General features: G+C 71.0%; 56 protein-coding genes, 1 tRNA gene and 6 pseudogenes (2 of these 63 cut by a window edge). 30 read left to right on the forward strand and 33 right to left on the reverse strand.

Annotated features, from left to right (window positions below; genetic code table 11):
* Positions 1 to 201, reverse strand: the 5' portion of a protein-coding gene (locus ACFQ87_RS09600; protein ID WP_380610153.1) for a hypothetical protein. The gene continues 159 nt to the left of window position 1, outside the view; the window shows 201 of its 360 coding nt (coding positions 1-201); it begins with the start codon at positions 199 to 201; its stop codon lies off the left edge, out of view.
* On the opposite strand from ACFQ87_RS09600, the gene ACFQ87_RS09605 reads away from it, so the two are divergent.
* Positions 115 to 294, forward strand: coding sequence for a hypothetical protein (locus ACFQ87_RS09605; RefSeq protein WP_380610163.1), 180 nt, complete (start codon positions 115 to 117; stop codon positions 292 to 294). The two genes, ACFQ87_RS09600 and ACFQ87_RS09605, sit on opposite strands and share 87 nt — an antisense overlap.
* A gap of 196 nt (positions 295 to 490) precedes the next feature.
* Complete coding sequence (locus ACFQ87_RS09610; RefSeq protein ID WP_380610059.1) at positions 491 to 1,753, forward strand: hypothetical protein; 1,263 nt, start codon at positions 491 to 493, stop codon at positions 1,751 to 1,753.
* 76 nt (positions 1,754 to 1,829) lie between these two features.
* Here the strand turns inward: ACFQ87_RS09610 and ACFQ87_RS09615 are convergent, their stop codons facing one another.
* Positions 1,830 to 2,738, reverse strand: a complete 909-nt coding sequence (locus ACFQ87_RS09615; RefSeq protein WP_380610060.1) for a LysR family transcriptional regulator — start codon at positions 2,736 to 2,738, stop codon at positions 1,830 to 1,832.
* Positions 2,739 to 3,004: 266 nt separating this feature from the next.
* On the opposite strand from ACFQ87_RS09615, the gene ACFQ87_RS09620 reads away from it, so the two are divergent.
* From ACFQ87_RS09620 to ACFQ87_RS09635, 4 genes are all read left to right on the forward strand, one after another.
* The gene (locus ACFQ87_RS09620) at positions 3,005 to 3,793 is read left to right on the forward strand and encodes a gamma-glutamyl-gamma-aminobutyrate hydrolase family protein (RefSeq protein ID WP_380610061.1); all 789 of its coding nucleotides are present in this window, start codon (positions 3,005 to 3,007) and stop codon (positions 3,791 to 3,793) included.
* Between the two features lie 86 nt (positions 3,794 to 3,879).
* Positions 3,880 to 4,557, forward strand: coding sequence for a FadR/GntR family transcriptional regulator (locus ACFQ87_RS09625; RefSeq protein WP_380610154.1), 678 nt, complete (start codon positions 3,880 to 3,882; stop codon positions 4,555 to 4,557).
* Complete coding sequence (locus ACFQ87_RS09630) at positions 4,554 to 5,999, forward strand: amino acid permease (RefSeq protein ID WP_380610062.1); 1,446 nt, start codon at positions 4,554 to 4,556, stop codon at positions 5,997 to 5,999. The genes ACFQ87_RS09625 and ACFQ87_RS09630 overlap by 4 nt, the downstream gene beginning before the upstream one ends.
* An 82-nt stretch (positions 6,000 to 6,081) precedes the next feature.
* Positions 6,082 to 7,098: an asparaginase gene (locus ACFQ87_RS09635; RefSeq protein WP_380610063.1), complete on the forward strand. Its 1,017-nt coding sequence runs from the start codon at positions 6,082 to 6,084 to the stop codon at positions 7,096 to 7,098.
* A gap of 29 nt (positions 7,099 to 7,127) precedes the next feature.
* On the opposite strand, the pseudogene ACFQ87_RS09640 reads toward ACFQ87_RS09635, so the two are convergent.
* From ACFQ87_RS09640 to dnaK, 3 genes and pseudogenes are all read right to left on the reverse strand, one after another.
* Positions 7,128 to 7,538 (reverse strand): annotated as a pseudogene (locus ACFQ87_RS09640) (Hsp20/alpha crystallin family protein); the annotation flags it as partial.
* 19 nt (positions 7,539 to 7,557) lie between these two features.
* On the reverse strand, positions 7,558 to 8,208 hold the full coding sequence (grpE, locus tag ACFQ87_RS09645) for a nucleotide exchange factor GrpE (protein ID WP_380610064.1): 651 nt from the start codon (positions 8,206 to 8,208) through the stop codon (positions 7,558 to 7,560).
* Positions 8,209 to 8,255: 47 nt separating this feature from the next.
* Positions 8,256 to 10,112 carry a molecular chaperone DnaK gene (dnaK, locus tag ACFQ87_RS09650; RefSeq protein WP_380610065.1) on the reverse strand — a complete coding sequence of 619 codons (1,857 nt, stop codon included), beginning with the start codon at positions 10,110 to 10,112 and terminating at the stop codon, positions 8,256 to 8,258.
* Between the two features lie 157 nt (positions 10,113 to 10,269).
* Here dnaK and ACFQ87_RS09655 point away from each other — a divergent pair, with 157 nt between their 5' ends.
* Positions 10,270 to 10,563: a helix-turn-helix domain-containing protein gene (locus ACFQ87_RS09655; protein WP_380610066.1), complete on the forward strand. Its 294-nt coding sequence runs from the start codon at positions 10,270 to 10,272 to the stop codon at positions 10,561 to 10,563.
* A 43-nt stretch (positions 10,564 to 10,606) separates the two neighbouring features.
* On the opposite strand, the gene ACFQ87_RS09660 is transcribed toward ACFQ87_RS09655, so the two are convergent.
* The 4 genes from ACFQ87_RS09660 to ACFQ87_RS09675 all read right to left on the reverse strand — a co-directional run bounded on the left by ACFQ87_RS09660 (position 10,607) and on the right by ACFQ87_RS09675 (position 12,375).
* Complete coding sequence (locus ACFQ87_RS09660; RefSeq protein ID WP_380610067.1) at positions 10,607 to 11,005, reverse strand: DUF2267 domain-containing protein; 399 nt, start codon at positions 11,003 to 11,005, stop codon at positions 10,607 to 10,609.
* Positions 11,006 to 11,066: 61 nt separating this feature from the next.
* Positions 11,067 to 11,465, reverse strand: coding sequence for a DUF2267 domain-containing protein (locus ACFQ87_RS09665; RefSeq protein WP_380610068.1), 399 nt, complete (start codon positions 11,463 to 11,465; stop codon positions 11,067 to 11,069).
* Positions 11,466 to 11,530: 65 nt separating this feature from the next.
* On the reverse strand, positions 11,531 to 11,824 hold the full coding sequence (locus tag ACFQ87_RS09670) for an STAS domain-containing protein (RefSeq protein WP_380610069.1): 294 nt from the start codon (positions 11,822 to 11,824) through the stop codon (positions 11,531 to 11,533).
* A gap of 116 nt (positions 11,825 to 11,940) precedes the next feature.
* Complete coding sequence (locus ACFQ87_RS09675; RefSeq protein WP_380610070.1) at positions 11,941 to 12,375, reverse strand: Hsp20/alpha crystallin family protein; 435 nt, start codon at positions 12,373 to 12,375, stop codon at positions 11,941 to 11,943.
* A gap of 109 nt (positions 12,376 to 12,484) precedes the next feature.
* On the opposite strand from ACFQ87_RS09675, the gene ACFQ87_RS09680 reads away from it, so the two are divergent.
* The 5 genes from ACFQ87_RS09680 (at position 12,485) to ACFQ87_RS09700 (ending at position 17,618) form a co-directional block, all read left to right on the forward strand.
* Positions 12,485 to 13,162 (forward strand): type III effector protein, encoded by a 678-nt coding sequence (locus ACFQ87_RS09680; protein ID WP_380610071.1) that lies wholly within the window; start codon positions 12,485 to 12,487, stop codon positions 13,160 to 13,162.
* 431 nt (positions 13,163 to 13,593) lie between these two features.
* Positions 13,594 to 15,504 (forward strand): molecular chaperone HtpG, encoded by a 1,911-nt coding sequence (gene htpG, locus ACFQ87_RS09685; RefSeq protein WP_380610072.1) that lies wholly within the window; start codon positions 13,594 to 13,596, stop codon positions 15,502 to 15,504.
* Positions 15,505 to 15,809: 305 nt separating this feature from the next.
* Complete coding sequence (locus ACFQ87_RS09690) at positions 15,810 to 16,451, forward strand: hypothetical protein (RefSeq protein WP_380610073.1); 642 nt, start codon at positions 15,810 to 15,812, stop codon at positions 16,449 to 16,451.
* Between the two features lie 340 nt (positions 16,452 to 16,791).
* On the forward strand, positions 16,792 to 17,292 hold the full coding sequence (locus ACFQ87_RS09695; RefSeq protein ID WP_380610074.1) for a J domain-containing protein: 501 nt from the start codon (positions 16,792 to 16,794) through the stop codon (positions 17,290 to 17,292).
* Positions 17,283 to 17,618 carry an STAS domain-containing protein gene (locus tag ACFQ87_RS09700; RefSeq protein ID WP_380610075.1) on the forward strand — a complete coding sequence of 112 codons (336 nt, stop codon included), beginning with the start codon at positions 17,283 to 17,285 and terminating at the stop codon, positions 17,616 to 17,618. Before ACFQ87_RS09695 ends, ACFQ87_RS09700 begins: the two co-directional genes overlap by 10 nt.
* An 86-nt stretch (positions 17,619 to 17,704) precedes the next feature.
* Here ACFQ87_RS09700 and ACFQ87_RS09705 read toward each other — a convergent pair whose 3' ends face one another.
* Positions 17,705 to 17,839, reverse strand: a complete 135-nt coding sequence (locus ACFQ87_RS09705) for a hypothetical protein (RefSeq protein WP_380610076.1) — start codon at positions 17,837 to 17,839, stop codon at positions 17,705 to 17,707.
* Between the two features lie 285 nt (positions 17,840 to 18,124).
* Here ACFQ87_RS09705 and ACFQ87_RS09710 point away from each other — a divergent pair, with 285 nt between their 5' ends.
* The 3 genes from ACFQ87_RS09710 (at position 18,125) to ACFQ87_RS09720 (ending at position 21,181) form a co-directional block, all read left to right on the forward strand.
* Positions 18,125 to 20,278, forward strand: a complete 2,154-nt coding sequence (locus ACFQ87_RS09710) for a SpoIIE family protein phosphatase (protein WP_380610077.1) — start codon at positions 18,125 to 18,127, stop codon at positions 20,276 to 20,278.
* 232 nt (positions 20,279 to 20,510) lie between these two features.
* Complete coding sequence (locus ACFQ87_RS09715; protein WP_380610078.1) at positions 20,511 to 20,882, forward strand: type II toxin-antitoxin system RelE/ParE family toxin; 372 nt, start codon at positions 20,511 to 20,513, stop codon at positions 20,880 to 20,882.
* Positions 20,879 to 21,181: an XRE family transcriptional regulator gene (locus ACFQ87_RS09720; protein ID WP_380610079.1), complete on the forward strand. Its 303-nt coding sequence runs from the start codon at positions 20,879 to 20,881 to the stop codon at positions 21,179 to 21,181. Before ACFQ87_RS09715 ends, ACFQ87_RS09720 begins: the two co-directional genes overlap by 4 nt.
* A 513-nt stretch (positions 21,182 to 21,694) precedes the next feature.
* Here the strand turns inward: ACFQ87_RS09720 and ACFQ87_RS09725 are convergent.
* The 6 genes and pseudogenes from ACFQ87_RS09725 to ACFQ87_RS09750 form a co-directional block, all read right to left on the reverse strand.
* Entirely contained in the window at positions 21,695 to 22,894 is a 1,200-nt protein-coding gene (locus ACFQ87_RS09725) for a cytochrome P450 (protein WP_380610080.1), read from the reverse strand.
* A 35-nt stretch (positions 22,895 to 22,929) separates the two neighbouring features.
* On the reverse strand, positions 22,930 to 24,300 hold the full coding sequence (locus ACFQ87_RS09730; RefSeq protein ID WP_380610081.1) for an NAD(P)/FAD-dependent oxidoreductase: 1,371 nt from the start codon (positions 24,298 to 24,300) through the stop codon (positions 22,930 to 22,932).
* Positions 24,290 to 24,499, reverse strand: coding sequence for a ferredoxin (locus ACFQ87_RS09735; RefSeq protein WP_380610082.1), 210 nt, complete (start codon positions 24,497 to 24,499; stop codon positions 24,290 to 24,292). The genes ACFQ87_RS09730 and ACFQ87_RS09735 overlap by 11 nt, the downstream gene beginning before the upstream one ends.
* Positions 24,500 to 24,566: 67 nt before the next feature.
* Complete coding sequence (locus ACFQ87_RS09740) at positions 24,567 to 24,839, reverse strand: hypothetical protein (protein ID WP_380610083.1); 273 nt, start codon at positions 24,837 to 24,839, stop codon at positions 24,567 to 24,569.
* Between the two features lie 115 nt (positions 24,840 to 24,954).
* Positions 24,955 to 25,251, reverse strand: a pseudogene (locus ACFQ87_RS09745) (phosphate acyltransferase); the annotation flags it as partial.
* A 355-nt stretch (positions 25,252 to 25,606) separates the two neighbouring features.
* Positions 25,607 to 27,295 (reverse strand): RICIN domain-containing protein, encoded by a 1,689-nt coding sequence (locus ACFQ87_RS09750; protein ID WP_380610084.1) that lies wholly within the window; start codon positions 27,293 to 27,295, stop codon positions 25,607 to 25,609.
* A 197-nt stretch (positions 27,296 to 27,492) separates the two neighbouring features.
* Here ACFQ87_RS09750 and ACFQ87_RS09755 point away from each other — a divergent pair, with 197 nt between their 5' ends.
* Complete coding sequence (locus ACFQ87_RS09755) at positions 27,493 to 27,837, forward strand: ArsR/SmtB family transcription factor (RefSeq protein WP_380610085.1); 345 nt, start codon at positions 27,493 to 27,495, stop codon at positions 27,835 to 27,837.
* 129 nt (positions 27,838 to 27,966) lie between these two features.
* Here the strand turns inward: ACFQ87_RS09755 and ACFQ87_RS09760 are convergent.
* Positions 27,967 to 28,247: pseudogene (locus tag ACFQ87_RS09760) on the reverse strand (metalloregulator ArsR/SmtB family transcription factor).
* A gap of 343 nt (positions 28,248 to 28,590) precedes the next feature.
* Between ACFQ87_RS09760 and ACFQ87_RS09765 the strand changes: the two are divergent.
* Together ACFQ87_RS09765 and ACFQ87_RS09770 are read left to right on the forward strand one after the other, a co-directional pair.
* A complete protein-coding gene (locus tag ACFQ87_RS09765; RefSeq protein WP_380610086.1) occupies positions 28,591 to 29,562 on the forward strand; it encodes an ATP-binding protein in 972 nt (323 codons plus the stop codon).
* Positions 29,563 to 29,846: 284 nt separating this feature from the next.
* Positions 29,847 to 30,014, forward strand: a pseudogene (locus tag ACFQ87_RS09770) (tRNA (adenosine(37)-N6)-threonylcarbamoyltransferase complex transferase subunit TsaD); the annotation flags it as partial.
* A 406-nt stretch (positions 30,015 to 30,420) separates the two neighbouring features.
* Here the strand turns inward: ACFQ87_RS09770 and ACFQ87_RS09775 are convergent.
* The 6 genes from ACFQ87_RS09775 to ACFQ87_RS09800 form a co-directional block, all read right to left on the reverse strand.
* Positions 30,421 to 30,978 (reverse strand): hypothetical protein, encoded by a 558-nt coding sequence (locus ACFQ87_RS09775; RefSeq protein ID WP_380610087.1) that lies wholly within the window; start codon positions 30,976 to 30,978, stop codon positions 30,421 to 30,423.
* A gap of 208 nt (positions 30,979 to 31,186) precedes the next feature.
* The gene (locus ACFQ87_RS09780; protein ID WP_380610088.1) at positions 31,187 to 31,702 is read right to left on the reverse strand and encodes a Fur family transcriptional regulator; all 516 of its coding nucleotides are present in this window, start codon (positions 31,700 to 31,702) and stop codon (positions 31,187 to 31,189) included.
* Positions 31,703 to 31,707: 5 nt separating this feature from the next.
* Complete coding sequence (locus ACFQ87_RS09785) at positions 31,708 to 32,544, reverse strand: metal ABC transporter permease (RefSeq protein ID WP_380610089.1); 837 nt, start codon at positions 32,542 to 32,544, stop codon at positions 31,708 to 31,710.
* Complete coding sequence (locus ACFQ87_RS09790) at positions 32,541 to 33,455, reverse strand: metal ABC transporter permease (protein ID WP_380610090.1); 915 nt, start codon at positions 33,453 to 33,455, stop codon at positions 32,541 to 32,543. The genes ACFQ87_RS09785 and ACFQ87_RS09790 overlap by 4 nt, the downstream gene beginning before the upstream one ends.
* Complete coding sequence (locus ACFQ87_RS09795; RefSeq protein ID WP_380610091.1) at positions 33,439 to 34,341, reverse strand: metal ABC transporter ATP-binding protein; 903 nt, start codon at positions 34,339 to 34,341, stop codon at positions 33,439 to 33,441. Before ACFQ87_RS09795 ends, ACFQ87_RS09790 begins: the two co-directional genes overlap by 17 nt.
* A complete protein-coding gene (locus tag ACFQ87_RS09800; protein WP_380610092.1) occupies positions 34,338 to 35,309 on the reverse strand; it encodes a metal ABC transporter solute-binding protein, Zn/Mn family in 972 nt (323 codons plus the stop codon). The genes ACFQ87_RS09795 and ACFQ87_RS09800 overlap by 4 nt, the downstream gene beginning before the upstream one ends.
* Before the next feature lie 411 nt (positions 35,310 to 35,720).
* Here ACFQ87_RS09800 and ACFQ87_RS09805 point away from each other — a divergent pair.
* The 8 genes and pseudogenes from ACFQ87_RS09805 (at position 35,721) to ACFQ87_RS09840 (ending at position 45,105) form a co-directional block, all read left to right on the forward strand.
* Positions 35,721 to 36,454 (forward strand): annotated as a pseudogene (locus ACFQ87_RS09805) (permease).
* A complete protein-coding gene (locus ACFQ87_RS09810) occupies positions 36,442 to 37,146 on the forward strand; it encodes a TIGR03943 family putative permease subunit (RefSeq protein ID WP_380610094.1) in 705 nt (234 codons plus the stop codon). Before ACFQ87_RS09805 ends, ACFQ87_RS09810 begins: the two are co-directional and overlap by 13 nt.
* A gap of 493 nt (positions 37,147 to 37,639) precedes the next feature.
* The gene (locus ACFQ87_RS09815; RefSeq protein WP_380610096.1) at positions 37,640 to 38,653 is read left to right on the forward strand and encodes a permease; all 1,014 of its coding nucleotides are present in this window, start codon (positions 37,640 to 37,642) and stop codon (positions 38,651 to 38,653) included.
* A complete protein-coding gene (locus tag ACFQ87_RS09820; protein WP_380610098.1) occupies positions 38,650 to 39,375 on the forward strand; it encodes a TIGR03943 family putative permease subunit in 726 nt (241 codons plus the stop codon). The genes ACFQ87_RS09815 and ACFQ87_RS09820 overlap by 4 nt, the downstream gene beginning before the upstream one ends.
* Positions 39,368 to 40,540: a hypothetical protein gene (locus ACFQ87_RS09825; protein WP_380610099.1), complete on the forward strand. Its 1,173-nt coding sequence runs from the start codon at positions 39,368 to 39,370 to the stop codon at positions 40,538 to 40,540. Before ACFQ87_RS09820 ends, ACFQ87_RS09825 begins: the two co-directional genes overlap by 8 nt.
* Before the next feature lie 287 nt (positions 40,541 to 40,827).
* Positions 40,828 to 41,832: a permease gene (locus ACFQ87_RS09830; protein WP_380610100.1), complete on the forward strand. Its 1,005-nt coding sequence runs from the start codon at positions 40,828 to 40,830 to the stop codon at positions 41,830 to 41,832.
* Complete coding sequence (locus ACFQ87_RS09835; RefSeq protein ID WP_380610101.1) at positions 41,829 to 42,671, forward strand: TIGR03943 family putative permease subunit; 843 nt, start codon at positions 41,829 to 41,831, stop codon at positions 42,669 to 42,671. The genes ACFQ87_RS09830 and ACFQ87_RS09835 overlap by 4 nt, the downstream gene beginning before the upstream one ends.
* A 427-nt stretch (positions 42,672 to 43,098) precedes the next feature.
* Complete coding sequence (locus ACFQ87_RS09840) at positions 43,099 to 45,105, forward strand: putative Ig domain-containing protein (protein WP_380610102.1); 2,007 nt, start codon at positions 43,099 to 43,101, stop codon at positions 45,103 to 45,105.
* A gap of 243 nt (positions 45,106 to 45,348) precedes the next feature.
* On the opposite strand, the gene rpmF is transcribed toward ACFQ87_RS09840, so the two are convergent.
* The 6 genes and pseudogenes from rpmF to rpmB form a co-directional block, all read right to left on the reverse strand.
* Entirely contained in the window at positions 45,349 to 45,519 is a 171-nt protein-coding gene (gene rpmF, locus ACFQ87_RS09845; RefSeq protein ID WP_380610103.1) for a 50S ribosomal protein L32, read from the reverse strand.
* A 31-nt stretch (positions 45,520 to 45,550) separates the two neighbouring features.
* A pseudogene (locus tag ACFQ87_RS09850) lies at positions 45,551 to 46,786 on the reverse strand (GTP-binding protein); the annotation flags it as partial.
* On the reverse strand, positions 46,783 to 47,043 hold the full coding sequence (rpsR, locus tag ACFQ87_RS09855) for a 30S ribosomal protein S18 (protein ID WP_380610155.1): 261 nt from the start codon (positions 47,041 to 47,043) through the stop codon (positions 46,783 to 46,785). The gene rpsR and the pseudogene ACFQ87_RS09850, both read right to left, overlap by 4 nt.
* 37 nt (positions 47,044 to 47,080) lie before the next feature.
* A complete protein-coding gene (locus ACFQ87_RS09860) occupies positions 47,081 to 48,271 on the reverse strand; it encodes a CobW family GTP-binding protein (protein ID WP_380610104.1) in 1,191 nt (396 codons plus the stop codon).
* Positions 48,272 to 48,394: 123 nt separating this feature from the next.
* Positions 48,395 to 48,700, reverse strand: coding sequence for a 30S ribosomal protein S14 (rpsN, locus tag ACFQ87_RS09865; protein ID WP_380610105.1), 306 nt, complete (start codon positions 48,698 to 48,700; stop codon positions 48,395 to 48,397).
* Complete coding sequence (gene rpmB / locus ACFQ87_RS09870) at positions 48,700 to 48,936, reverse strand: 50S ribosomal protein L28 (protein WP_380610106.1); 237 nt, start codon at positions 48,934 to 48,936, stop codon at positions 48,700 to 48,702. The genes rpsN and rpmB overlap by 1 nt, the downstream gene beginning before the upstream one ends.
* 160 nt (positions 48,937 to 49,096) lie before the next feature.
* Here rpmB and rpmG point away from each other — a divergent pair, with 160 nt between their 5' ends.
* The 4 genes from rpmG (at position 49,097) to xerC (ending at position 51,644) form a co-directional block, all read left to right on the forward strand.
* On the forward strand, positions 49,097 to 49,261 hold the full coding sequence (rpmG, locus tag ACFQ87_RS09875) for a 50S ribosomal protein L33 (protein WP_380610107.1): 165 nt from the start codon (positions 49,097 to 49,099) through the stop codon (positions 49,259 to 49,261).
* 32 nt (positions 49,262 to 49,293) lie between these two features.
* A complete protein-coding gene (locus ACFQ87_RS09880) occupies positions 49,294 to 49,563 on the forward strand; it encodes a type B 50S ribosomal protein L31 (RefSeq protein ID WP_380610108.1) in 270 nt (89 codons plus the stop codon).
* A 38-nt stretch (positions 49,564 to 49,601) separates the two neighbouring features.
* The gene (locus tag ACFQ87_RS09885; RefSeq protein WP_380610109.1) at positions 49,602 to 50,012 is read left to right on the forward strand and encodes a hypothetical protein; all 411 of its coding nucleotides are present in this window, start codon (positions 49,602 to 49,604) and stop codon (positions 50,010 to 50,012) included.
* Between the two features lie 417 nt (positions 50,013 to 50,429).
* Positions 50,430 to 51,644, forward strand: a complete 1,215-nt coding sequence (xerC, locus tag ACFQ87_RS09890) for a tyrosine recombinase XerC (protein ID WP_380610110.1) — start codon at positions 50,430 to 50,432, stop codon at positions 51,642 to 51,644.
* Positions 51,645 to 51,808: 164 nt separating this feature from the next.
* Here xerC and ACFQ87_RS09895 read toward each other — a convergent pair.
* The 4 genes from ACFQ87_RS09895 to ACFQ87_RS09910 form a co-directional block, all read right to left on the reverse strand.
* Positions 51,809 to 51,882 (reverse strand) — tRNA-Pro (locus ACFQ87_RS09895).
* A gap of 135 nt (positions 51,883 to 52,017) precedes the next feature.
* A complete protein-coding gene (locus ACFQ87_RS09900; RefSeq protein ID WP_380610111.1) occupies positions 52,018 to 53,268 on the reverse strand; it encodes an MFS transporter in 1,251 nt (416 codons plus the stop codon).
* 289 nt (positions 53,269 to 53,557) lie between these two features.
* Entirely contained in the window at positions 53,558 to 54,346 is a 789-nt protein-coding gene (locus tag ACFQ87_RS09905) for a DUF1684 domain-containing protein (protein ID WP_380610112.1), read from the reverse strand.
* Positions 54,347 to 54,541: 195 nt separating this feature from the next.
* A protein-coding gene (locus ACFQ87_RS09910; RefSeq protein ID WP_380610113.1) for an acyl-CoA thioesterase crosses the window boundary here: on the reverse strand, positions 54,542 to 54,896 show its final stretch. It continues 506 nt past the right edge of the window; only the last 355 of its 861 coding nucleotides appear in the window; its start codon lies off the right edge, out of view; its stop codon occupies positions 54,542 to 54,544.

A 54,896-nucleotide genomic window follows, 5' to 3' on the forward strand; every position in this document is an offset into this window, starting at 1 on the left:
AGGCCGGCCAGGACGGCGGCGGCCAGCAGGCCGTCGATCAGCGTGACCCGGCCCTCGGTCTTCAGGACCGGGTTGTCCAGGGCCGTGCCGGTGCGGGCCTTGCCTGCGGCGAGCGTGAACATCACCGCGACCGCCGGCCGGCTCGCGGGCCAGCGTGACGTGGGACGCGTCACCGCCGAGGGCGCCGATCTCGGCGCGCACCCAGCGCATCGCCGCCTGTTGGTCGGCCAGTCCGAAGGTTCCGGAACCCGGCAGGCCGCTGTGGGCGAGGACCGGTGGGGCGGTTGCCGCTGACAGATCCGCGACCTGTTCACCGGTCAGGCAGCGCTCCACGATCGCCTGTCGTCAGCCCCGTCGCGTCCGCACGTGTGCGGACTTTCATTGGGCGACAAGTCCACAAGTGATCGGATTTGATCGCAACAGCTCCCACAGGGCAGGCTCGGTGTCGCACAGTGGCGGATCCGCCACGGTCCGGCACGGAGGGAGCCGCATGTCCGGGACCGAGAACAGCAAACCGACTGCACATGTCGTTGTCGGGTACACCCCGCAGGACGGTTTCGTCGCCGTCCAACTCAATCCGCCCCCAGCGGAATACGTGTGGCACGACCGGCGGGCCGAGCACCACCGGGAACGGTTCGGGCCGGGTAATGGCTACCAGCAGTGGCTCGCCGTCGACGCCGCCACCGGTGCCGTTTGGTTCGGGGACACCGACTGGCGAACCCAGGACGAGGGCGCCGCCCCCTGGCTTCCGGGGCACCGCCGGGCCGCGGCCGGCGATGGCGCTCTGCCTTCCCCGGCCGTGTTCGCGCTCCTGCTCACCCACCGCACTGTCGACGAGCAGGGCGCCGATACCTGGCGCTTCTTCAGCGCCGAGGAGCTCTACACACTGGTCCGACGGATCCTGCCCATGGTCCAGCGGGTGATCGGCTCGCTGCATCGTGTGGGCCCGGCCGGGGATCTGGAGTGGTCCGCCGAGGCTGCCACGGCCTGGACCGATCTCGAACAGGCCTGCCTCTACACGCTCGATGCGACGGGCACGGTGGCCTGGTCCGAACCCCGCATGAGCCCGGTTCCCGGATGGCGGGTCGAAGTGGCGGACTTCCTCGCCCGGAATCCGGAGCTGTGCGATCCGGCTTGGGCGACGGCTACCGACGCCGAGCTGGACGCCTACGCCACTTACGAACCCGATTCCGGGTACGGCGGCGTTCCGGGACGGATGTGCACTCCGGCGGGCGTCCAGATCGAGGAGGGCTACACCTTCTACGGTCACCGTGCGGCTCTGTACGCCTACCGCGCGGCCGCTTGCGGCGACCGCGCCCCGGTCGAAGCCGGGCTCTGGCTGCGGACCAGCGATGCCGGACGGAGCAGTTGGGAGGGCGCGAAGGTCGTGGGAGCGAGTCTCGCCGACGCCCCTGACTGCGTGTTGGACCACCTCGCCGAGACGTTCCGCAGCGCTGCGGCCGACGACGGTGTGGTCCTCACCGGCCTGGCGGCCTACCTGCGGCAACAGCGGGCCGAGGAAAGGGAGGCGGTCGACGACACGCTTGCCGCCACCGGGGAGGAGCTGAAGCGCTTGGAGGAGTTGCTCAAGGAGGTCCGCCTGGTCCGGAACACCGTCCTGACCCGGGTCCTCAGCTGGACCGACGGGCGGGACGACGAGGTGATCGCCCGTCTCGCGGCGATGTCCCCCGTCGCCGTGGCCGAGTGGCGGGAGCGGCTCACCGCCGACCGGAGTGTCCGACCGGAGGGGTGAGAGGCTGCCCGGAGGGCCGGCCCGCAGGCGGGCCTGCGACGTTCGGGTCCGAACTCGTCGAGGCGTTGCCCCCGCCTCATGAGAGGGCGGCCAGCGCCTGCGCGGCGAGCATCCGTTCCAGGGCCAGGAGCGCGCGCGGGGCGTGCCGGGTGTCGATGCGGACCGTGTAGATGAAGCGCGTCAGCTCCGGGTCGGCGAGGGGGCGCGCCACGACCTGGGTGCTACCCGGGGGGAGGGCCAGCCGCGGCATGACGGCGACACACAGGCCGGCGGCCACGAAGCCGAGCACGGTGTTGAAGTCGTCGCCGTCGTATTCCAGGCGGGCCTGGAAGCCCGGTGTCTTGGCCATCTGAGCGAGCAGTTCCAGGCGCAACGCGGCCTCCGGAGCCGCTATCCAGGTCTCGGCCGCGAGGCCGGCCAGGTCGATGACGTCCCGGTGGGCGAGGTGGTGGTCGGCCGGGACCACCGCCACGACCGGGTCCCGTGCGACCAGCGTTCGGCGCAGCCCCCGGGGCGGTGGCATCGGGATGAAGTCGTAGTCGTAGCTGAGGGCCAGGTCCATGTCTCCCCGCTTGAGCCGGCCGTAGCCGACTTCGGGCTCCACTTGGGAGAGGCTGACCTGCACATCCGGATAGGTCGCGTGAAGCTCTGCCAGCGCCTGCGGGACGATGCCGGCGGCGGCGGAGGCGAAGGCGCCGAGCCTGATCCGTCCGGCAGTGCCCGCACGCATGGCGTCGAGTTCCACGGACGCCGCCGCCAGTGCGCTTCGGACGCGCTGTTCGGCGTCGAGGAGGACCATGCCGGCCGGGGTGGCGCGCACGGGGCGGCGCTCGATCAGGATGAGGCCGGCGCGGCGTTCGAGTTCGGCGATCTGTTGCGAGACGGCGGGCGCGCTGTAGCCCAGCTCGCGTGCGGCGGCGTTGAAGGAGCGGTGGCGGACCACGGCTTCGAGGGTGGCGAGCAACCGGGGGTCGAGTTTCTGCACGGAGTTAAGGCTCACTTATCTGTCGCGAAGATGTCTTTTCTTGTGCTTAAGCATGAACGGCAGCAGGATTCTTGCTCGCGGCCCGGATGCGCAAGCCTCCGCGCCCGGGTCCGCGACCCAACCACCTCCCTCGTCGGCCGCGTTCGTGCGTCCGCGGGGCCGTGCACCCCCTCTTCCGCAGTCTCCTGACCCCGCGTCCGTCGGGCGGGTGGGCTGCGGAGGAGACGGCCGTCGACGATCGACTCCCGCCCCTGAAAGGAAGTGGTATGCCCAAGCCGCTCATCGGACTGACCACCTACCTCGCCGACGCTCAGTGGGGGGAGTGGGAGCTGCCCGCCGCGCTGCTGCCCGCGGCGTACATCAGCTGTCTCCAGGCGGCGGGCGGCCGCGTGGTCCTGCTGCCGCCGGACGCGCCGGAAGCCGCGGCCGATGTCGTCGCGCGCCTGGACGCGATCGTCCTGACCGGCGGCGAGGACGTGGATCCCGCGCTGTACGGGGCGCGGCCGCATCCGTGCACGGGACCGCCGGTGCACGAGCGCGACCGGTGGGAGTGGGCCGTACTGGCCGAGGCTCTCGCGCGTGACATGCCGGTGCTGGGAGTGTGTCGCGGAATGCAGTTGATGAACGTGCACGCAGGCGGAACCCTGATCCAGCACCTCCCCGAAACGGTGGGTCACCACGGGCACAACCTGCACGGCGGCCACTTCTCCCCCCATGCCGTCACCACGGTGCCGGGGACGCGGATCGGCGCACTCCTTCCGGGGACCCGCCAGGTCGCCACGCACCATCATCAGGCGGTGGACTCCCTCGGGACCGGCTTGATCGTGGGCGCCCGCACGGCGGACGGCACCATCGAGGCGGTCGAGAGCACCCGGCACCGCTTCGCGGTCGGCGTGCAGTGGCACCCCGAAATGGCTTTCGATTCGGCCGTGGTGCACGCCCTGGTGGCCGCCGCCAGGTCGGCCCCGAACCCCGCTCCGGGTCGCATCGCCGAGAGCAAGGTGCGCATCCGGCGGAGTACACCGGAGGTCACTCCGTCGACCCCGATGTCTTGACACCACTGTGCTCCGACCCCCAGGATCACCCCGTGAACCTGTCAGACAGCCAGACAGGTGGTCCGATCCCACGGCGCGTCAGCGCGATGGAAGCGGTGTTCGGCCACCTGCGCAGCGCCATCGAGCGCGGTCAGTACGCCGTGGGGGACAAGCTCCCCTCGGAAGCAGAGCTGTGCCGGACCCTGGAGGTCAGCCGGCCCGTGCTGCGGGAGGCACTCCGCGCCCTGCAGGCCATGGGCCTGACGGTCTCGAAGACCGGCAAGGGCACCTTCGTCGTGGCGAACACGGTCGAAGACCCCACCTTCGGCGACTACGCGGCCAGCGACCTGCTGGAGGTGCGCCGGCACGTCGAGATCCCGGTCGCCGGATACGCGGCGCTGCGCCGGACCCCGGAGGACCTGGACCACCTGGCCCACCTGCTCGACCGGATGGAGCGGGAGACCGACACCACCGCATGGGTCGCGCTGGACACCGTCTTCCACCTGGCGGTGGCCGAGGCTTCCCGCAATCCGGTCTTCCGCCGGGTGATCGAGGAGATCCGTGACGCACTGGCGCGTCAGTCGACCTTCCTCAACGAACTCGGCGGTCGGCGTGAGCAGTCCAACTGCGAGCACCGGGCGATCGTCGAGGCCCTGATCGACGGTTCCGAGCCCGACGCCGTCGAGGCGATGTCCCACCACCTCCACCGCGTGGAGGCCACCCTCACCGACATCGTGCGCCCCCAGCGCGCGGACACCTCAAGAGAAGGCAGAGCCGAGGCGTGAGCGAGCAGTTCCTCAAAGACGAGAAGCGCCCCACGACCCGTCACGTCGACGCCGGCGACACCGGCTACAGCAAGTCCCTGAAAGCCCGGCACGTCAACATGATCGCCATCGGCGGTGCCATCGGCACCGGGCTGTTCCTCGGCGCGGGCGGACGGCTCGCCGACGCCGGGCCCTCCCTGTTCGTCGCGTACGCCGTCTGCGGCGTCTTCGCGTTCCTCGTCGTGCGAGCGCTCGGCGAACTCGTCCTGTACCGCCCGTCCTCCGGCGCCTTCGTCTCGTACGCCCGGGAGTTCCTCGGGGAGAAGGGCGCCTACACCGCCGGCTGGATGTACTTCCTCAACTGGGCGACCACCGGCATCGCCGACATCACCGCCGTCGCCACGTACACCCACTACTGGCACCTGTTCTCGGACGTCCCGCAATGGGTGATCGCTCTCATAGCCCTGGCCGTGGTCCTCACCGTGAACCTCATCTCGGTGCGGATCTTCGGCGAACTGGAGTTCTGGTTCGCCATCGTCAAGGTCAGCGCCCTGGTCGTCTTCATGGGCATCGGGATCTTCCTGCTCGTCACCCAGCACCCGGTCGACGGCGCCGTCCCCGGCCCGTCCCTGATCACCGACAACGGCGGGATCTTCCCCAACGGGCTGCTGCCGATGCTGCTGATCATCCAGGGCGTCGTCTTCGCCTACGCCTCCGTCGAACTGGTCGGCGTGACGGCCGGGGAGACCGAGAACCCCGAGAAGATCATGCCTAAGGCGATCAACTCGATCATGTGGCGCGTGGGCGTGTTCTACGTCGGCTCGGTCGTGCTGCTGTCGATGCTGATGCCGTGGAACAAGTACACCTCAGGCCAGAGTCCCTTCGTGACGGTGCTCTCCCACATCGGTGTCCCGGCGGCGGGCAGCGTGATGAACCTGGTCGTCCTCACCGCGGCCATGTCCTCACTCAACTCCGGCCTCTACTCCACCGGCCGCATCCTGCGCTCCATGGCCGTCAACGGATCGGCCCCGCGTTTCACCGCGCGAATGAGCCGCACCCAGGTGCCCTACGGCGGCATCCTGCTCACCAGCGGCATGTGTGTCCTCGGTGTCGGCCTCAACTTCGTGGTCCCCGCCGACGCGTTCGAGATCGTGCTCAACCTCGCGGCCATCGGCATCATCGCCACCTGGGGCATGATCATGGTCTGCCATCTCCTGTTCTGGCGGAAGACCACGGCCGGCGAACTGACCCGCCCCGACTACCGCCTGCCCGGCTCGCCCTGGACCGAACTCGTGACGCTGGCCTTCCTCGCCGCCGTCCTGGTCCTCATGTACGCCGACGGCGGCGCCGGACGCACCACCGTGCTGTGCGTACCGCTCATCGCCGCCGTGCTCGTCGCCGGCTGGTACGCGATCCGCGGCCGCCTGGCGCGCGACGCGACCACGGGCCACGATCCTTCCTGATCTACCGTCAAAAGGCGTCGGCCTCACGGCACTTCGTGAGACCGGCGCCACCCGTAGCGACCCATCATCGAACGAGGCAGTGATGCTCAGCAGTTCCCTCGCGGACGCGCCCCCGATCCGTGAGCCCATCCACGCGCCCGTCGCCCACGTCACCCGGGGCGGCGTGGTCGAGAGCACCCACTACGGTTCCGTCGTCGTCCTCGGTGGCGACGGCAAGCTCCGGTTCCATCTCGGCGACATCGAGGCAGCCTGTTACCCGCGATCGGCCCTCAAGCCCGTCCAGGCCGTCGCCATGGTCCGGGCGGGACTGCCGCTCGACGGCGAACTGCTCGCCCTCGCTATGGGCAGCCATTCCGGCGAGGAACGCCACCTCGCCGGAGCCCGGCGGATCCTGTTGCTCGCCGGCCTCACCGAGGACGACCTGCGCAACGTCCCCGACCTGCCGTATGACCAGGCCGTCCGCGACACCTGGATCCGGGAGGACCGCCCGCCCTCCCGGCTCGCCCAGAACTGCTCCGGCAAGCACGCCGCGATGCTGTACCTGTGCCGGCTCAACGGGTGGCCGCCGCAGGACTACGACGCCCCCGAGCACCCGCTCCAACGGATGATCGCGGAAGCCGTGGAGGACCTCACCGGCCAGCGCATCGCGCACGCCACCGTGGACGGCTGCGGCACCCCCCTGTTCGCCGTCTCCCTGCACGGCCTGGCCCGCGCCGCCGCGCGCATCGCCACCGGCGCACCCGGGACCCCTGAATTCCGGGTGGCGGACGCGCTGCGCAGCCACCCGGAGATGGCCTCCGGCGCCGGACGGGACGTGGCCGAGCTGATGCGCGCGGTGCCTGGGCTGATCGCCAAGGACGGCTTCGAAGGCGTCCACGTCGCCGCACTGCCGGACGGCCGCGCCGTCGCCGTGAAGATCGCCGACGGCGCGAACCGGGCGCGCGTTCCCGTGATGGCGGCCGCGCTGGCCCTCGCGGGAGTCGACGCACGGCTGCTCACCGGGTTCGCGGGGGAGCCAGCGACCGGCGGCGGTCGGCGCGTCGGCGGCGTCCGGCCGGTGGCGGCGCTGGACCCGTCGGTCCTGCTCGCTCCCGCGTGACCCGACCCACCACTCCCGGCACTCACCGCGCTGGCGCGAACGGGCGCCGGCAGGCGCACGATCCGCTCGAACGAGCCGTACCGGAAATTCGATCGCTGGGCCGTGCGCTTGTCCGCGCTGTGCTCGGCGCTGACGGCGAGGACAGCGTCATCGACGGTGACCGCGATCTCCTGCGGCTCCAGACCGGGAAGCTCGGCGTGCAACACGTAGGTGCCATCCGCCAGGTCCTCCTCGATCGCGATCGGGTGGCGGTCGTACGTGCCCCAGCGCAGCGGGGTGGTGGGGATGCCTCCTCCATTCGCTCGACCGGGTCGGGCAGCCGGGTGTTCGGGAGCAGCGTCATCGACTGAGCCATCACGGCCTCCCTTCTCCACGGCGGAATCCGTGTTCCGCCTATTCGCGTGTGCTTCGTAACGGCCCGGGAAACGGGCAGGCCGCACGGAGGCGTGGACGAATGTCCTATGCCGAGTCGGTGCGATCGGACACGGAGGAGCCGGCGCTCTGCCGGTCAGGGGCGGGCGGCTGTTCGACCGCCACCTGGGCCGGGCGCAGCAGGACCTCGCCGAGCCGATAGCCGGTGCGCAGGATCTGGGTGCAGGTGGGGCGGTCGACCCGGTCCGATTCGGTCGAGGTGACGGCCTCGTGGAGGGTGGGGTCGAAGGGTTCGCCCTCGGTGCCGAACTGCTGCACCCCGAGCGCGGCCAGTTGTTCCTCAAGGCTCCTGGCGACGGTGTCGAAGGCCGCCGCGGTGTCCTCGTGGGCTCGGGCGCGGTCGATGGTGTCGAGGATCGGCAGGAGCGAGCGGAGCACCTCGGCCACCGCACTGGCGTGGATGGCGAGGCGTTCGCGCTGGACGCGCCGGCGGAAGTTGTCGTACTCGGCCTTCACCCGCTGCAGGTCCTGAGTCCGCTCGGCCAGCGCGGCGCGCAGCGACTCACCGTCGGCTCCCGCAGGAACTTGGCCGGGCGAGGGCTCGGCGCCGCCACCGAGCAGGGCGCTGGCGGGGCTGCCGGCGCCCTGCTGGTCGCTGGGCTTGGCGGGCCGTTCCTCAGCGCCGGGCCGAAGTTGCAGGGTGTCCGGGTCGATGCGCCGCTTGTCGCGGATGACCACAGGCGAACGCTGCTCTTCGGTTTTCTTCCTCGGCCTGGATGGGGTGGTCATGCGGCGCCTCGCTTGTGCTCGTCCTCGTCCACGATCTCGGCGTCCACGACCTCCTCTCCTTCCTCGCCCTGGGTGCCGGTTGCGCCGCCACCTGGTGCACCGGGGGCGGTCTGGGCGTAGAGGGCCTGGCCCAGTTTCTGGCTGACCTGGGCGACCTTGTCGCTCGCTGCGCGGATCGCGGCGGTGTCCTCGCCCTTGAGCTTGTCCTTCAGCTCCGCCAGGGCCGTCTCCACCTCGTTCTTCACGTCGGCCGGGACCTTGTCCTGGTTGTCCTGAAGGAACTTCTCGGTGCTGTAGGCGAGTTGCTCGCCCTGGTTTCGGGTCTCGGCGGCCTCCTTCCGACGGCGGTCCTCCTCCGCGTGCTGCTCGGCTTCCCGGATCATGCGGTCGATGTCGTCCTTCGGCAGGGCGGAGCCGCCGGTGACGGTCATCTTCTGCTCCTTGCCGGTGCCGAGGTCCTTCGCGGCCACGTGCATGATGCCGTTGGCGTCGATGTCGAAGGTGACCTCGATCTGCGGCATCCCGCGCGGGGCGGGCGCGATGCCGGTCAGCTCGAACATGCCGAGCTTCTTGTTGTACGCGGCGATCTCCCGCTCGCCCTGGTAGACCTGCACGGTCACCGAGGGCTGGTTGTCCTCGGCCGTGGTGAAGACCTCCGAGCGCCGGGTGGGGATGGTCGTGTTGCGCTCGATCAGCTTGGTCATGATGCCGCCCTTGGTCTCGATGCCCAGGGACAGCGGGGTGACGTCGAGCAGCAGGACGTCCTTGACCTCGCCCTTGAGCACGCCGGCCTGCAGGGCGGCACCGATGGCGACGACCTCGTCCGGGTTGACGCCCTTGTGCGGGTCTTTGCCGGTGAGCTTCTTCACCAGGTCGGTGACGGCCGGCATACGGGTGGAGCCGCCGACCAGGATGACGTGGTCGACGTCCTTCACCTCGATCTTGGCGTCCTTGACGGCCTGGTGGAACGGGCCCTCGCAGCGCTCCAGCAGATCGGCGGTGAGCTGCTGGAACTGGGCGCGGGTGAGCTTCTCGTCCAGGTGGAGAGCGCCTTCGGCGGAGGCCGTGATGTAGGGCAGGTTGATCGTCGTCTCCGTGGCCGCCGACAGCTCGATCTTCGCCTTCTCCGCGGCCTCCCGGAGCCGCTGGGCTGCCATCTTGTCCTTGGACAGGTCGATGCCGTAGCCGTTCTTGAACTGCTTGACCAGGTGGTCGACGATCCGCTGGTCCCAGTCGTCACCGCCCAGGTGGGTGTCACCGGAGGTGGCCTTCACCTCCACCACGCCCTCGCCGATCTCCAGCAGCGACACGTCGAACGTGCCGCCGCCGAGGTCGAAAACCAGCACCGTCTGGTCGTTCTCCTTGTCCAAGCCGTACGCCAGGGCAGCCGAGGTCGGCTCGTTGATGATCCGCGCCACCTTCAGGCCCGCGATCTCACCCGCCTCCTTGGTAGCCGTGCGTTGGGAATCGTTGAAGTACGCGGGCACGGTGATCACCGCGTCCGTCACGTCCTCACCCAGATAGGACTCGGCGTCGCGCTTCAGCTTCTGCAGCACCCGCGCCGAGATCTCCTGCGCGGTGTAGCGCTTGCCGTTCACGTCCCCTTTCTCCGGGAACCGCCAGCCGCTCTCGCCCATGTGCCGCTTCACCGAGCGGGCCGTGCGGTCCACATTGGTCACGGCCTGCCGCTTGGCGACCTCGCCGACCAGCACCTCGCCGCCCTTGCCGAAAGCCACCACCGACGGGGTGGTCCGGGCGCCCTCGGCGTTGGCGATGACGGCCGGCTCGCCGCCCTCCAGCACGCAGACCACCGAGTTCGTCGTTCCCAGGTCGATACCGACTGCGCGTGACATTGCCGGGCCTCCTCTCCTGCTATCCCTCCCGTCTTGCCTCAGCGGGAGGAATGAAACTTGAGCCTCATGGACTCAAGGATAAGTCGATGGCTGCGGCTGGAGGAAATCTGTAACGTGGAAGTGAGGTTTCAGCGAGCGGCGAGGTGAGGTCGCGGTGGTGGAGCTGCCCATTGATGACGCGGATGCCGCGCTGTACACGGTGGGGCAGGTCGCCGCGATGCTGCACGTCCAGGTGGCGTTCCTGCGGCGACTGGACGAGCTGGGCGCGGTCGTGCCGACCCGTTCGGCGGGCGGCCAGCGCCGCTACTCACGCCGGGAGATCAACCGTGTCGCGGCCCTGGTGAAACTGATCAGCGAGGGACTGACCCTGGAAGGCGCGCGCCGGGTACTCGATCTCCAGGCCCGGGTGGAGGAGCTGGAGGCCGACCTGGACCGGGCCCGCGGCCAGTGACGTCCGGCGCCCGCCGCCTGGAATCCCCGGGCCGGGCGGGGTTTCAAGCGGCGGCGGCGAGGTCGGCGCGGCCGAACAGGAGCGCGTAACCGCGGGGCAGGCGGGCGAGGAGGCGGTCGGTGAGCCGGTCGCCGCCGAGGGATTCGAGGGCGGCCAGGACGGAGGAGACGTCCCAGCGGGCGCCGGTGAGGCTGGTGTCCAGGGCTCGGGCGACAGCTTCGACGAAGGCGGGCGCGGCGACGGGTTCGGGCAGGGGGATCTGCGAGGCGAAGACGGCGCGGGCCCGCTCAGGGAGCGCGGCGGCCAGCTCGCAGCGTTCCTCGCCGGTCAGCTGGGAGCCGAGAACGGCCAGGACCGCATCGAGGACGCGTTCGGCCTCCGCGTCACTGGGGTAGCGACCGAGGGTGCGGACCTGCTGGATCAGGCGGCGGTGCCGGGTCATGGCGATGGCCTTCCGGGACGGGCCGCCGCGGCGTGAGCGGCGGCACGAAAGCGGGTCAGGGTCAGTGGCCGGGTACAGGGCGGCCGAACAGGACGTCGTAGCCGGGCGGCAGCTGGAACAGGACACCCTCCATGAGGTCGTCGCCGGCGGCGTCGGCCACCGTGGACAGCACGGCGCCGATGTCCCACACGGCGGTCTTCTCGGTCGCGCCCTCGATCCAGGCCGCGGTGGCGCGCACGAACCGTTCGGGACTGAGCGGTTCGGCGGCCTGCAGGGGGCTGAGCAGGATCAGGGCGAAGGTCTCGGGCAGACGGGCCGCGAGCTTCGCGCGCACGTCGCCGACCAGGTGGGCGCCGAGCAGGGCCAGCACGACGCGGGCCGCGCGCTCGGCGTCCTGGGGTGTGTCGTACTCTCCGCGTTCCTGGACCTGGTCCAGGAACGCCTCCCATCGAAGAGTCACCGCGCATTCCTCCCTTCGTCCCGGCAAGGACCAGGCCCTGCCGGGGTGCGGGCGTGCGAGGCCGATCAGAATTCGGCGGCCAGGCGGCGGGTAAGGCCGGTGAGCTTGAGCAGCCGCGCCACGGGGTGGCCGACCCCGCGCAGGACCAGCCGCCTGCCGCACCTGTCGGCCTGGTTGCGGGCCTGGCCGAGGATGCCCAGGCCCGAGCAGTCCATGAACGTCACCTCCGACAGGTCGAGCACCACCTCCCGGTGCGCCTCGAACGCGGCGGCCAGCCGGCAGCGAAGCCGCGGCGCGGTGGCGAGGTCGATCTCACCGCCGACCCTGACCACCAGCGGTGCCGGCCGCCCATCGCGCATGGCGTTGCCAGTCGCGATGGCGCGGGCCAAACCGGGGGATGCGGGGCCGGATACGGGGGTGTTCCGTGCCGTCCCCTCGGGGGGCGGGGACGGCACGGAACGGCACAGGGACGCGGTCAGGCCTTGATCTCCTTGCGGCCACCGCTGTGGCCGATGGCGATCTTGCGGGGCTTGGCCTTCTCCGCGACCGGGATCTTCAGGGTCAGCACGCCGGAGTCGTAGTCGGCGCTGATCCCCTCGGGGTCGAGCGTGTCGGAGAGCATGACCTGGCGGGAGAACACGCCGAGCGGACGCTCGGACAGCTCCCACTTCACGTCCTCGCCCTCGTGGCGCGGACGGCGCTCGGCCTTGACGGTCAGCATGTTCCGCTCGACGTCGATGTCGATCGCGTCCGGGTCCACCCCGGGCAGGTCGAAGCAGATCACGTACTCCTCGCCCGCACGGTAGGCGTCCAGCGGCATCGGAGTCGGCCGCGACCAGGTACCGGTCGTGTTGAAGAACTGCTGGGTCAGGCGGTCCAGCTCGCGGAACGGGTCAGTGCGCAGCAGCATCGCGAAACACCTCCACTGATCGATGGGTGCCAGTGCGCTTCACCTGAAACCGTTCTAGCACGTCATCCATCCGATGACAAACGCTGGGTGTCGTCCGTAAAATGACAGCATGAGCAAGAAGCCCCCGCAGCCCGCCCCCAGGCCCGATCCGGTCTCCTTCCTCGCCGCCGCCGCGGCGCTCGCCGCCATCGACGACACCGTCCGCACCGCCCGGCAACCCGGCCGTCCCTCGGACCGGGACACGCAGGAAGGCGGCGCCGAACAGGCCCTGGCCGCGCTGGTACTGCTGCGGGAACTGCGCACCCAGCTCGCCGACTGGGAGGCCCCGCTGGTGGAGACCGCCCGAGCCGCCGGCGCCACCTGGGCCGACCTCGCCCAGCCCATGGGCGTTGCCAGCCGCCAGGCCGCCGAGAACCGCTACCTGCGCCTGCGCCCCACCAAGAACGCCTCCGCCAGCGCGGAGACCGGCGCCGAGCGCGTCAAGGCGGTGCGCGACCGCCGGGCCGCGGACCGCGCCGTCACCGCCTGGGCCCGCAACCACGCCGCCGACCTGCGCGTGCTCGCCGCCCAGGTCGCCGCACTCACCGACCTCGCCCCCCAGGCCCGCCCCGCACTCGCTGACCTCACCACCGCCCTCGGCACCCCCGACCCGGCTGACCTGATAGCTCCGCTCGCCGCGATGCGCCCCCACCTCGGCACGGGCCACCCCCACCTCGCCACCCGCCTCGACGACCTCACCCACCACACCGACCAGCTCCGCCATGACAGCGACCAACGGCGCACCTGACCCCGTCGCCGCCGCCGAAGAACGCTGGCAGCGACTCCAGGACCAGCTCGAGACCGTGGGCATCCGCATGCGGACCGAGACCGGCGCCACCATCGCCTCCATCGACGCCTGCCTGCGCAGACTCGACACCGTGCGCCGGCACCTCGCCGACCACCCCGGGGCCACCCGCACCGGCATCGCGTCCGTGGCGGGGCCGGCACCGGCACCCCCGTTGACGCCCGACCCGCGTCGGCGCCCGGACGGCACCGAGGCCGACGCCGACCCGATACCGCCCACTGTCCTGCCCCGACCGTCCGAGACCTGGCCGCCCGATCCCCGACGACCGGAGTGCGCCACGTGCAGCCACGGTCGCCTACCATGCCGCAGGCGCGAGCCGTCCAGGCTCACGCCGAACCCGTTCCCCACGCCTCACCCGGAAAAGGAGACCCAGAGTGGGTAGCAATGTCGAGACGCTGGAATTCCAGGCCGAGACCCGTCAGTTGCTCCGGTTGGTGATCCACTCGATCTACTCGAACAAGGACATCTTCCTGCGCGAGCTGATCTCGAACGCCTCCGACGCACTGGACAAGCTGCGACTGGAATCGCTGACCGACTCCGGCCTCCAGGCCGACACCTCCGACCTGCACATCGCCCTCGAAGTCGACAAGGACGCCCGCACGCTGACCATCCGCGACAACGGGATCGGCATGAGCCGGGACGACATCGTCGAGCTGATCGGCACGATCGCCAAGTCCGGCACCGCCGGCCTGCTGGACAAGCTCAAGGAAGCCAAGGACGCCGCCGCCGCGCAGAGCCTGATCGGGCAGTTCGGCGTCGGCTTCTACTCGGCGTTCATGGTCGCCGACAAGGTCACCCTGCGAACCCGGCGGGCCGGCACCGACCAGGGCACCCTGTGGGAGTCCGACGGCCAGGGCACCTACGACATCCAGGCCGTCGACGGCCTGCCCACCGGCACCTCGGTCACCCTGCACCTCAAGCCCGCCGACAGCGAGGACGCTCTCGCCGACTACCTGTCCGAGTGGAAGATCCGCCAGATCGTCAAGCAGTACTCGGACTTCATCCGCTGGCCGATCCGGATGGCCACCGAGCGCACCGACGCCGACGGCGGCGGCGAACCGGAGACGCTGAACTCGATGAAGGCGCTGTGGGCCCGTCCGCGCAGCGAGGTGACCGAGGCCGAGTACCACGAGTTCTACCAGCAGATCAGCCACGACTGGCAAGAGCCCGCCGCAACCATCCACATGCGCGCCGAGGGCACCTTCGAATACGAGGCGCTGCTCTTCCTCCCCTCGCAGGCACCGTTCGACCTGTTCTCCCGCGACACCAGGCGCGGCGTCCAGCTGTACGTCAAGCGGGTGTTCATCATGGACGACTGCGACGCGCTGATGCCCAACTACCTGCGCTTCGTCAAGGGCGTCGTCGACGCCCACGACCTGTCACTGAACATCTCCCGCGAGATCCTGCAGCACGACCGCCAGATCCAAGGTGTCCGCCGCCGCCTGGTCAAGAAGGTCCTCGGCGCGATCAAGGACATGCAGGGCAAGGACGCCGAACGCTACGCCAAGCTGTGGGCCCAGTTCGGACGCGTGCTGAAGGAAGGCCTGATCGAGGACACCGACAACACCGACACCCTCCTCGAACTGATCTCGGCCGCCTCCACGCACGATCCGCAGAAGACCACCACCCTGCGCGAGTACGTGGCGCGCATGAAGGACGGCCAGGACGCCATCTACTACCTCACCGGCGAGAGCCGCGCGATGGTGGAGAACTCCCCCCACATGGAGGCCCTCACCGCCCAGGGCTACGAGGTCCTCATCCTCACCGACCCCGTCGACGAGGTCTGGACCGACCGGGTCCCGGCCTTCGACGGCCACCGCCTGCAGTCCATCGCCAAAGGCCAGGTCGACCTCGACGAACCCGCCGACGGCGACCAGGAGGCCAACGCCGACAAGGCCCAGCACGAGCAGGACTTCGCCGCCCTGCTGCCCTGGCTGACCACCACCCTGTCCGAGCACGTCAAGCAGGTCCGCCTGTCCTCCCGGCTGACAACCTCGGCCGCCTGCATCGTCGGCGACGCCCACGACATGACCCCCACCCTGGAGAAGATGTACCGGGCCATGGGACAGGAACTGCCCTCCGTCAAGCGGATCCTGGAACTCAACCCCACCCACCCGCTGATCACCGCGCTGCGCACGGCACACCAGGCCAACCCGGACGACCCCGCACTGGCGGAGATCGCCGAACTCGTCCACGGCAGCGCCCTGCTCGCCGAAGGCGGCGACCTTCCCGAGCCCGCCCGCTTCACCCGGCTGCTCGCCGAGCGCCTGACCCACACCCTGTAACGGCACGGGGTGCGGCCGGCCACGGCACGACGCGGCCCCTGCCTGCCGCACCCCACCCCGGCCAGGGAACGTCACCAGGCGGGTCAACACCGCACAGGGCGCCACCGGATCGCGCCCCCCGTCAGACCTGACCGAGCGGGCGGGGCGCGGTGGCGTGCCGCTTCCAGGAGTCATGAGCAGAGCACCGCTGTCCTCGCCGGCATGAGGAGCCCCCGCGGCTGCACCTCACCCGGCCGCTTCGGCAGCAGGCATCGGGAGCCGGCCGCTGCCGACGGCCACCCGAACCGACCAAGGAGATCTCAAGCGTGTACGAGTACACCGACCGCAGGAATCGCAGCCTGGCCGACCGCATCCAGGCCGCCGCCGAGCGGCACCCCCAGCACGGCACCGAGCAGGACAAGGCCGCGGCGACCGCCCTGCTGGCCGACATGCTCCAGGCCGCCGCCCAGCACGACATCAACCTCGACATCCTCGACCTGGTCACCGACCTTCCCGGCAGCTGCTACCGCACCGTGTCGAAGAACCGCACCCCGGCCGACCGGATCGAGGCCGCCGCCGAGCGACGCCCCGACCAGGGAACCGAGCAGGACAAGGCCGCGGCGACCGCCCTGCTGGCCGACATGCTCCAGGCCGCCGCCCGGCACGGCATCACGCTCGCCAGCTTCGACTGGGTCACCGACCTGCCCGGCAGCTGCTACCTCGCCGTGGCCCGCAACCGCCACCTGCCGGACCGGATCGACGCCGCCGCCGAACGGCGCAGCAACCCGGGTACCGAGCAGGACAAGGCCGCGGCGACCGCCCTGCTCGCCGACATGCTCCAGGCCGCCGCCCGGCACGGGATCAGCCTCGACGCCTTCGACTGGGCCACCGACCTGCCCGGCAGCTGCTACGCCGCCGTCGTCTCCAAGAGCCGCCACGAGGCCGGCCGATGGGCTGTGGCCCGGTGAGCGACGGCGGGCCGTGCGCAACCTTCCCGACCCCGCCGGCTTCACCCGCCTGCTCGCCGAGCGCCTGACCCACACCCGGTAGTCGAGGGCACATTGAAGGCTTGCCGTCCGGGGCCTGGTGCCCGGGTGCCGGACGCGCCGTTGTGGCGCGGCGGCACCCGGGCCACGTTCACTGTGCCGGGACAGGTCGCCAACGTCGGCCGCGAGCCTCTCGCCGCCGATCTCCGGTGCCGGCCGCTCGTCCGTATAGCCCCATTTCGGGCATCTTGACAAGTGCTGGCCAAGGTTCTATCCAGGTCAATGAGGAGGTTTGCCGGGGTCACCCGGGAGGTGGTCCGCCATGACGGGATCGCGAGACCGACGCGATCACTACGCGGCGCTGGGAGTGGAACCCACGGCGTCCGCGCGGCAGGTCACCTCGGCCTATCGCTCCCTGGTCCGGCTGCTGCACCCCGACACCCGCCCCGTCGAACCGGGGTCGGCGGAGCGACTCGGCGCGGTGGTCGCCGCCTACGAGGTCCTGCACGATCCCGAGCTGCGGGCCGCCTACGACGCCGAACGCGGTGCCGCTCGGCACCCGGCCGAGCGCGCCTCGGCCGGTCCCCCGACCGCGGGCCGACGGGTGTCCGTACGAGTCGTCCGGGAAACCGGTGGGGCGGGGTCTGTGCGCGCCGCGCCCACTCCCCCCGGCGCAGCGATGCCGCACGGGTCCGAACCGCTCGTGCGGGTGGGCCCGGTGCGGGTCGTACCGCCGGGTGCGTCGGCGTGGGCGCGGGATGGTCCCGACGACCTGTGGCAGTGGATGGTGCATCGGCTGTGGGAGGTGGAGCCATGGCTGTGAACGGCAACGACTTCCGCACCGCCGTCTCCCGGTGGGACGGCCAGATCACCGTCGCGGTCACGGGCGAGATCGACCTCGCCACCGCACCCGAGCTCGAGAGCCGCGTCAAGGAGTGCCTGGCGCACCGGCCCAGGCGCGTCGACCTCGACTTCGCGCAGGTGAGGTTCTGCGACTGCTCGGGCGCGGACGCCCTGGAACGGCTGCACCGCCAGGCGCAGGAGGAAGGCATCGTCCTGAAGGTCACGGATGTACAGGCCCCGATCATCGCCCGGCTGTTCGACCTTCTCGGCCTCGCCGACCTGGTCGAACCTCACCCATCCGGCTGACCCCGGACAAGGACGACACCGGGCCGCGTACCGCGGCCTGGTGTCACGACTCGCGCGCAACCCACAGCGCGGCACCCGGCTGCGGTTCAGACTTCCGGGAGCGGCCCGGTGTAGACCAGCTCCGCGGCAGTGTGCTGCGCCTGGCGCAGATGGGTGCCGGCTCGTTCGATCGCCGCGATCGCGCGTCCCAGCTCGAAGGCGACGTCGGCCTGTTTCTGCACCGGAGTCGGCGGATCCTCCAGGACCGCGAGATGCTCCGGGTCGATCGCGTTCAGGCCCGCCGCGAGCTGGTGCAGTGTGCGGGGAAGCTGCTCCAGCAGGCCCGCCAGCGCACCGATCGCGTGATGGACGTCCGTCGGATACGGATAGGCACTGGTCCGGTCGGTGCACGCCTGTGACGGCCACCAGCCACTTCTCCGTCACCCTCGAACGGGCCGGGCCAGGCCATCGGCGCGCCCGTAGCATGGAGATGCACGCGAACGTACTTCGCGGAGTGGACACCGCCGATGGCAGATGGCAAAGGACCGGTTACCCTCCAGGATCTGCTGGACCGGACGCTGAGCCGCACTGTGAAGAGCCTTGGCGCGTCTGCGGGGGCGATCGTGCTCCTGGAGCCCGACGGCGAGGTCCTGACCCTGGAAGCGATCGCGGGAGTGCCGCCGGAGTTCCTCAGACCGCTGCGGCACGTACGCCTGACCACCGCGGCCCCCGATCCCATCATCGAGGCGGTACGCGAACGTCACCTGGTGTGGGTGAGCTCCGGGGAAGACCTCGCGCGCCGCTATCCGAAAGTCGCCCTGCTCCTGCCGTACTCGCGCGCCAGCGCCGTCGCGCCGATCGCCAGCGGACGCGTGGTGTGGGGCGCCCTGGCCCTGATGATGTCCTCGAAACGGTCGTCCGAACTCACGGCCGGCGAGCGCCGCGCGATCACGTCGGCCGGCGACCGCATCGCCACGCTGCTCCAGCACGCCGCCGACACCGGGCAGCGCCTCCAGCCGGGATCCGACTCCGGACACCGGCCCCGTTTCGTCCCCCTCACAAGCCCGGCACGGGGTGACGCCGCGACGCAGTTCGCCACCCGGCTCCCCGAAGGCGGATGCTCCCTCGACCCACGCGGGAGGATCACCTTCGTCGAGCCCACCGCGGCCGAGCTGCTGGGCGAGAGCGTCCCGCACCTGCTGGGCGCCCGTCTGTGGGACGCGGTGCCGTGGCTGAACGATCCGATCTACCAGCACCACCACCGGGACGCGGTCATCAGCCAGCTGCCGACCTCGTTCACGGCGCTGCGGCCCCCCGACACCCACCTGCACTTCGAGCTCTACCCGGACCGCACCGGCCTGAGCGTGCGCATCAGCCCGACCTGCGGCAGACACTCCCCCAAGGTGCCGCATGCGGGAGGCACCGAACCAATGACCGGATCCGCCCGACTGGAGGCCACCCACCACCTGGTCCACCTGGCCGGCGCGCTGACCGAAGCGGCGACCGTACGCGACGTGGTCGACCTGGTCGCCGACCATCTCCTGCTCTCCTTCCGCGCCCAGGCTTTCCTGCTGCTGGTCCCCGAGGCCGGCCGCATCCAGGTCATCGGCCATCGGGGCTTTCACCCCGAGTTCGTGGACCACCTCGACCACCAGCCGCTGCCCTGGTACATCCCGTCCGTGCCGGGGTTGGCCACCGGGGTACCGTCGTTCTTCGCCTCCCGGGAGGAACGCCGCGCCGCCTGTCCGGCAGACGCCGACATCGACGACGGCATGGCCGCATGGGCTCTGCTGCCCCTCATCACCTCCGGGCACCCCATCGGCATCTGTGTGCTCGGCTACGAACGCCCACACTCCTTCACCCCGGACGAGCGCACCATCCTCATCACCCTCGCTGCCCTGATCACCCAGGCCCTGGACCGGGCACGGCAGTACGACGCCGAACACCAGCTCGCCCATGGACTCCAGGACCGCCTGCTACCCCAAACCCTCCCGGCGATCCCCGGCCTGGACGTGGCCGCCCGCTACCTACCCGCCAGCCACGGCATGGACATCGGCGGCGACTTCTACGACCTCATCCGCCTGACAACCACCGAAGCCGCCGCCGTCATCGGCGACGTACAAGGCCACAACGTCAGCGCCGCGGGACTGATGGGCCAGGTCCGAACCGCCGTCCACGCCTACGCCATCGCCGGCGCCACCCCCGGCGAAGTCCTCGCCCGCACCAACCGGCTGCTCACCGACCTCGACCCCGACCTGCTCACCAGCTGCCTGTACGCGCACCTCGACCTCTCCCACCACAGCGCCCACCTGGCCACCGCCGGACACCACCCACCCTTCCTCCGCCACCCCGACACGCGCACCCACATCGTCCCCCTGCTGCCAGGGCCCCTGCTGGGCGTCGATCCCGCAGCGGCCTACCCCACCACCGAGGTCGCCCTGCCGCCCGGTACCGTGCTCGCCCTCTACACCGACGGACTCATCGAGGCCCCCGGTACCGACCTCGACACCAACATCGCCAAACTCACCGCCACGCTCTCACAGGCCGGAGACCTCCTGGACGGCATCGCAGTCGCCCTGCTCGACCAGGCCACGCCCTCGGGCAGTCACGCCGACGACACCGCCCTCCTTCTCCTGCGCATCAACTACACCCTCCAGGACACCGACCTGATCGCCAGCTGACCAGCCGGCATGGATGCCTCCCCTCCTCGACGGCGGGCACAGGCGATCTCCCCCAGTTTTGCAAGCGACTTCCGCTTGGCTCGCGTCGACCAGGACGCTGGGAAATGATCTTCACAGCTGCGGGAACGGCCAACCTACCGACTGGATGTACCCGCAGGTCAACGGATTGTGTCGATTGACCAGTTCCGGGAATAACTTGCAGCGCATATTCGCTGAAGCGCATACTGGGGCGGTGGCATGGGAAGTCTCACTGGAGAGCGAGGTCGAGGAATGGCTCCTGGACCTCGCACAGCACCACCCGCAGACCGCCGACGAGGTCGCGGCCGCCATCGACAAGCTCGAGCAGGACGGCCCGACCCTCGGCCAGCCGCTGGTGGACCGCATCCACAGCTCCAGACACCACAACATGAAGGAGCTCCGTCCACGGACGACGGGGCCCGGAGAGATCCGTATCCTGTTCGCCTTCGACCCTGAGCGCCAGGCCATCATCCTGGTGGCGGGCGACAAGGCCGGAGCGTGGCGGGAGTGGTACGAGATCAACATTCCCATCGCCGACGAGCGGTTCAGCAGGCACCTGAAGGCCATCGAGGAGGGCAAGCCATGAAGTCCTGGAAGGACGTACGACCGAACGTCGTCACCGACCCGCAGCGGGTATCCGCACACCGGGAGAAGCTCGACGCCGAGGTCCGGGCCTACCGCCTCGCCGAGATCCGCCGCGAGCAGGACCTGACCCAGGCCGAGGTCGCCGAGATCATCGGCATCACCCAGCCCAACGTCTCCCGACTCGAGAGCGGGGCACTCGACACCGCGGCCATCGCCACGATCCGCGCCTACGTCGAAGCACTCGGCGGCCAGCTCCGCATGGTCGCCGACTTCGGCGACCGCACACTCACCATCGGCTGACACCACACCTCGCAAGGGCCACGAGAAGCGCAACCTGACCAGCAACAGCACCTCTTGGAACCTGGTCCTGCGCATGTCTGCCCTCGACGCGTCGCTCGTACACGCGGGCGGGACGCCCATGCGACCTGTCCTGCGGCCGCCGCCGTGCGGTGGAGGTCCGGCCGGGGCTTTGACGACTTCGGGCGCCACGGCGGCGACGGCGGCGGCTACGGCGGCTACGGCGGCTACGGCGGCTACGGCGGCTGGGACTGACTACCTGTCGCCGGCAGTTGACGTCGTTCGACAAATGTTCTGTGAGATCGGGCCGGGCAAGCTATGCCCGGCCCTGCCACTGGATCGTTGCCGGGCAGGCGAGAAGATCGTGAGATGGTCGGCTACAAGTACGCCCCGGTCTGGCGGCAACACGCCCGGGGGCGGACCGTGCGACCTGGACGTCAATACTCTCTCCGGTGCCCGCAGTGTTGGGGCCTCTGCGCGGGCGCCAGAACTGGTCGCGGGCAGCGTTGTGGTCGGTCAGAGTCGGATGGGGAGGTGGCGGGGTCCGCGGAGCATGGCGGCGTGCCGGTAGGGGGGTGGGTCCTGGAGGAGGGTTGCGCTGGGGAGGTGGGGGATCAGTGCGCCGAGCGCGGCCTGGGCTTCGATACGGGCGAGTGGCGCGCCGTAGCACAGGTGGATGCCGCTGCCGAAGCCGAAGTGCTGGTTGTCCGGGCGGGTGGGGTCGAACCGGTCGGGATCGTGGAACCGCTTGGGGTCGCGGTTGCCGGAGGCCAGCGCGAGTACGACGGAGGTGCCCTTGGGGAGGATGGTGCCGGCGATGTCCACGTCGGCGAGGGGGATGCGTTGGCGCATGTGGACCGGGGGCTCGTAGCGCAGCAGCTCCTCCACCGCGGCCGGTAGCAGGTCGGGTTCGCGGCGCAGCCGGTCCAGGTGGTCGGGGTGGCGCAGCAGGGTGAGGACTCCGTTGGTGATGAGGTTGACGGTGGTTTCGTGTCCGGCGATGAGGAGGAGTACGGCGGTTTCCGCGAGTTCCTCGCGGGTGAGGCGCATGGCCGGGTCGGGTTCGTTGATGTAGGCGGAGAGCATGTCGCCGGTGGGATGGTCGCGGCGTTGTTCGGCGAGGTTCACCAGGTACTGGCCCATCTCGATCCGTGCCTGCTCGCCGGCCCGGTCCCGCTCGGCGGAAGCCTCCTCGTCGGGTCTGACGTCGGCGGAGGCGACGATCGCGTCGGACCATTGCCGGAACCGTGGTTCGTCCTCCTGGGGGACGCCGAGCAGTCGGCAGATGACGGTGACGGGCAGTGGGTAGGCGAAGTCGTCGACGATGTCGATCTGGGTGCGGTCCTGGAGGTTCTGGAGCAGTTCCTCGGTGACTTCGGTGATCTGGCCGCGCATGGCGTCGATGCGGCCGGGGCTGTGCGGTGGGCCGAACGGTCGCATGGCCAGGCTGCGCAGTCTGTGGTGCTCGGGGTCGTCGAGCCGTAGGAACGGCGGCTTCGGCGCCCCCTCGGGCGGGGTGGCGAGGCTGCGGGGGTCGGCGCTGATGCGTGGGTCGTGGAGGAGCGCGGTGATCTCGTGGTAGGTGCCGATCAGGTAGCTGCCGTCCGCCTGCCGCACGACGGGACCGGCTTCGCGCAGTTCCGTGTAGAGCGGGTAGGGGTTGGGGCGGTTGGCGTAGTCGGTGATCCGTTCCAGGAGGGTATCGGCGGCGGCCATGGGGCGGGGCTCCTCGTGGTTGGGCGGGATGTGGGTCAGGTGGGCTGGACCACGGTCAGTCGGCGGTCGGGCAGGTGGCCGGTGAGCGCGACGGTGGGGCCGTGGGAGAGACCCTTCGGATCCGGCACGTCGGAGGGGAGCGGGATCTCGGCCGCGAGCGGGCGGTCGGACGCGCCGGGCGCGGGTGGGAAGGGGGCAGCGGTCTCGATCAGGTGCGCGTAGTAGTCGAGTGACTTGGCCATGTCGACGGTGACCGCGGCGGTGACCCGGCCCTGGTAGCCGTAGACCATCGCCAGGCGACGCTCCTCCAGCGTGCCTTGGGCGATGACCACGTGGTCGGAGAAGGTGGGAACGCCCACGGACTTGATGTTGAGCCCGAACTGGGTCGACCAGAACGTCGGGAGGGCGAGGTGGGGGCGGCGCAGGGGTCCGGGATTGACCATGTTGTGGGCGGCCACCTCGGCCTGAGCGACCGCGTTGCCCCAGTGTTCCAGGGAGAGCATCTGGTAGCCGAACAGTGGGTGGGGGAAGCGGGACACGTCACCGGCCACGAAGACGTCGTCGGTGACGATGCCGTACATGTCGAAGGCCCGGCACCCGGCGTCGCAGGCGATCCCGCGCGGGCCTGCTGCCAGTCCGGAGTCCGCCAGCCATTCGACGTTGCGGACCGCCCCCAGGGCCGCGACGCACACGTCCGCCTCCACACGGCTACCGTCGGACAGGTCCGCACCGGTGAACCGGCCGTTCCCGTCGCCGCGCAGGGCGGTGACGGTCACCCCGCAGCGCAGGTCCACCCCGTTGTTGCGCTGCATGGCGGCCGCGAGCTTCGACAAGGTGCCGCCGAGCGCGCCCACCAGGGGGGCGGGGCCGCGTTCGGTGACCGTGACGTCGAGACCGCGTTCCCGGCAGGCCGAGGCGATCTCCGAGCCGGTGAAGCCCCCGCCGATCACCAGGACCCGCCGCGGCCCCGCGGCCAGCCGCTCGGCCAGCCCGGCGGCGTCCTCGCGGGTACGCAGCGTGAACACTCCGTCCAGGGCGGCCTCCCCCGCCTTGGGCCAGGGCCTGGCCCGGGTGCCGGTGGCGATCAGCAGCCGGTCGAACGGCAACGATTCGCCGTCGGCCAGCACCACCCGCTTCTTGAGAGGGTCCAGGCCGGTGGCGCGGACCCCGAGCCGCCAGTCGGCGTCCGGGTCCCGGCGCATCGGCAGAGCGGTGGAGTCCGCCGCGACCTGGCCGAGCAGGACCTGCTTGGACAGCGGCGGCCGGTCGTAGGGCGGATGGGGCTCGTCCCCGACCACGGTCAGGGAGCCGGTGAAGCCCTCCTCGCGCAGCGCCTCGGCGGCCCGCAACCCGGCCAGCGACGCGCCGACGATGACGATCCGGCCTTCTCGAAGGTCAGCGGCCACCGGGGCTCACCTCCTTGCCGAGGAGGATGGCCTGGACCGGGCACGCCGCCGCGGCCTGGCGCACGCGCCCCAGCTGGTCATCGGGAACGGCCGGGGTGTACAGGAGCCCCTCCTGCCCGTGCAGCTGGAACACCTCCGGCGCGAGGAACACGCACTGCGCATAGCCCTGGCAGCGTGTGAGGTCCACAACGATCTGCATCCCATTACTCCCTTCGCCCCCTCCGTTCCAGAGTGGGGGATGGACCGGACCTCCGCATGGCTACGGGTCATCCCCGGCGAGAAGGGCCGGGGAGCGGAGAGCCGTCGACCATCGGCACCTGCTCCCCGGCGTTGGCGACCACGGACGCCCTCGCCGTGAGGTACGAGCAGCCATCAGGCCGATGACCTGTCGTCTCCGCAATCAGGTGCATGAGACTGTTGTGGCGGTCGTGGCCGTCGGCGCCGTCCTCGTCGAACCCGTAGTCGCCGCACGCGAGGGAGCGGAAGCCCAGATACTGGTCCACCGGCGAGGCCACGGCGTAACCGCTGCTTGGATCCATGGGTGCCGTCCTCCTCGCGACGTTTCACCGCGTCACACACACGCTTTACCTACGGCCGCGACCGCGCGGCCGTCCCTCAGTCACAGCTCGGTCGCCCCCGCCGACGCCGCGGACCTCAACGTGTCGACGGGCCGGGCTCTGGGTTCCGCCCCTGTGCCTGGATCGCGGTGATGGCGACGGTGTTGACGATGTCCTGGACGAGGGCACCGCGTGACAGGTCGTTGACCGGTCTGCGCAGTCCTTGCAGCACCGGTCCGATGGCGATCGCGCTTGCCGAGCGCTGGACGGCTTTGTAGGTGTTGTTGCCCGTGTCCAGGTCCGGGAATATGAGCACGGTGGCGTGGCGACTCCAGGCCCGAGGTCGTCCGGCGCGGGGACGGGATCTGCGAATAGTGGCGGTGTTCGCCGCGGCCCGGCGCCCCGATGCGGGCCCGAGCAGTATGCGAGGCGATGGACGTGGAGCTCACGCCCAGCAACATCAACAACGCCCGGCTGAAGCTCAAGCGGCTGGTCGAGCGCGGGATCCTGGTCGAGACCGAGCAGGGGTTGTTCACCCGGCCCCGGCCATAGCCTTGCGAGCCCGCGACCAGGTCACGACCCTTGAGTTGGCGTGGCGGTCGTGTGTCAACGGTCAAGCAGATTGCCGACGCTACGGCCGGCGCCCGCGGGCGGCGGCAGCCGGTCGGCACCGGCCGAGAAGTGCTCGGCGGGACGACGGGGGGATGAACGCGGCCCCGTCGAAGGGTGGGCCGACCGGCTGCGTGCGGCTACTTGAGCGGCGTGCCGCCCGAGTTGTGGTACGCGATCGTCTTGTTGATCAGGTTTCCGCCGTCGGTCTCAGCCGTGGTCTGTTCCTGCTGCCCCGCGCCGAACAGCAGACCGGCGATGTGCGCGTTCGCCACCTGGTCCATGTGCGCGAAGAACCAGTCCACCTTGTCGTCCTTGTAGTGGTTGAGGGTGTTGTTCTGCGCCATGTTGCCCACGGGGATCTGCCACAGGACCACCGGCTTGCCCACGGACTCGGCCATCGTCTTGTAGAACGACAGTTGGGCGGCGGCCTTCTGGTCGGTCCAGAATTTGTCGAGGCCGCCGTGGGCGGGCTGCGCGTACCAGCCCGCGTCGCGGTCCGACACGTCGGTGGCCAGGAAGTCGGCGTTCTGTGCGCCGAGGTGGGCGTAGTCCTTGACGCACTGCGGGGTGTTCTGCTGCCAGTCGAAGCAGGACAGGTGCATTCCCACGGCGGTGTTCGGAGCGTACTTGTGCGCCATGTCGATCAGGCAGCGGGCGAGTCCGGCGGCGCTGTTCTCCTGCGATCCGCAGTCCGTCGGGTCCGCGGCCGTGACCTGCGCGGCGACCTGGTGCGGGTCGCCGAGCGACCGGACGTAGCCCCAGAAGTCGGGCTCGAGGTCGATCATGTCGTGCGAGGTGCCGATCTTCTGGAGGAAGAAGCGGTAGTCGTTCAGGTATCGGGTGAGCAGGTCGGCCCTGTTGATGGCCTTGACCTCGCCCGGACCGTCGCCCTGGCCCGCCGCGTCGCCGAGGTCGCGCAGCGAGTACCAGGTCCAGAGGAACTTCTGCGGGCGCGGCTTGCCCTGGTAGGTCTCCTGAGCCGCCTTGGCGTCCCGCCAGGTCACGTACGTGCCGGGCGCCGTGGTGCTGCCGTTCCAGCAGCCCCACCAGCCCGTCCACGCGTCCTGGCAGCGGGCCGCCGTGTAGTAGTCCGACGAGGGTGCGGGCTGGCTGTGCACATAGGCGTACTGCACGTCGAACGGCGCGGCGTTCGCCGAGGCGTCGGACATCGAGCCGCCGATGAGCACCGTGTTGCTGCCCATGAAGCTCTTCGCCGAGGTGCCGCCGGAGCTCCCCGCGTTCCCGTTGCCGCTGCCGTTCCCGTTGCCGCTGCCGTTCCCGCTGCCGTTGCCGTTGCCGCTACCGACCGGGACGAGCTGCCACTGCTGCTGGGCGCCGGCCCAGTCGTGGTACTGGGCGATGTGGCTCCCGTCGGCCTTGGAGCCGCCCGGGACCTCGACGGCCTTGCCGCTGAAGCGGTTGATCAGACGCACGTAGCCGTCCGACGACTTCTCCACGTGGAACTGCTGGTTGGCGCCGTTCAGGTCGCGCCACTGCACCAGCTCGGCGCCCTCGGTCTTCGACCAGCCGTAGTCGTCCAGCACCTTGCCGGAGTACCGGTTCTGCAGCCGGTAGTTCCCGTCACCCGAGTCGAGGAACTTCCACTGCTGGTTCGCATCGCCGGTGCGGCTCCACTGCGCCACCGCAGCGCCGTCGTACGCGCCGTAGCCGAAGTCGTCCAGCGCCTCGCCGGTGCTGCGGTTGACCAGCACGTACCAGGCGTTCGTGTCCACGGTGGTGCCCGCCGAGGCCGTGTTGACCACAACCACGGAGCCGCCCACGACCGCCAGGCCGACGGCCGCCCAGAAACCCCGGCGCTGGTACAACCGACGGCGACGATGCGTCTGCCGCTGCCCCGGAACGGCCGAGCGGAACGACGCGCGACCACGGCGGGCTCGGCCGCCGGGCGACGCCTCCGGCGACGTGGATGGGCGAGAGAACATGGCGATGCTCACTTTCAGCCGTTGCCTCTGACCGGACCGCCTGTCCGGACATCACCCGGTTGTCACCGCTCCGGGAAAGGTTGCCCCGGACCGCGAAGATTTTTTCGGGCACCGCGCGCCGGCTGGCGATCACGTCGTCGGGGCGACCCAGACCGGAGCTGGAGGCCGCCAGCGACCTGCTACGCGCGCTGGCCTCCCCGATCCGGCTGGGTATCGTGCGCGAGCTGGCCGACGGCGGCAAACGCGTCCACGAACTCGTGACCGCCCTCGGCGTGAGCCAGCCCCTGGTCTCGCAGCACCTGCGGGTGCTGCGAGCCTCCCGCATCGTCACCGCCCACCGCCAGGCCCGCGAGATCGAGTACACCCTCACCGACGAGCACGTCGCCCACATCGTCCTGGACGCCATCCGACACACCCAGGAGTAGCACGGGCTCAGCTCGCCCGAAGGGCTTTCATACGGGACAGACACCCGGGCCATCTGCCGTGTTGACCTCAGCGGTGAGATCCGGCCGACGTACTGCATACGCCGCCCTCCGGGCGACATGCACCGACACTCACCGCGCATGCAGGTGTTCGATGTGGGCGAAGGCCTGGTCGAGGAGTTCCGCGACGCGGTGATCGTAGAGCGCGTAGACGATGCTGCGGCCCTGGCGTCTCGCCGTGACCAGGCCGAGGTTGCGGACCAGGCACAACTGGTGGGAGCAGGCCGACTGTTCCGTACCAGAGGCAGCGGCCAGTTCGGTTGCCGCACAGGCGCCTTGGCGGAGGCGGGCGAGGAGGGGGCGGCGAGAGCCTGGAGGGTGGCCGCGAGCTGTTCTGCGGTTGCGGGGTCCAGCGAGGTGGGGCGGTTGCCAGCATGCCCGGGGCGTGCCCCATCGTGCGTCCTTTCCGTGCGATGGGCCCGTGCGGTGGTCGGTAGCGGGTTGCCCGCCCGCGGGGTGCGCGGCGGGCAACCGATGGGGCAGCAGCGTCCGGCGCAGGCGATGGCCGGTGCGCGCGGCGGGGTGATGCGGTGCAGGTCGAGGGCAGCCGGGAGGACGGCGATGCCGGGGCCTCCGGCGAGGGCGTGCTCCAGGCCTCGCCACCCCGCCCAAGCGCGCAACTTGACATGGCGTCAGCTCATCACCCACAGTCGTTAACTGCAATGGTTTTCATCCTCGATAGAACGTGAGCCCCCCGTGAAGGTCGCCTTCGTGGGCAAGGGCGGCAGCGGCAAGACCACGCTGTCCGCACTCTTCGCCCGTCACCTGGCCGCGTCCGCGCGCACCGTGGTCGCCATCGACGCCGACATCAACCAGCACCTGGCCGTCGCCCTCGGCATGAGCGAGGACCAGGCGTTCCTTCTCCCCGCCCTCGGTGAGCACCTCCCGGAGATCAAGGAGTACCTGCGCGGCACCAACCCGCTGATCTCCTCGGCCGCGGCCATGGTCAAGACCACCCCGGCCGGACGAGGTTCACGCCTGCTCCGGCCCGCCGGAGACGACCCGATCCACCAGCGCTTCGCCCGACCTGCCGGCGCGGTCACCCTGCTGGCCACCGGCGCGTTCACCGAGGACGACCTCGGCGTGGCCTGCTACCACTCCAAGGTCGGCGCCGTCGAGCTCTACCTCAACCACCTCGTCGACCAGAGCGACGAGTACGTCGTCGTCGACATGACCGCCGGAGCTGACTCCTTCGCCTCCGGCCTGTTCACCCGCTTCGACCTGACCTTCATCGTGGCCGAACCCACCCGCAAGGGCGTCTCCGTCTACCGCCAGTACCGCGACTACGCCGCCGAACACGCCGTCCCGCTCGCCGTCGTCGGCAACAAGATCACCGACCCCGAGGACATCGACTTCCTGCGCCGCCACGTCGGCGACGACCTCCTCGTCTGCCTGGAACACTCGCCCTACGTGCGCGCCCAGGAACAGGGCCGCCACGCACCACTGACCGAGCTCGAGGACACCAACCGGGCTGCCCTGGACCGGCTGCACGCCGCCGTCGACGCCCGCCCCCAGGACTGGCAGCACTTCCAGGCCCAGGCCGTCGCCTTCCACCTCAAGAACGCCGCAGCCTGGGCCAACGAGAGCACCGGCGAAGACCTGGCCCAGCAGATCGACCCCGGCTTCGCCCACGGCCCCGGCACCCTCCAAGCACTCTCCTCCAGCTAACGGACCCCCAGATTCGCACGCGCCCGTGGGCAGCCCACCCAGCGCGCCCAAGCCGCCCACGGCGCGAACCCACCGCCGGGCACACCACCACCGCGCCGGCTCACCCTTGGACGGCCGAAGGGTCGGCGCGCGCTCGGTGCTGGGCGTGGTCTACGGCATCTGGCGCGACGTCACCCTCGTCGAACGCCGCAGCCCCGACGTCTTCTGAATCCACCCGAAATGTCGGCGGAATCATCCGCGGGTGAACGGTGCGACGCGGTACGTGGCCCGCTTATTGCACATACGAGGCCATCGCCGACACCCTCACCCGCAAAGCCGTCCGCGCCTGCACCGACCACGGCATCGACACCCTCGTCATGGTCGGCGGCGCCGCCGCCAACTCCCGTATCCGTGCCCTCACCGAACAGCGCTGCGCCGCCGTCGGCATCACCCGCCGGGTACCTCGGAGGAGGGGAACCGGTTACCGGGAGCGCCAGGCTGCGCTGCCGTCGGGCTCTGGGGCGAGTCGCTCGCACAGAGCGTCGGCGATGGGTGTCGGGTGTCCGTTGTCGGCGAGGAGACGGCCGGCCAGGAAGGCGGTCATATAATAGAGGACGCTTTCCCAGATGGCGTTCGTCATGGCCGGTGGACCGAGGTCCGGCGCGGTGCGGACGAAGTGCCCGTGAAGGAGGTACGACTCGTACACCGCGAACGACGGGTGTATTCCGCGGGCGGACAGGCCACGGTACAGGTGGTACATCGGCGTGAGGTCCTCGTTGCTGAATCCCTTCTCGGGCCCGAGGTTCGTCAGCGCGTCGACGGTCTCGACGACGGTGAGCGCCCGCGGGGTCAGTGCGCCGAACTCCGCGATTACGGCGCTCAGGTCGAGCCCGCTCGGCGCCAGCCGGGGAACGTACGGCTCGAGGTGGAGTGGCAGCGGCGCCTTGCTCGGCTGCTCGGCGTTCTGCGGGCGATTCCCCTGTTCGCGGCCCGGATCTTCGCGAGACGCTTCCGAGCTGCCCGTCGGTCCCTGGCAAGGCGCTGACTGGAGTTCTGGATGTTCTCGTGCATCTTGACGTGTTGATGCAGCGTGTCCTGAGCGATGCGGACCAGAGCGTCGTGGCCGCCGTAGTGGAGATAGAGCGCTCGGAGGAATGCCTCCACCAGGCACCGCCCGAGTATCCGGACGGTCAGCTCGGCTCCGCTGTCGGCGGCCTGGGCAAGCTCCCCAAGGAGCAGACAGCAGTGGCGCAGCGAAGCCGCTTCGTAGAGCCTGAGCTTCACTGTCGCTGATCCGGTGTCGAGCATCGCCCATCGGTTGGAGGACAGCGCGCCGTCGACCTCACAAGGCAGTCCAGCCGTACCTTCGGAGAGTTCATGCCTCGTGGGCTCGGCCCGGCGGTCGCCGAGGTCGGGAAGTCCGCTCGGATTCGTCATCTGCCTTCCTCCCGCGCCGTCCTGCTCCTGGAGGAACCATCGGCCAGCGGGCCGAATCAGCAAGTGAATTGTCTGCCGGGGCGGTCGAGCCGGGCGCCGGCCACACCGCTCGGGCGTCCCTGCCCGCGAGAAAGGGGACCACATTACCGGTGGAGCTGGTGCGGCTGGGGCGAGCGCGTCCCGGGTAGCTCCGTCCCGGTCCGGGAGTTCAGTTGTCGGCCCGCGCCGCAGTGCAGCTGGTGCAGATCCCGACGAGCTCCACGGTGTGCTGGACGTCCGCGAAACCGGAGGTTCGGGCGATCTGGTCGGCCCAGGTCTCGACCGGGCCGGCGTCCACCGGGATGCTGATCCCGCACTGGCGGCAGAGCAGGTAGTGGCGGTGGTCGTCGTCGGGGCGATAGCGGAAGAGCCGCTCGCCGTTGGCGTCGCGGACCACGTCGGCGCGGCTGGCTGCGGCAAGTGCGGTGAGGGTGCGGTAGACGGTGCTCAGACCCACGCGCGAGCCGGCCGCAAGCAGCCCGGCGTGGAGCAGCTGGGCGCTGATGAACTCCTGGCAGTGGGCCAGGGCTTGCAGGACTTCGGTGCGCTGCGGCGTCGGCCTCCCGATCAGTCCGACCTCACCTGGTAGGGCCGGTGGCCGAGCGGCGTTGGCTGCCCCGCGGTCGAATGCCCCCGTGAGGGCGGAGACCCGTGTGTCGTTCGTGCTGTTCCCCCGTTGCGACATGGTGGTCAGGCCGCTGCCGGGAGAGTCGTACGACGGGGGCGGATGAGGAAGGTCGCGGCGTAGACCGCGCTGGCGGTGGCCATGATCGCGAAGCTGGGCGGCAGTTCGGGTGCGGCGGCGCTGAGCAGCAGGCCGCCCCACATCTCTGCCACCGCGAGCCCAGCGGAGAGGCCGAGCGCGCGGAACGGGCGGTCGGTCAGGCGGATCGCCGCGCCCGCCGGTGCCGCGAGCAGTCCCAGCAGGAGCAGCGACCCGACGGCCTGGGTCGCCTCGCCGGCGGTCGCGCCGACCAGCGCGAGGAAGCCGAAGCCGAGCAGCCGTACCGGCACGCCGCGGGCGGCGGCCACGGCCTCGTCCAGGGTGGCGAACAGCAGCGGCCGGGCGATGAGGAGGACCAGCACGCACACCGCACTGGCGATGGCGACCGCGACGGTGGTCTGGTTGCCGTGCAGGCCGAAGATCGAGCCGAACAGCACGCTCGTTCCGGCGCCGCCCTGGGCGCCGCTGCGGGAGGTTGTGTAGATGGTGAGGAAGAACGCGCCCAGACCCAGGATCCAGGCGAAGACGCTGCCGATCACCACGTCGTCCGCCCGGCCCCGGCGGCCGAGCCCGCCGATCAGCAGCCCTACGCCGATGGTCGCGGCGAACAGCCCGAGTCGCAGGTCCCAGCCGCCGGCCAGGGCTGCCATCGCGCCGGTGAACGCGACGTGGCTGAGCGCGTCCCCGGTGAAGATCTGGGCCCGCAACACCAGGAAGTAGCCCACCAGGCCGCAGGCCAGCGCGATGAACGCCCCGGCCAGCAGGGCGTGTTGGAAGAACGCCTGGGTGATCACCGAGCTCATGCCACACCTCCGATCGCGAGTGGCGTGCGCGTGCGGCTGGCGGCCTCGCGGGCGAAGCGGATCAGGTGCGCGAGGACGAATCCGGCGAAGGCGAAGCCGGTGACGAAGAAGCCCAGCGGATACGGCTGGTAGTAGGCCGCGATCAGCCCGGCCCAGCACGCCGTTAGGCCGAGTACCACCGACAGCACAAGGCTCAACCCGGGCCTGGAGGTGAGCTGTTGGGCGGTCGCGGGCGGGATCACCATCAGCGCGAACACCAGCAGAGTGCCGGTGATCTGGCTGGCCTCGGCCGTCGCCGCGCCCAGCAGCACCAGGAACAGCGCGCTCAGCGCCCGGACCGGAACGCCGCGCCCGGCGGCCACCTCCGGGTCGACGGAGGCGAACAGCAGCGGACGCCCGATCACCGCCAGCACGACCAGCACCACCGCGCCGATCACCGCGAGGGTCACCACCTGGCCGGTGGTGATGCCCAGGAAGTCGCCGAACAGCAGCGCCGCCGGCCCCTCCAGCAGGCCCTTGTACAGGCTGATGAAGAGGTAGCCGCAGGCCAGCGCGAACGCCTGGACCGTACCGGTGACGGCGGACTCCTCCGCCCCGTTCTCCCGGCCCCCGCGCCGCAGCGCCGCTATCACCAGGGCGGCGGCGACGCAGAACCCGAAGTAGCCGAGCGTGGTGGAGAATCCGAGCAGGATCGCCAGGGACGCGCCCGGGAAGGCCGCCACCGACAGCGTGTGCCCGGCGAAGGTCTGCCGTCGCAGCACCATGAACCAGCCCACCACCGCGCACACCACGGCCACGATCAGGCCGGCCCGGAACGCGTTCACCATGTACAGGTACGACCACATGTCCTGGAAGTCCGCGACCAGGTCCCAGGAGAACACTGGCGATGAGGCGTCAGATGCCAGCGGCATCCCCACCACCTCCCTCGCCGTGCCGGTCGGTGTGGACGGCCGGGGCCTCCGGCTGGCCGACCACCACCAGCCGCCCGTCGCCCGTGCGCAGCACCTCGACGGGCGTGCGGTACAGGCGGGTCAGCGTCTTGGAGGTGATCACCCCGGCCGGGGTGCCGGCCATCGCGCCGCCCTCGGCGATGTAGACCACCCGGTCCAGGTGGTGGAGTATCGGGTTCACGTCGTGGGCGACCATCACCACCGACACGCCCTCCTGGTGGCAGATCCGCCCGAGCAGCGCGGCGATGGCGCCCTGGTTGGGCAGGTCCAGGCTGTCCAGCGGTTCGTCCAGCAGCAGCACTTGGGGACGGCGTATCAGCGCCTGGGCGATCAGCAGTCGCTGCTGCTCACCGCCCGAGCACTGACCGATCGGCCGGTGCGCGTACCCGCTGGCGCCGACCAGCTCCACGACCTGCTCCACGCGTTCACGCGCCGCCCGGTGCTTCGCCCGGCCCAGGCCCGGGACGGGGACCCCCCACCGATCCCCGTCCAGGCCCAGCCGCACCACATCCACCCCGCGGATGCGGACGCTCGCGTCGAAGTTGCGGCGTTGCGGCAGGTAGCCCACCGCGGTGCTCCGCTCGCCGGGTGCCGCGCCGAGCACGCGGACCTCGCCGGCCGCCGCCGGGAGGATCCCGAGCAGTACCTTGACCAGGGTGGACTTGCCGACCCCGTTGGGGCCGAGCACGGCGGTGAACTCCCCGGCCCTCACTGCCAGATCGACACCCGACCACAGCGTCCGGCCGCCCACGCGCACGGCGGCCCCGCGCAGCGACAGCACCGGCTCCCCGCCAGGCGCGGTGCGCTCCATGTCCGTACGGATCTCTTCGATCGGGTGGATGCTCACTTGCCCGTCGCCTGCTTCAGCGCGTCCGCGATGCCCTGCAGCTGCTGGGTCTGCCAGTCCTGGAAGGTGGCGCCGGCCGGCGCGAGGGTCTCGGTGACCTGGGCGACCGGGATGCCCTGCGCCTTGGCCGCGTTGACCTGGGCCACGACATCGGGGTTGGAGTTCTGGGAGTTGTAGACGTAGATCTTGATCTGCTTGCCGGAGATCTGCTGGTCGATGGCGGCCTTGTCGGCGGCGGTCGGGTCGGTGCCCTCGCTCTCCGCGTCCAGGAACGTCTCGGGCGTCAGCATCTTCAGGCCAACGCTCTCCGCGAGCGGCGTGACGATCGACTCCGAGGCGCCGATCGGGGTGCCCGCGTACTTCGTCTTGATGTCGGCTTCGAGCTGGTTGTACTTGGCCAGGGTCTGGGTGGTGAAGGTCTGCTTCTGCTGGTCGAAGTAGGCCGCGTCGGCCGGGTCTATCTTCTTGTAGTCGGCGGTGATCTGGTCGATCACCTTGGTGACGCTCTCCGCCGAGTACCACTGGTGCGGGTTGTCGCCCTCCTTCTTGCCCAGCAGGTCCCCGACCTTGAGCGCGGTGCGGCCGGAGGCGGGGCTCGCGGAGAGCAGCTTGTCCGACCAGGCGTCATAGCCGATGCCATTGGTGATCGCGTAGTCCGCGCCCGCGACCGTGCGGCCGTCGGCGGCGGTCGGCTCGTAGGAGTGCGGGTCGGTGTCCGGGTTGGTGATGACGCTCGTCACCTTCACGTGGGCACCACCGAGCTGGGTGGCGATGCTGCCCCAGAAGTTCTCCGCCGCCACCACCTGGATCACCTTCGAGCCCCCTCCACTGCTCGGACCACCGGAGGCGCTCTTCGCCGACGAGCTGGTCGAGCACGCACTGGTGGCGGCGAGGGTGGCGACAGCGGCAGCGCCGAGGACGACTCTGAGGGGGCAGCGACGGGCCTTGCTGGACAGGGCGACACGCATGGCAACTCACTCCTTCGAACCCGCTGGCCCGGCCCGAACGGCAGGGTCCAGCTCCGGTGGACACCCGCCACGCTAGCTGGAAACGGTTTTCAAAACCAAGACCAACCAAGGCCCGAAATGGAAACCATTACCAACCTTTAACCGTCCCCAGTCGGTCGTCGGAGGGCCGACACGAGAGGCAGGACGACGCCAGAGTCCGTCCCACCGGTCCCCGGCCAGGCGTCATGCACACACTCGTCGCCGCTGCCGCTGCCTGCGATCCGCACGGTCCAGCCGACCCGTTAGGCTTCGCGCCGAATCCCCCTGGTCGGCAGGGACGCGTGTGAAGGTCGGTGAACCGTGCTCGACGAGACAGCCCCCGGGGCCCGGCCGTCGCGCCGTCCGCGTCCCTCCGACGTGCTGCGACTGGTTCTGCGGATCGTCCTGGCGCTGGCCTTCGGTGCCGTCGCGCTCACGGTCGTCGGCGCGGCGGGGCTGCTGGCGCTGCCCGCCGTGTTGGAGCGCCTGGAGCAGCCCGCGCTCCAGGCCTGGGGCACGGTGCTGGCGGCGGTGGTGATCCAGGGTCTGCCGTTCCTGCTGCTGGGCACGGTGGTCTCGGCGGCGATCGGCGCCCTGGTGCCGGACCGGGTGCTGAGCCGGGTCCTGCCGCGCAACCCCGTGCTGGCGGTACCGGTCGCGGGGGCCGCTGGGGCCGTGCTGCCCGGCTGCGACTGCGCGACCGGCCACCGGGCGAAGACGGGCATGGCCGATGGGCGGCCTTCACCCGGGCGTTGCAGCACGACTTCCTGCACGCCGGCGGGTTCCTGGTCCTCGGAGCCGCCGCCGCGGCGACGTTCAACATCGCCGTACCACCAACCCTGCTGGAGGCCTTCGCCGGTACCCCCTGGCTGGCCGTACCCCTGCTCGGCGTGCTCGCGGTGGTGCTGTCGATCTGCTCCGAGGCCGACGCCTTCGTCGCCGCCTCGCTCTCCGGCTTCTCCCCCACCGCCCGCCTGGCGTTCATGGTCGTGGGACCGATGGTCGACCTCAAGCTGATCGCCCTCCAGGCCGGCACCTTCGGCCGCGCCTTCGCCACCCGCTTCTCCACCACCACCTTCGCCACCGCCCTCCTGGTCAGCGCCATGGTCGGAGGGTGGCTGCTGTGAGGCGCCTGCTGCCCGCCGCGCTGCTCCTGCTGACCGGATCGGCCCTGCTACGCGTCAGCCTGCTCGGCAATCTGTATCTGCGCTACGTGAAGGAAGGCCTGCGACCGGCGCTGATCGCCTCGGGCATCGTGCTCGTGCTGCTCGCCCTCGTCACCGCCGTGCGTGGAATCCGCCCTGACGAGGACGAGCACGACGGCCACGCACACTCCGCCGCCGGACCGAGGGCGGCCTGGTTGCTCGCCCTGCCCGCGGCCATGCTGCTGCTCTTCGCCCCGCCGGCTCTCGGCTCCTATACCGTTGCCCGGGACGGCTCCGGCGTGATCGCCAAGCGCACCACCTTCCCGGCACTCCCGGCTCAGGACCCGGTCCCGCTCTCGCTGACCGACTTCGCCGGTCGGGCGGTCTGGGACGGCAGCCAGTCCCTCAAGGGCCGTACCGTACGCCTCACCGGCTTCGTCACCCCCGTGGGCGCCACCACCTGGCAGCTCAGCCGCATCATCGTCAGCTGCTGCGCCGCTGACGCCCGCGTGGTGAAGGTCGAGATCCACGGGCTCCCGGCCCCGGCCACCGACACCTGGGTCACGGTCACCGGGGTCTGGCGGCCCGGCACCGCAACCCCCGCCCTGGACGCCACCGCGATGACACCCGTCGCCCGGCCCGACCGCCCTTACCGGGACACACCGCAGCCCTGAACTCCGTGGTCGGGACCAGGCAGTGCCGGCTGCGCAGAGTCCGCTCGCTGTGCCCCACACAGCGTGCGCAGCCGGCCTCGGGACCGGACACGGACGAGTTCGCGAGCGTGCAGGCCGCCGGCACCGAAACCCCCGGTTCCGCGCGGCCCTCCGAACCCTCGTCCGGCCCCGGCTTCCCAGCCAACCAGAGGCATCGGCCCGAAGTGACGGCGTTGCCGAGACCTTGCTCAGCGTTTGGCAGGCACTTGACCTGCCGGCCTACTGCCGGTGGGGAGGTCTCGTGAGGGCGCGCGGGGCCGCCGCTGTGCCGGGATGTGTGGTGGGCATCCGCCCCCCCGGCCCGTCGGCGACCTCTCAGATCGGAGGGCAACCCCCGGGGCCCTGTCCGGGGTTTCGGGCGTCCCTCCGCAGGCACCGCCTAGACTCGCTCTCGGCCGCGTGCTGGGGTGCGGCCGTACCTCTGCTTCCTGCAGCGAAGGAGCGTCCGGCCGCCATGGCTGACGAGACCGCCGTCGAGGCCCGGCCGCACCCGGTTGCGGACGCCGACCGCACCCGCCGCCGGGTCCGCTCGCCCGGCTCGCTCGAAGCGCTGGTCGCCGGGATACTCGCCGTGCTGGTCGGACGCCAGTTCCTGGGCGGTTGGACGGGACCGGCGTGGCTGGAGGCCTGGGGAGCGGTCTTCGTCGCCGTCTGCGTGCAGGCGCTGCCGTTCCTGCTGCTCGGCGTGGTGCTGTCGGCCACGATCGCCGCGTTCGTCCCAGCCCACCTGCTGGAGCGGGCGCTGCCGCGGAACCCGTTGCTCGCCGTACCGATCGCCGGCGCGGCCGGGGTGGTGCTGCCCGGCTGCGAGTGCGCCTCCGTGCCGGTGGCCGAGCGGCTGATCGCGCGCGGGGTGGCGCCGGCCGCCGCGCTGGCGTTCCTGCTCTCCTCACCGGCCGTCAACCCGGTGGTCCTGGTGGCCACCGCCGTCGCCTTCCGGGGCCAGCCCGAGCTGGTGGCGGCGCGCTTCCTCGCCTCCCTAGCCACGGCGGTCGTCATGGGGCTGCTCTGGGCCCGGTTCGGCCGCCCGGAGTGGCTGCGGCCCCGGGTGCCGTCGAACGGTCCGACCGGCTGGGCGGCCTTCCGCGCCTCGCTGGAACACGACTTCCTGCACGCCGGCGGCTTTCTGGTGATCGGCGGGATGACGGCCGCCACCCTCAACGTCGCCGTGCCGCGCGACCTGCTCAAGGGCATGGCCGGCCTGCCGGGCGTCGACGTCCTGGCACTGGCCCTGCTGGCGGTCCTGCTCGCGGTCTGCTCGGAGGCGGACGCCTTCGTCGCGGCCGGACTGAGCGGCTTCTCCCCCACCGCCCGGCTGGCGTTCATGGTCGTCGGCCCGATGGTGGACGCCAAGCTGATCGCCCTCCAGGCCGGCACCTTCGGACGGGCCTTCGCCTGGCGCTTCTCCACCGCCACGTTCGCCGTCGCCGTGACCGCGGCGGCCGTGACCGGCTGGTGGCTGCTGTGAGGCGCGAAGTCCGGGCGCTGCTGCACATCCTGGTCGGTGCGGCGGTGCTGCACATCTCGCTCTTCAGCGAGCTGTACCTGCGCTACGTCCGCAAGGGCCTGCGGCCGTACCTGATCGCAAGTGGCGTGCTGCTCGTCGCGGTCGGGCTCGTCGGCGCGGTCAGCGCCGCGCGGAAGCTGCGCCGCCCCGGTCACGACGGGCATGACGACCACCACGGGCACGACCACGGCGCGCCCCGCACGGCGTGGCTGCTGCTCCTGCCCGTACTGGCGATCTACCTGCTCCAGCCCCGGGCGCTCGGCGCCTTCACCGTGCAGCACTCGGACAACACCGCCGTCAAACCCGCCGAGGCGGCGGGCGGCTTCGCACCGCTGCCCACGACCGACCCGGTCAGCATGCGGCTCGCCGACTTCGACTCCCGCGCGCTCTGGGACAGCGGCGGTTCGCTCAAGGGCCACCGGATCCGGCTCACCGGCTTCGCCACGCCCGGCCCCGGCGACGGGACTTGGGACCTCGCCCGGCTGACGATCTCCTGCTGCGCCGCCGACGCGTCGAGCAGCAAGGTCGTGATCCGCGGCGTCGACGCACCGCCCGAGGGCACCTGGGTCGAGGTGACCGGCGAGTGGCAGCCGGACGGGGCGAGCGGCCAGGACGGCGCGGTTCCCATCCTGACCGCGAACCAGGTCCGCCGGATCGCCGAACCGGAGAACCCCTATGAGTGAGCGCCCGTCGGCTCCGACCGGCACACCCACGGGCCTCCGTAGCGGCACGGCCACCGTACTCACGCTCGGTGTCGTCGCCGCGCTCGCCTTCATGCCCGCCGTCCCCGACCACCGGAGCGGCCCGGTCACGCCCGACGCCGCGTCCACGCCCAGCGCCGACGCGACGGATCCGACCGTCACCGTGCTCGGCGACGGTTCGACTTCCGACACCGGCCCGCAGCCGGCCCAGCCCCCGGTGGCCAGGCTCAAGCCCGGTGAGGTGCCGCCGCAGTTCGTGGTCTTCTCCTTCGACGCCCCCACCGAGGACGACGACCACCTGTTCTCCCGCGCCCGCACGGCGGCCAGGGCGAACGGCGCCGAGGTGACCTTCTTCCTGCGCGGCGTCGACCTGCTCCCCGCCGCGAAGCGCTGGCAGTACCAGCCGCCGCAGCACGAGGCCGGCACCGCCGCCGTCCCCTTCCCCACCGACGCCCAGGTCCGCGCGACCCTGCAACAGCTCGGCCGGGCCTGGCTGGACGGCGACGAGATCGCCGACGGCTTCATCGGCCAGTTCTGCGGCCCCGGAGGGGCCCGGGACTGGTCGACCGCCGACTGGCAGAGCGAGATCGGCCAGGGCTACTCGATGGTGAACTTCTGGAAGACCGGGACCGGCTTCACCGATCTCCCCCCGCTGCCCTTCGACTACCAGACCGAGCTGGCCGGCGGCCGCGCCCCGTGCCTGGAGGGCCGGACGAACCTGCTCCCCGCCGAGAAGGACGCCGGCTGGCGCTACGACGCCAGCTCACCGGGCGACGCCCAGCGCTGGCCGACGCAGACCGACGGCATCTGGGACTTCCCGCTCCAGCGGATCCCCGACGCCTCCGGCACACACGAGGTGCTCTCCACCAACCAGCCGCCGCAGACGTACCTGAACGCCTTCGACGGCGTCTACCACGGCAGCCACGCGCCCCTCGTCATCGACACCGACCTCGACCCCCGACACGCACCCCAGCTCCAGACCGCCGAGGCGACGATGAAGGACCTCTGCCACCGCGACGGCGTCCGCTGCGTCTCCTTCCGCCAACTCGCCGACTGGCTCGACGCCCAGGACCCGGCCGTCCTCAACCGCCTCCGCGCGCTCGCCCCAAACACCGCGCCCAATTGGACCGCCGTCGTACGACCGTAGCGCTTCGAGCCGGTCCTACCGGAGGGCGTGCCGGTAGTACCCGAAGCGGTTCAGGATCAGCAGGGCGATCACCAGGTACCAGACGGTGGGAGCTGCACCAGGCCGTGCGGGATGCAGGCATGCCGGACCGATCCCGTGACCGCAGAGTACCGATCCGTCCAGCAGCCACGGAAGACCTAGATGAAGATGATTATCACCGCCACTCTGTCCTCGCTCCCAACTTGACGGCGAGCAGACAACATCTCGCCGCCGATCGGTGGCGAGCGGACTGAGGGACGGTCACCTTGATGGAGACGAGTCTCGGCAGCGCCCGGCACCTCCCGGTGACACCGGCGGAAACCCCGCCGCGCTGGAGGACAGCGCTGCTGATCGCGGTACCGGCGGTCGGCGCGACGGCCGCCCTGGTGCGGGTGTGGAATGCGGGCGGTGTGCAGACCTGGCGCACCGTCATGGTCGCCATCGTGGTGCAGGGCGTGCCGTTCCTGGTCCTGGGCACCGTGGTCTCGGCCGCGATCGGGGCGTTCGTCCCCGAACGGGTTTTCACCCGGGTGCTGCCGCGCAACCCGGCGCTCGCCGTGCCGGTGGCTGGAGTGGCCGGAGCCGTCCTGCCAGGCTGCGAATGCGCATCCGTCCCCGTGGCCGGCAGCCTGATGAGACGAGGGGTGGCTCCGGCAGCAGCCCTGGCGTTCCTGCTCTCCGCGCCCGCCGTCAACCCGGTGGTACTGGTCGCCACCGCGATCGCCTTCCCCGGCAAGCCGGAGATGGTGCTGGCCCGCCTGGTGGCCTCGCTCCTCACGGCGGTCGTGATGGGCTGGCTGTGGGTGGCGTTCGGCCGGCCCGAGTGGCTGCGGCTGCCGAAGGGCCCGGCCGGTCACGGCGAGGGCACGCGCAACCCGCTGGAGGAGTTCCGGCGCGGCCTGCAGCACGACTTCCTGCACGCCGGCGGCTTCCTGGTGGTCGGCGCCGCGGCGGCCGCCACCTTCAACGTGCTCGTCCCGCCGTCGGTGCTACGGACCTTCGCCGACGAACCCTGGCTGGGCGTACCGGCGCTGGCCTTCCTCGCCGTGGTGCTGGCGGTCTGCTCCGAGGCGGACGCCTTCGTCGCCGCCTCGCTCACCGGCTTCTCCCCCATTGCCCGACTGGCGTTCATGGTGGTCGGCCCGATGGTCGATCTCAAGCTCATCGCCCTCCAGTCCGGCGCCTTCGGACGGGCGTTCGCCATCCGCTTCTCGTCCGCGACCTTCGTGGTCGCCGTCCTCGCCAGCATCCTGATCGGAGGGGTCCTGCTGTGAAGACCACCCTTCGGGGCCTCGCCCCGTCCCTGCTCGTCGCCCTGGTCGGCGCGGCCCTGCTGCGGATCACCGTCGGCAGCGACGTGTTCCTGCAGTACGTGAAGGAAGGCCTGCGCCTCCCGCTGATCGGCTCCGGATTCGTCCTGGTGGGGCTCGGGATCGCGGGCGTGGTACGGCGCCTGACGAAGCGCCGCCGTGAGCCGGTGATGCGGTTCGGTCGGGACGCCGAGGGCAACGCGGTCTGGCACCGGCCCGCCGACCACGATGCGCACGGGCACGGGCACGATCACGACCACGGCCCCCGGGTGGCATGGCTGCTGACCATCCCCGCCGTACTGCTGCTCTGCCTCGCCCCTCCCCCGCTGGGCTCGTTCAGCGCCTCCCGGGACGGCGCCGACGCCGTCGTCGAGCAGACCGGCTACGCCCCGCTGGCCGCATCCCCTGCCACAGGTGCGTCCGGCGCCACCGACCCCTGGGTCGGCGTGGTCACCCCGATGTCGCTCACCGAGTTCATCGGTCGCAGCCGCAACCCGGAGCGGAGCCTGGAGGGCCGCAAGGTCCGGCTTACCGGTTTCGTCTCCCCCGGCACGCAGCCCGGCGAGTGGTACCTCAACCGGCTGGTCGTCAGCTGCTGTGCGGCGGACGCCCGTCGCCTGCGCGTCCTCGTGCACGCCGACGACCCGGCCCCCGCCACCGACAGCTGGGTGGACCTCACCGGCACCTGGAGGCCGGCCCCGGACGCCCCCGCCACTGCCGCGCCGCGCATCGACGCCTCCGAACAGCACGCCGTCCCCCAGCCACGCGCCCCGTACCGGGACCTGCCGCCCTCGGACCGGTAGCCGCCACCTGGCGCAGGCGTCGCCGTGGGCCTCCCAGCAGGGCCCCGGCGGGGAAAAGGTCCTCAGGCGCCTTCGCCCCAACTCGCCTCAGCTCTTGGGCAATTCATGGGCAAAGCCCGGTAAAGGCTGCGAACGACGCCTTGAGGGCACCGACAACCCGTCAGTAACGTCATGAGCACGCCACACGACCAGCTGCTCATGCGGCGGAACCTCCGGCATGGCGTAGGCCTGCCATGCCGTCACCCCCTGCGGCTGTCCCCGGGGACGTCCCCCACCTCCCGTACAGCGCAAGCACCAGCCGGTCCCACGGCCATCCGCCGGGACCGGCCCGCACATGCCGTGATCCGTCAGCACGGGCCCGAGCCCGTACCGGCGAGCACCCCCATGCCGGCACCGGCCGCGCCCTCACCCCACGGAGGGTCGACACTTGCGCCACCACACCCCCAGCGGCCCGCGGCTGCCCAAGCCGCGCAGACTCTTCGCCGCCCTGCCCGCCCTGGCCCTGGCCGCCACCGGCCTGCTCGCCGTCACTGCGCCCACCGCGACCGCGACCGCAGCCTCCGACAGCGCGCCGCACTCCGCCGTCGCCACCAAGCGGTTGTGCGCCGCCCCCAGCCACCCCGGCGAGATGGCCTGCCTCGCACTCGCCCGCACCGACATCGCCCAACAGGCCACCCCGGCACCGGACATCACGCCATCCGGCTACGGCCCGAGCGACCTCGCCTCCGCGTACAACCTCCCCGCCTCGGCCGGGTCCGGCGCCACCGTCGCCATCGTCGACGCCCAGGACGACCCCAACGCCGAGTCCGACCTCGCCGCCTACCGCTCCCAGTACGGCCTGCCGGCCTGCACCACCGCCAACGGCTGCTTCAAAAAGGTCGACCAGCGCGGCGGCACCAGCTACCCGACGGCTGACAGCGGCTGGGCCGGCGAGATCTCGCTCGACGTCGACATGGTCAGCGCGGTCTGCCCCAACTGCCACATCCTGCTGGTCGAGTCCGACGACGCGAACATGGGCAACCTGGGCGCCGCCGTCAACACCGCCGTCTCGATGGGCGCCAAGTACGTCTCCAACAGCTACGGCGGCTCCGAGGACTCCACCGACCCCAGCTCGGACTCCAGCTACTTCAACCACCCCGGCGTCGCCATCACCGTCTCCTCCGGCGACTCCGGCTACGGCGTCGAGTACCCAGCCGCCTCCCAGTACGTCACCGCGGTCGGCGGCACCAGCCTCAACCGTGCCTCCAACGCCCGTGGTTGGAACGAGTCCGTGTGGGGCAGCAGCTCGGGCGGCAACGGCGCCGGCTCCGGCTGCTCCACCTACGACCCCAAGCCCGCTTGGCAGAAGGACACCGGCTGCAGCAAGCGCACCGTCGCGGACGTCTCCGCCGTCGCCGACCCGGCCACCGGCGTCGCGGTCTACCAGACCTACGGCGGCTCCGGCTGGAACGTCTACGGCGGCACCAGCGCCTCCTCCCCGATCATCGCCGCCGTCTACGCCCTCGCCGGCACCCCGGCCGTCGGCACCACCCCGGCGTCCTACCCCTACGCCCACACCTCGTCCCTCAACGACGTCACCAGCGGCGCCAACGGCAGCTGCTCCCCGTCCTACCTGTGCACTGCCGGCGCTGGCTATGACGGCCCGACCGGCCTCGGCACCCCCAACGGCACCGCCGCCTTCACCTCCGGCGGCAGCACCGGCGGCAACACCGTGACCGTCACCAACCCCGGCAATCAGAGCAGCGCCCAGGGCTCCTCGGTCAGCCTGCAGATCCACGCCAGTGACTCCGCCTCCGGCCAGACCCTCAGCTACACCGCGAGCGGCCTGCCCGCCGGACTGTCCGTCAACTCCAGCACCGGCCTGATCACCGGTACCGCCAACACGGCCGGCAGCTACACCGCGACCGTGACCGCCACCGACGGCACCGGCGCCAGCGGCTCCACCACCTTCGGCTGGACCGTCACCGGCAGCGGCGGCGGCTGCACCGCCGCTCAGCTGCTCGGCAACCCCGGCTTCGAGACCGGCAGCGCCGCGCCCTGGACCGCCAGCGCCGGCGTCATCGACAACAGCAGCAGCGAGCCCGCGCACAGCGGCAGCTGGAAGGCCTGGCTCGACGGCTACGGCACCACCCACACCGACACGCTGTCCCAGTCGGTGACCATCCCCGCCGGCTGCAAGGCCACCCTCAGCTTCTACCTGCACATCGACACCGCCGAGACCGGCACCACCGCCTACGACAAGCTGACCGTCCAGGCGGGCACCACCACCCTGGCCACCTTCAGCAACCTCGACGCCGGAAACGGCTACACCCTGCGCAGCTACGACCTCTCCTCCCTCGCCGGCCAGACCGTCACCGTCAAGTTCACCGGCACCGAGGACTCCTCCCTCCAGACCAGCTTCGTCATCGACGACACCGCCCTCACCACCTCCTGACCCACCGACAGCCGGAGGGGCCGCAGCTCGTGCGAACTGCGGCCCCTCCGCCGCCACTCCGGCAGTTCAGCCGATCACGCGGCCGGTCGAAGCCCGCACCTGGCCAGGGCCTGTGCTATCCGAGCGATCGGGTAGCACAGGCCTCGTGCTCTTACGGGCTTCGTCACAGCCGAGCTCGGCGAAGCGTGGCGACTCGGCCGTGCCATCGTCAGCCGCCGTGCCCCGATGCCCGGGCATGACGTCTCAGGACTCGGGAGTCAGCAGGCCACGCTCGTAGGCGCGGACCAGGCGGCGTGGCACGAGGTGCTCGCGGCCGTCAATGGTGATCGGCACCAGCTGGGGCGTGGTCGCCTTCCAGTTGGCGCGGCGGTGCCGAGTGTTGCTGCGGGACGTCTTGCGCTTGGGGACGGCCATGCCGGGTTCCTCCTGATGGGTGGGCTGGTAACGCGTGGGAGTGGTCGTGGTCCTGCTGGAGCCCGTACTCGTCCCACGCCGGGAACGGGTCCTCGAACGCCGTCCAGACGTGCGGCCCGGCCGCGAACTCGACATCGTCCAGCAGGCAGTGGGCGAGTGCGGCGCGCAGCTCGTCCGTGCGCAGACCGGTGCCGATGAACACCAGCTCCTGGCCGTTGTGCACCTGCTCGTCGCCGAGGCCGCTCAGCACTGTGGCGTCGGTCAGAGTGGCCAGGTCCGTCGCCGGGCTCATGCTCGAGCGCATGCCGGATGGCTCGAAGCGGGCGACTGAACCGGCGTGGGACCACAGGCCGGTGACGGTCGGCCGGGAGGCCAGCCAGAAGAATCCCTTCGAGCGCAGTACGGTGCCGAATTCCCCCGCGTCGAGCCTGCGGCTCACCAACTCCCACAGCCGGCCGGGGTGGAAGGGCCGCTCCGCGCGGAAGACCAGGCTGCTGATGCCGTACTCCTCGGTTTCCGGCACGTGGTCGCCATTGAGCTCGGCCACCCAGCCCGGAGCCTCCTGGGCCTTCGCCAGGTCGAAGAGCCCGGTGCCCAGGAGTTCGGCGGGCGGGACCTTGCCTGCGGTCGCGCGGACGACCCGCGCCGCGGGGTTGAGTCGGCTCAGCGCGGCGGCGAGCCGGTCGGCCTCCTCCGCTGTGACCAGGTCGGTCTTGTTCAGGACCAGCACGTCGGCGAACTCGACCTGGTCCATCAGCAGGTCGCTGACAGTGCGTTCGTCGTCCTCGTACTGGTCGAGGCCGCGCGCCGTCAGCTCGTCGCCGCCGCGCAGCTCGGGCAGGAAGTTCGCGGCATCGACCACGGTGACCATGGTGTCCAGGCGGGCGACGTCGCCGAGGGTGGCGCCGTCGTCGCGGGCGAAGGCGAAGGTGGCCGCGACGGGCATCGGCTCGGAGATGCCGCTGGACTCGATCAGCAGGTAGTCGAAGCGCCCGACCCGGGCGAGCCGGTCCACCTCCTCCAGCAGGTCGTCGCGCAGCGTGCAGCAGATGCAGCCGTTGGTCATCTCGACCAGGCGTTCCTCGGTCCGCGAGAGCGCTCCACCGCCCTCGCGGACCAGCGCGGCGTCGATGTTGATCTCGCTCATGTCGTTGACGATGACCGCGACCCGCAGGCCCTCGCGGTTGTTCAGCAGGTGGTTGAGCAGCGTGGTCTTGCCCGCACCGAGGAACCCGGACAGCACGGTGACCGGGAGCCGGCCGCTCACCGGCCGGCCTTCACGGCGGTCGGGGCACCGGAGACGTACGGCAGCAGGGCCATCTCGCGGGCGTTCTTGATGGCCCTGGCCATGGCGTTCTGCTGCTGGACGGTGAGGCGGGTGACCCTACGGCTTCGGATCTTGCCGCGATCGGAGATGAACTTCCGCAGGAGGTTCGTGTCCTTGTAGTCGATGTAGGTGATCCGCGCTTCGTGCAGCGGATTGGGGCGCGCCTTGCGAGCCCGGCGGGCGGGGGCGATCTTGATCACAGCTTCCCTGTTTCTGGTGAGAGTTGCGTACGCGTCAGGCGCCGACGGGATCGAGCAGTTCCTCGAAGGCGTCCGGCAGGGCCTTCCAGCCCGACTCGCCGGCCGCGAGTTCGGCGTCGGTGAGCAGGCAGTGGTCGAGCAGCTCGGTGATCCCGTCCGCGTCCAATCCTTCGGCGGTGAAGCTCAGTTGCTGCACGCGGTCGCCGTGCACGGCGTCCCAGTCGAGCGCCGCGGCGGCACGCCGCGCCGGCGGGTAGAGCTCCCAGGCCGCGTCCGGCAGCGTGGCCAGCCATGGACCGCACTCCTCCACCGCCAGATTGGCCCCCGCCGCGTCCCACGCGAGCATCAGGTCGGGGCGATTGGCGAGCCAGAACCGTCCGCGGCTGCGCTGCGCGGCCGGGACCAGCTGGTCGAGCACCGCGTAGAGCCGCTCCGGGTGCAGCGGCCGGCGGCGCTCCCACACGAGCGTGGCCACGCCCGCCTCGTCGGCGGCCTGCGGCAGCAGGGCCAGCGCCGGGTTGACCCGGTCACGAGCGGCCGCCACGTCGAATCCCCCGAGCGCCGCACGAACCAGGGCTCCGGTTCCCAGCCGCGCGGCACGGGCGGTCGGGTGGAGCTGACGCAGCATCGCGATGCCCGCGCGCAGCTCCGCTGTCCCAGCAGCCTGCTCGGGGTGGGAGAGGGCCAGCACGTCGGCGTACTCGATCTGGTGGGCGAGCGCCTCCGCCACCGTGCGGTCGTCGTCGCCACAGGTGTGCAGGCGATGCTCGAAGAGCTGGTCCGAGACCGACAGTTCCGGGACGACCCGCAGCGGGTCCACGGCCGTGACCACGCCGACCACGTCCACCACCTCGTGCATGCACCGGTCGTCGGCCTCCCCGCCCGCTATCACCTCGACCAGCGGGTGCGGGTCGCTACCGCCCCACAGCTCCACCACCGCGAGGCGGTGCCTCCCGGCGTCGGCGATCTTCAGCAGTTCGGGCAGCAGGTCCTCCCGCAGCGCGCAGCACGGGCAGTCGTTGGTGAGCGGCACGTGGGCCTCGCCCAGCGGGCCGGAGGCGTCCCAGGCCTTCCGGTCCACCCTGCCCTCGCCGGCCGCGCTCAGGTCGTGGTGCAGGACCACCGCACCCTCGCAGCCGGCGAGCAGCTCCAGGACGGCCTGACGCCGCTCGGCCTCGTGCAGGCCGGCAACCACCACCACGGGCAGCAGGCTCTGTTGGGACACGGGTCTTCCTTTCTCAGGCACCGCACCGGCGTCGGCCGGTGCAACAGGTCGGGGGTCGCACCCCGAGCCGCACGGACCGGGAGAGTCCGCGCGGCACGAGGCGCAACCGGTTCGCGAGGCGTGCTACCAACTGGCCTTGCGCACACCGGGAAGGAACCCGGCGTGCGCCTGCTGGCGTACACCGATGCGGGAGAGCCCGAAGGCGCGCAGGTAGCCGCGCGGGCGGCCGTCGACCGCATCGCGGTTGCGGACCCGGGTGGCGCTGGCGTCGCGCGGCTGGCGCTGCAACTCGGCCTGCGCGGCCCGGCGTTCCTCGGGAGGGGTCGCGGGCGAGGCGATCAGGCGCTTGAGCTCGGCCCGGCGCTCGGCGTAGCGGGCGACGACCAGCCGGCGCTGCTCGTTCTTGGCGATTTTGCTGCGCTTGGCCATCAGACCTTCTCTCCCCGGGCACGCATGACGGCGACGGCCTTCTCGATGCCGAGCTTGTCGACGGTCTTGATGCCCTTGGCGCTGAGCGTCAGGCGGACGAACCGGCCCTCGCTCGGCAGCCAGTAGCGCTTGGTCTGGATGTTCGGGTCGAAGCGGCGCCTGGTGCGGCGGTGCGAATGGGAGATGGCGTTGCCGAACCCGGGCTTGCGGCCGGTGAGCTGGCAGTGGGCGGACATGGCGACTCCGTGCCGGTGAGGACAGCGGCGGCAGACGGGGCCGGCCCATGGGAATGCCGCCGCTGCCGCGAACGTTGAGCCGACACTACCCTAGATGAAAACGAAAACCATTACGCTAGGGTGAGGCCCACACCAGCCCGCCACACCAGGAAGGACCCCGATGGCCCGCAACGAACTGCGTCCGATCATCAAGCTCCGCTCCACCGCCGGCACCGGCTACACGTACGTGACCCGCAAGAACCGCCGCAACGACCCCGACCGGCTGGTCCTGCGCAAGTACGACCCCGCCGCCCGGCAGCACGTCGACTTCCGCGAAGAGCGCTGACCACCCACCCCGCCTACCGCCCGGAGAATCCCATGCAGCCCGGCATCCACCCCGCCTATCGTTCCGTCGTCTTCCGCGACAAGGCCGGCAACCTCGCCTTCCTCACCCGCTCCACCGCCACCAGCGACAAGACCATCGAGTGGGAGGACGGCCACACCTACCCCGTCATCGACGTCGAGATCTCCTCCGCCAGCCACCCCTTCTACACCGGCAACGCCCGCGTCCTGGACACCGCTGGCCGCGTCGAACGCTTCCAACGCCGCTACGGCCTCACCGGCTCCAAGCCCGGCGCCGCGAGCTGACACACACCGACTCGTCCGGTGTACCAAGGAGGAATGAGTTGACCCCGCAGGGCGAGCCCCGCCCGCTGCCCGTCACCGTGCTCGGTGGCCTCGCCACCGGTGTCCGAGACTGCGTCGCCGACCTGGCGCGCATCGAGGTCCCGGCGCTTGCGGTGCTCGCCGTGCGGGTCGGCTCCGACGGCCGTACGGTCTCCTGGCAGGTGTACGAGCGCCGCGGGCCGGTCGGCGGGGGCACGATGTCGCCGTCGCGGCCGTGCTCCCCCAACGCGCTGCCGCCGGCCCTGCTCACCGTCCTGCTGCGGCTGGCACGCACCGCCCGCTACCGACACCTGCTGCTCACCCTGCCACCAGGCATGGCGCCGGACCTGGTCGCCCTGGATGTGGCGGAAGACCACATCCGTGGGCAGGCACTCGCCGACTACCTGCGCATCGACACGGTCGCCGCCTGATCACACGATCGTGGACTCCATCAAACGCGGGGCAGCTCAAACACTGGAACCTGCCGGTCACCCGCGGCGATCACATCCACCCACGGCATGGCGTGCAGTAGTCGACCAACTCCACTCGCCAGTCCAGGCGTCAACTGTTCGGCAGACAGATGAAAAGGAAATACGGCTCCAGACGCCGCCTTCCGGCTCGTCACCCTCATTCATCACCGCTATCGGATTCGACTCATCGCACGTCCCGCAATCACCATCGAATGGGCACGACTGCCCCCTTGTGCGCTTTCCAAGGGGATCGCCGCAGTTCACAGGCCCAGGTGGTCGCCCGATTCGCCTCCCCGACGCCATGATCCGCCCCCTGCTGCGCCAGGCCGCTCCACCGTGAAGCTGGGCCCGTCCCGATCACACAAGGAGTCGAATCCCGTGAACCCGACCGACCCTCAGCGCGGACGCGTCTACCGACGCTGCGGCTGCCGTGACACCGACGGCCGCCAGTACGGCGCCCGCTGCCCGAAACTGAACACCCAGCCCGACCACGGCAGCTGGGCCTACGCCGTGGACCTGCCCTCCCTAACCGGCAGGCGCGAGACCCGGCGCCGCAGCGGCTTTCCCGACCAGAACGCGGCCCTCACCTCCCTGCAGAACTTCCTGCTGGCCGAGCGCACCGGCATCGCGACGGACGAGGCCCTGACCGTCGCCGGCTACCTGAGGGAGTGGCTGCTCTCCAAGCAGGAGGTCCTCAAGGCCACCACCTACGCCGGCTACCACCGCCACGTCCACCACGACCTCATACCAGCCTTCGGCCCACTACCCCTGACCGGCCTGCGTGACCGGCACGTCACCACCTGGTCCCGCCGGCAACTAGCCGCCGGCCGAGGACGCCCCACCGTCCACCGCTGCTGCTCCATCCTCTCCAGCGCCATGAACGCCGCCGTCAGCGCCGACCTGCTGGCCCGCAACCCCGCCCGCAACGCCGCGCTGAAGCGTCCGGCCGCACCCGAGCGGCTCTGCTGGACACCACAGCAGGCCTCCGCCTTCCTGCACCACAACGCCGAGACCTACAACGACATCTACGCCGACATCTTCGAGGTCATCCTCGGCACCGGCATGCGCCGCGGCGAGGTCCTGGGCCTGCACTGGCCCGAAATCCACTTCCAGCGACGCATCCTGTTCGTGCGCTGGACCCTGGCCTCGGTGAACAACGCCCGCCTGCACCTGCAAGCACCCAAGACCCGCGCCAGCCGCAACTGGGTCAGCCTCTCCCCCCGCGTCACCGCCGCCCTACGCCGCCAAGCCGCCCGCCACCGCAGCACCCACCCCGGCCAACCCCGCCTCCAGGGCATGGTCTTCACCCGCCCCGACGGCAAACCCATCAACCCCGAGCACCTCCTGCACACCCTGCGCCAACGCTCAGCAGAGATCGGCCTGCCCAAGATCGGCCTTCACGACCTCAGGCACACCGCAGCCACCATCATGATCAGCTCCCAGGTGCCACTCGCCGTCGTATCCAAGACCCTGCGGCACTCCACCCTGGCCACCACCGTCAACATCTACGGCCACCTGCTCCCCCAAGCCGCCCGCGAAGCCGTCACCGCCCTCGCCGACGCACTCGACCACGCAGACCTCCCCCGCGAATGAACTGATGGATCATCAGATGGTGCGATCACCTCGCACCCACCTCACCCGCAAACCTCCAGGTCAGAGCGCCGGACGCGACCACCCTGCGACCACGCGCCCTCCGGAAACGAGTGAGAGCGGGTACCTGGTTTCCCAAGTACCCGCTCTCACAACCGACTTCACAGTCGGGACGACAGGATTTGAACCTGCGACCCCTTGACCCCCAGTCAAGTGCGCTACCAAGCTGCGCCACGTCCCGTGGTCTCGTGCCGTGCGGCGGGGCCTGGGGGGCTCAGCCGGTTGGCTTTTCGACCTTGTCTCCGGTTGTCCCGGCGACGTGGAAAACAATACAGCACGTCGGGGGGTGCTCGCTGCCAGGTTCGGGGCGGGTGGGTCAGGGGGTCGGGTGGCGGGCGTCGTAGGTGAGGAAGGCGGGGCGGCGGGCGGCTAGGAGGAGGACGGCGGCAACGCAGGCGAGGCCGCCGGTGATCACGGAGGTGGCGGGGCTGGTGAGGGCGGCGACGGCGCCGGACTCGAAGTCGCCGAGGCGGGGGCCGCCGGCGACGACGACGGTGAAGATGCCCTGGAGGCGGCCGCGCATCTCGTCGGGGGCGGCGACCTGCATCATCGTGTTGCGGAAGATCATGCTGACGGTGTCCGCGCAGCCGGCCACGGCGAGCAGCAGAAGACCGAGCCAGAGGTTGTGAAGGGCGCCGAAGGCGGCGATGGCGAGGCCCCAGGCGGAGACGGCGGCGAGGACGGCGGCGCCTTGGCGGTGGACCCGGCTGACCCAGCCGGAGAACAGCGCGCCGATCAGGGCGCCGACGGCGGGGGCCGCGACCAGCAGGCCGACGGTGCGGGCGTCGCCGCCGTAGAAGGTGACGGCGATCGCCGGGAAGAGGGCGCGCGGCAGGCCGAAGATCATCGCGGCCAGGTCGGCGAGGAAGCTGGTGCGCAGGTTGGGCTGCTCGCGCAGGAAGCGCAGCCCGTCGAGGACGGAGGCGCGGCCCTTGCGCTCGCCGAGCGGCCGCATGGCGGGCAGGCGCCACATCGCGTAGAGGGTGCCGGTGAAGGCGACGGTGTCGACCAGGTAGGCGGCCTGGGCTCCGTAGACGCCGATCAGGACGCCACCGAGCATCGGGCCGACGGTCATGCCGAGGTTCATGCTGACGGTGGCCAGGGCGTTGGCCGCCGGGAGCTGGTGGCTGGGGACCAGCCGGGGGATCATCGCGGAACGGGCGGGCGAGCTGAGCGCGAAGAACCCGGCCTGGACGGCGACGGCTGCGTAGAGGACGGCGACCAGGCCGAGCCCGGCGATGGCCTGGACGGCGAGGACGGCGGAGACCCCGGCGAGGCCGGCCGAGCCGATCAGGCCCAGCTTGCGCCGGTCGACGGTGTCGGCGATCGCCCCGCCGTACAGGCCGAAGGCGACCAGCGGGACGAATGAGAACAGCCCCACCAGGCCGGTCGCGAAGGCGGAGCCGGTCATCGCGTAGATCTGGACGGAGACGGCCACGGCCGTCATCTGCTGGCCTATGGAGGACACCACCTGCCCGAACCAGACCCGGCGGTAGTCGGGGTGGTCGCGCAGCGGACTGAGATCGGCGAAGGCCCGTCGGTACCAGGGCGCGGGCCCCAGGACCACCTCAGGGGCAGGTCCGGACGACGGGGCGGAATCGGCTGACGGAACGGGGTCGGAGGGCGGGGCAGGATCGGACGCTGGGGCGGGTTCGGAGGGCGGGGCGGGATCGGAGGGCGGGGCGGGATCGGTGGCTGAATTGGCAGGATGATTGGTCGACACAGCCTCCATGCTCCGCCCCGCCCCTGTCCCACTCCGCACCGGGGCCGACACCGGGTCGGACACCGACGCGGACACCGGCACAGACACCGGGTCGACCCCGCGCCCCGCGCCGCCCCGCCAAACCCCCGCCGGACTACCGCGTCAGCACCTGCTTCTCCCCCGCCTCCACCGCGAAGTCCAGCCGGTTGCCCGGCGGCGGGAACGGGCAGATGAAATGGTCCGCGAAGGCGCAGGGCGGCAGGTAGGCCCGGTTGAAGTCCAGAACGGTGCGACCCTCCGCGTCCGGCGCCGGCAGGGTGATGAAGCGGAAGCGGTAGGTGTCGACGCCGCTGGTCGCGTCCGCGATGACGCCGCTGAGGCGCTCGCCGGAGCGGCTGACGGTCAGCGTGCGGTGCTCGCCGGCCACGGTGAACTCGATCTTCCCGGTGACGGCCAGCGGGCGGTCCTTGCCGTCCGCGTTCGGGACGACGACCGACTGCGCCTCGTCGTCGAAGGGGGTGTAGACGGCGGGTACGGCCCACTCGGGGGCGTAGGGGTAGGCGGAGATGCCCGCGAAGGCGGCCCGGCCGGGCGCGGCCGGGTCGAATACCCGCAGGGCGAGCTCGCCCTCACGCTCGATCGGGACGAGCAGCAGATCGCCGAGGACGGCGGTGTCAGCGGCCCGGTCGGTGTCCGGGCGCAGCAGCACCTCGCCGTCCACCGGCCCGTCCGCGCCCGCGACGCTGATGCCGTCGGCTGCAGCCGCCCGCACCCGGACGCCTTCGGCGTCGACCCACCAGTGCCCGGGCAGGCCCGGGACCTCGGCGGGCTCGGGCTCCAGCCAGTGCGTGCCGGTGAGTGCGAGCTGGCCGTGCGGCGCGCTCACCGATGCCGCCCGACTGTCGCTCCAGTGCTTCCAGTCCTCCGCTGCCGTCGCCGTCATCGGTCAACCCTCCCGGTCCGGTCTGCGGACGGCCCGCTGTTCGAGCCGTCCGTCTCGGTCATCCTCGACAACCTCATCCTCCACAACACCGCCCGCCGGGACGGATCATTCCCCGCTCCCGGGAAGCCGCCGATACCGCAAGAAGACTGCAAGGGGACTGCAAGGAGGGTGCAGCACGGCGGCAACACCCGAAGCTCAGCCCTTCAGCGGCCGGAACAGGCCCTCCTGCACCACCGACACCACCAGCTGCCCGTTCCGGTCGAAGATCTGCCCGCGCGCGAGGCCGCGCGCGCCGTGGGCTATCGGGGACTCCTGCTGGTAGAGCAGCCAGTCGTCGGTCCGGAACGGCTGGTGGAACCACATCGCGTGGTCCAGCGAGGCCATGTCGAAGTGCCGGGTGCCCCACAGCGGCTCGACCGGGGCGCGGACCGCGTCCAGCAGCGTCATGTCGCTGGCGTAGGTGAGGGCGCAGACGTGGATCAGCGGGTCGTCCGGCAGCGGGCCGTTGGTGCGCAGCCACACGCCGCTGCGCGCCTCGACGCCCGCCAGC

Origin of the sequence: Kitasatospora sp. NPDC056531 (assembly GCF_042794375.1) — a bacterium.
GTDB lineage: Bacteria > Actinomycetota > Actinomycetes > Streptomycetales > Streptomycetaceae > Kitasatospora.

Bases quoted from the DNA above. Each gene is read 5' to 3' on its own strand.
- ACFQ87_RS09610 (WP_380610059.1), top strand. From the start codon at position 491: ATGTCCGGGACCGAGAACAGCAAACCGACTGCACATGTCGTTGTCGGG.
- ACFQ87_RS09620 (WP_380610061.1), top strand. From the start codon at position 3,005: ATGCCCAAGCCGCTCATCGGACTGACCACCTACCTCGCCGACGCTCAG.
- ACFQ87_RS09625 (WP_380610154.1), top strand. From the start codon at position 3,880: ATGGAAGCGGTGTTCGGCCACCTGCGCAGCGCCATCGAGCGCGGTCAG.
- ACFQ87_RS09635 (WP_380610063.1), top strand. From the start codon at position 6,082: ATGCTCAGCAGTTCCCTCGCGGACGCGCCCCCGATCCGTGAGCCCATC.
- dnaK (WP_380610065.1), bottom strand. From the start codon at position 10,112: ATGTCACGCGCAGTCGGTATCGACCTGGGAACGACGAACTCGGTGGTC.
- ACFQ87_RS09660 (WP_380610067.1), bottom strand. From the start codon at position 11,005: ATGACCCGGCACCGCCGCCTGATCCAGCAGGTCCGCACCCTCGGTCGC.
- ACFQ87_RS09670 (WP_380610069.1), bottom strand. From the start codon at position 11,824: ATGCGCGATGGGCGGCCGGCACCGCTGGTGGTCAGGGTCGGCGGTGAG.
- ACFQ87_RS09675 (WP_380610070.1), bottom strand. From the start codon at position 12,375: ATGCTGCTGCGCACTGACCCGTTCCGCGAGCTGGACCGCCTGACCCAG.
- ACFQ87_RS09680 (WP_380610071.1), top strand. From the start codon at position 12,485: ATGAGCAAGAAGCCCCCGCAGCCCGCCCCCAGGCCCGATCCGGTCTCC.
- ACFQ87_RS09695 (WP_380610074.1), top strand. From the start codon at position 16,792: ATGACGGGATCGCGAGACCGACGCGATCACTACGCGGCGCTGGGAGTG.
- ACFQ87_RS09700 (WP_380610075.1), top strand. From the start codon at position 17,283: ATGGCTGTGAACGGCAACGACTTCCGCACCGCCGTCTCCCGGTGGGAC.
- ACFQ87_RS09710 (WP_380610077.1), top strand. From the start codon at position 18,125: ATGGCAGATGGCAAAGGACCGGTTACCCTCCAGGATCTGCTGGACCGG.
- ACFQ87_RS09720 (WP_380610079.1), top strand. From the start codon at position 20,879: ATGAAGTCCTGGAAGGACGTACGACCGAACGTCGTCACCGACCCGCAG.
- ACFQ87_RS09725 (WP_380610080.1), bottom strand. From the start codon at position 22,894: ATGGCCGCCGCCGATACCCTCCTGGAACGGATCACCGACTACGCCAAC.
- ACFQ87_RS09735 (WP_380610082.1), bottom strand. From the start codon at position 24,499: ATGCAGATCGTTGTGGACCTCACACGCTGCCAGGGCTATGCGCAGTGC.
- ACFQ87_RS09740 (WP_380610083.1), bottom strand. From the start codon at position 24,839: ATGGATCCAAGCAGCGGTTACGCCGTGGCCTCGCCGGTGGACCAGTAT.
- ACFQ87_RS09775 (WP_380610087.1), bottom strand. From the start codon at position 30,978: ATGACGAATCCGAGCGGACTTCCCGACCTCGGCGACCGCCGGGCCGAG.
- ACFQ87_RS09780 (WP_380610088.1), bottom strand. From the start codon at position 31,702: ATGTCGCAACGGGGGAACAGCACGAACGACACACGGGTCTCCGCCCTC.
- ACFQ87_RS09785 (WP_380610089.1), bottom strand. From the start codon at position 32,544: ATGAGCTCGGTGATCACCCAGGCGTTCTTCCAACACGCCCTGCTGGCC.
- ACFQ87_RS09790 (WP_380610090.1), bottom strand. From the start codon at position 33,455: ATGCCGCTGGCATCTGACGCCTCATCGCCAGTGTTCTCCTGGGACCTG.
- ACFQ87_RS09800 (WP_380610092.1), bottom strand. From the start codon at position 35,309: ATGCGTGTCGCCCTGTCCAGCAAGGCCCGTCGCTGCCCCCTCAGAGTC.
- ACFQ87_RS09815 (WP_380610096.1), top strand. From the start codon at position 37,640: ATGGCTGACGAGACCGCCGTCGAGGCCCGGCCGCACCCGGTTGCGGAC.
- ACFQ87_RS09825 (WP_380610099.1), top strand. From the start codon at position 39,368: ATGAGTGAGCGCCCGTCGGCTCCGACCGGCACACCCACGGGCCTCCGT.
- ACFQ87_RS09830 (WP_380610100.1), top strand. From the start codon at position 40,828: ATGGAGACGAGTCTCGGCAGCGCCCGGCACCTCCCGGTGACACCGGCG.
- rpmF (WP_380610103.1), bottom strand. From the start codon at position 45,519: ATGGCCGTCCCCAAGCGCAAGACGTCCCGCAGCAACACTCGGCACCGC.
- rpsN (WP_380610105.1), bottom strand. From the start codon at position 48,700: ATGGCCAAGCGCAGCAAAATCGCCAAGAACGAGCAGCGCCGGCTGGTC.
- rpmB (WP_380610106.1), bottom strand. From the start codon at position 48,936: ATGTCCGCCCACTGCCAGCTCACCGGCCGCAAGCCCGGGTTCGGCAAC.
- rpmG (WP_380610107.1), top strand. From the start codon at position 49,097: ATGGCCCGCAACGAACTGCGTCCGATCATCAAGCTCCGCTCCACCGCC.
- ACFQ87_RS09880 (WP_380610108.1), top strand. From the start codon at position 49,294: ATGCAGCCCGGCATCCACCCCGCCTATCGTTCCGTCGTCTTCCGCGAC.
- ACFQ87_RS09905 (WP_380610112.1), bottom strand. From the start codon at position 54,346: ATGACGGCGACGGCAGCGGAGGACTGGAAGCACTGGAGCGACAGTCGG.